The following is a 54,275-nucleotide window of genomic DNA, read 5'->3' as shown; positions in this document are numbered from 1 at the left end:
GAATCCCTGGACCTGCTCGCAGCCTTCGGCCAGCAGGATACTGGCCTGTTCCAGAGTTTCGACGCCTTCGGCGATGATGTTCATCTTCAGCGCGTGTCCCATGCTGATGATGGCCCTTACGATGGCGTCCGCATCGGCATTGTCGCCGATGTCGTTGATGAACGAGCGGTCGATCTTGATCTTGTCGAAGGGGAACTGGCGCAGATAGCCCAGGCTGGAAAAGCCCGTGCCGAAATCGTCCATGGCGATCTGGACGCCCATCTCCTTGAGTTCGCTCAAAATCGTCAGTGTGCGTTCGGTGTCGCCGATCAGATTGTCTTCCGTGATTTCCAGTTCCAGCCGCTGGGGCGGGAGCCCGGATTCCTCCAATGCAGAGGAGACGATCCGGGTCAGGCCGGTCTGCTGGAACAGGCTTGGAGCAAGATTGACCGCGATCTTCAGGTCGCCCCATTTGGCGGCGTCGTGACAGGCTTCGTGCAGAATCCATTCGGTCAGAGGCCGCATCATGCCGCTGGTTTCGGCGATCGGGATGAATTGGGACGGCGGGATTTCTCCCATGTCCGGGTGTTGCCAGCGGGCCAGAGCCTCGAAGCCGGTGATCTTCTGGGTCGAGAGCTCGACCTGCGGCTGGTATTCCAGTCTCAGGTCCTCATTGGTCAGGGCCTTGCGCAGGCCGGCCTCCAGCGACTTGCGGCGGCGCAGATCGGTGTTCATTTCCTCCTCGAAGAAATGAAACGTGTTCCGTCCGTTCTGCTTGGATTTGTAAAGGGCAAGATCGGCGCTGTTGAGCAGGAGAGAGGGGCGGACCTGACAGTTTTTCGTGCAAATGGCGATGCCGATGCTGACCCCGACGAAAGCTTCGGTTCCCGCCAGGTCGAAAGGCTTCTTGAAGGCCGCGATCAAGCGTTCGGCCGTCGCAGCCGCTTGTTGCGGATCGTTGACACCGACCTGGCAGGCGGCAAATTCGTCACCGCCCAGACGGGCCAGCACATCTTCCTCGCGCAGGCACTCCTTCATCCGGCAAGCGGCTTGATGGAGAAGGCGGTCGCCGGCCGCATGACCCAGCGTATCATTGATGTCCTTGAAGAAATCCAGGTCTAAGGCGTAAACGGTCACCGAGCTGGCCGGTCTGCGCCCTTTCTGAAGCACCTTGCCCAGCCGGTCGATAAACAAGGTCCGGTTGGGCAGGTCGGTCAGCGCATCGTGGGTCGCCAGGTAGGTGATGCGTTCCCAAGCACGCGTGAGCATGCGCATGGGCACCATGCGGAAGGCCCAGTAGACGAAAATGCTCGACAGCAGCGAAAAAGCGGCGACAATCGCACTTTGCTTGAACAGAGGTTCGAGTGTGTGAACGACCTCCAATCGTGCGACGGGTTTGCCGTAATCGGTCAGTTCCTGCTCGACATGTACCTTCGGCCACAAGTATTCAGGCTGGTTCGCGGGGCGCTGAACGACAACCGTGCCGTCGTTGAGAACCACACGGTGAAAGTCGTCGGTCGTATGATCGTCGCCGTCCTCGATCATTACTCCGATGCGGATCGACTCGAACTGCCAGTAATCCGGATTGGTGTTGATCAGACGAGTGATCTGCCGGGCCTTGAATTTGGCCTCGCCAGTCATTTCGCCTTGTATTCTCAGATAACCGAAATGCAAGTAAAGCGCTGGCGGCCCCACAGCGATCATTATGGCCGTGAAGATCGCGATCCACCGGATCAATCGGATGAAGGGGCCATCGCCCTGGGTCATTCTGTAGGCTCCCATCCGAAATTACTGGCCCGGGTCGGCAACACTATGGCCGGTCGCTGTCAGAATGTTCTGCCCGGTCGTTGAGAAGACAAAGGCTATAAAGGCTTTCGCGGGGGCGGACGGGGCGTTGCCTGCCACGATATGTAGGCTTTTGAAGTAGGGATACTCGCCGGCTTGCAATGCCTCAAGCGAGGCAGTCTTGCCGTTGAAGACGAGCGGCTTGAGACTGCGGCTTTCGCTCAGGATCTGGGCCAACGTCGTCAGCCCAAAAGATCCGGGTACCGTTTCCAAAGCCGTCGCGTTGTCCTGATCGTTCAGCGCGACAAGCAGGTCTTTCCGGCTGTGGGCAGCAGTCACAGCCGCATCCATTTCCGGCGAGAGACCGCGCAGGAGCTTCGTGTCGCTCTCCTCCTCGGGGCGGAGGATCAGGCGTAGGGAGGTGCCATCCGCCCAGACGCTGGTCGTGCCTGAATAGATGCTGACAAGTTCCGAGAGATCTATCCTGTCTGACGATATTTTTTTATGTGTCGCGAAGACGATCGGGGTGCGGGCATAAAGCCTTGCGGTTAAACCTTGTTCGCTTTCCTTGTCCTTCAGCGGCCTCGCGCTGAGTGCCAGGTCGATTTTCCCCGCACTGAGAGCCTTGATGCCGCCGCCGGAGCCGAGGCTCGGCAGAACGATCGCCTTGATATCCGGATGATCTTCGGAAAATGCCTTGGCGAGCAACTGCATGCCCCCGAGCGCGGATCCGGTACCGCCGATGACCAGTTGAGGCTTTGCGTCATCTGCATAAGCGTGAGAAGCGAAGGCAAAGATAGTTGTCGTGATCAGAGCAAACGAGAATGTTATCGCTGAACATCCTCTAATCAGATCACAGAAGTTTCTCATTTGCCCGGGCTCTAATGAACAATATCGAGCTTATGTATAAGTCATTGACGTATAGGAAGAGTAAATTTGACGGTTAATTGGTGTGGTCTATATTTTCAATGTCATTTATATAGTGAAGAAAAATTTACCATTCCGGGCGGCAGAAATCGGAAAAGCAACATTTTGGCGGTGCGGTTCCAGCTGGGCTTCAGGCCTGCAATTCTGGCTCGGGCGATCTGCTTCCCGAGCAGAGCCGCATAAAGTTTGTGTCAGTTGCTGAACAGCGGCTGGCGGCACTCCAGCCCGACAAGGCATTTCGGATTGTCCCGGGTTGGTCCGAGTTGGGGAAAGGCGGCCTGGCCCCTGTCGCAAAAGCGCCTGTCCGAGACATAGCGGGAGAAGGTGTAAGGCCCGGTCGTGAAGACGACCGAACCGTTTCGTTGCACCATATGCCGGGCCTCGAGGCAGGTCATGCGCCGCAGGTCGGGGCGGGCTGCTGCGAACTGACCCGATGCAAGGACAATGAGCCCCGCGATCGAAACGATTTTCGTCATGGACTTCATGAGGGCCTCCCAAAAAACACTAAGCCTGTCGGACGCCTGTAATCGATCAGGGGTGCCGACCAAATCGCGGCAGCACGACGGGAAGGCGAGGCGACCGGACCGAGCCTCCCGCGACCAGCGAGAACGTGTTTGAAACGTCCTTAGCGGTCCCAGGGCGAAAACAGGGGCTCGCGGCATTCATAGCCGACGAGGCATCGCGGATTGTCGCGGGTCGGGCCCAACTGCGGGTAGGCGAGCTGGCCTCTGTCGCAAAAGCGGACATCGGCGACATACCGGGAGAACGTATAGGCGCCGGTCGTGAAAACCACCGCGCCGTTGCGCTGGACCATATGCTGGGCCTGCGCACAGGTCATGCGTCTCAGATCCGGGCGAGCCTGGGCAAACTGGCTCAATGACAGAACAATGAAAACAGTGATCGAAATGATTTTTAAAAGGGACCGCATATGTGCCTCCACGGAAAGGGTCAATTACTCCAGAACATACCTGAAATAATGCATTAAAGCAGGAAGGCGAAAAGATGGCGATAACGGATATTTGAGCCTCAGCTCTGCGTCGGGCGGTCTCTCAGAAGTTCCACACTGACCTTGCCGGTCGGGACGGGCAGCGGCGCGCTGGGCTTGTGGATCCGGATACGAACCCGCTGGATCCGGTCATCGGAACCGAAAACGGCCTCGATCACCTGGGCGGCCAGCCGCTCAATCATCTTGAAGCGGGTTTCGGTAACGGCGGTTTCCACCGTCTTCAGCAGGGATGCGTAGCAGACCGTGTCGGCATATTCGTCGGTTTCGCAGACCTTCTGCAAGTCGACCCAGCAAGTCAGATCGACATGAAACCTCTGACCGAGCTTTGCCTCTTCGTCGTAGAGACCGTGGTAGGCGAAAAAGGCCAGATCTTCGAGGTGGATCGCATCCATAGCGCTTGAACTTCCGTCATTTGGCCTCGTTGCGAGGCGCAGTGACGGGCTTAGAGGCTCTGCCCGGGAAAAGCGAGTCCGCTGTTAAAAAAATTCTGTAAGTGCTGTGGAGGCCGTGTTTATCCACCGCTGGCGGGCGTGCAGGCCGCTCCCGGCAGTATGTCCACTGCTCCTTCAAGGGAGAAGCCGGCGGTGCGGTCGTCGTCAAAGAGAACCGACAGGTGGCTTGAGGACCGGATGCGGTTCCACAGGTAAACGAAACTGTCCGCGCATGCGGCGCAACTCGTCGGCAGGTAGCCATTGCTGTCCGCGGTCAGCTTGACGAGGGTGCGACCGACGACGATTTTGACCCTTTTGCTGGGCGGAGCGGGGTGGCCCTGGATGTCGATACTGATCAGGCTGACAGGATGATTTCTCTGTGCCTTGCACCAGATTGTGAAATGAGAGCCGTCGTCGTTGACCGTCCAGTATTTCGTAAAGCCCTGAACAGTTCCGCTGTGCCACTTGCCGACCTGATCTGCGAGAGCTGAACAAGGCAACATGAAGACTATTATGAGGATGGCTGCTTTTTTCGGATCGATCATAGATTTCCCTCCCAGGGCCAAACTAATACGCACGAAATCTGTTAAAATTAGCTATATGGAATTTCTTCAAGGTATTTCGCAGGTTGCACAAACGCCGGCTGACCGAGGGGGTGAGAGAAGTCACAGCCCATCTTTTGGATATGTTGCGCGCGGCGCGGCCTGCACATACAAACGTTCGACGATAAAAAACGGGCTGAGTGTGCATGTTTTCCAAGATCCTGATTGCCAACCGTGGTGAAATCGCATGCCGGGTCATCAAGACCGCGCGGCGCATGGGCATAAAGACCGTGGCGGTCTATTCGGATGCCGACCGGGATGCGCTGCATGTGGAGATGGCGGACGAGGCTGTCCACATCGGTCCGGCGGCGGCGGCCGAATCCTATCTCATCCCGGAAAAGATCATCGCGGCCTGCAAGGAAACCGGTGCGGAAGCGGTGCATCCGGGCTACGGCTTCCTGTCGGAACGGGCCAGTTTCCCGGAGATGCTCGCCAAGGAAGGGATCGTCTTCATCGGTCCGAACCCGCGCGCCATCACCGCGATGGGCGACAAGATCGAATCCAAGAAATTCGCCAATGAGGCCAAGGTCAGCACTGTGCCGGGGTACCTCGGCGTGATCGAATCGCCGGATCAGGCGGTCCAGATCGCCGAAGACATCGGATATCCGGTGATGATCAAGGCGTCGGCCGGCGGTGGCGGCAAAGGCATGCGTATCGCCTGGAACGCGGAGGAAGCCCGCGACGGCTACACCCGCTCCAAGTCCGAAGCCGCATCCTCCTTCGGCGATGACCGCGTCTTTATCGAGAAGTTCATCGAAAACCCGCGCCACATCGAAATCCAGGTGCTCGGCGACAAGCACGGCAACGCGATCTATCTGGGCGAGCGCGAATGTTCCATCCAGCGCCGGAACCAGAAGGTGATCGAGGAAGCGCCGTCGCCGCTGCTCGATGAGGAAACCCGCCGCAAGATGGGTGAACAGGCGGTCGCCCTGGCCAAGGCTGTGGACTATGACAGCGCGGGGACCGTGGAATTCGTCGCCGGCCAGGACAAGAGCTTCTACTTCCTGGAAATGAACACCCGCCTGCAGGTGGAGCATCCCGTTACCGAACTGATCACCGGCATCGATCTTGTCGAGCAGATGATCCGGGTCGCCGCCGGCGAAAAGCTGGAGATCGGGCAGGAGGACGTCAAGCTGAACGGCTGGGCTGTTGAAAGCCGCATCTACGCCGAAGATCCTTACCGCAACTTCCTGCCGTCCATCGGCCGGCTGGTGCGCTATGCGCCGCCGGAGGAGAGCACCAGCGATGGCGTGACTGTCCGAAACGACACCGGCGTGGTCGAGGGTTCGGAAATCTCCATGTTCTACGACCCGATGATCGCCAAGCTGATCACCCACGCGTCGACGCGCGACGAGGCCATCGATGCCATGAGCGAGGCGCTGGACGCCTTCTATGTGGATGGCATCCAGCACAATGTGCCGTTCCTGACCGCGCTGATGAACCATCCGCGCTGGCGCTCCGGCGAGCTGGCGACCGGCTTTATCGCCGAGGAATATCCGGATGGGTTCTTCCCTTCCGAGCCGGACGATGTGGCCCGCGGTGTTCTGGCAGCCGTCGCCCTGTCCATGGGCGCGCTCAACCGGGAGCGGCTCGATCATCTGCCGGGCCGGCTGCGGCCTCATTCGGGCGCGATCCGTGAGGATTGGGTGGTCCGGATCGACAAGACCTACGTGCCGATCCGCCTGGCGGCCGGCTATCCGGGCACGCCGATCGAGATCGATGTGGCGATCGGGGATGGGCCCGTCACCGCCGTTGAATCGGACTGGTCGCCGGGACAATCGCTCTGGAGTGGGACTGTCGGTGGCCGTTCCGTCGTCGTCCAGGTCCGCCCTGTTCTGGGCGGTTATCGCCTCGACTGGCAGGGCTTTTCGGTGATCGCCAAGGTGATGACGCCGCGCATGGCCGAACTCGACGCGCTGATGCCGGAAAAGCTTCCGCCGGACACCTCCAAGATGCTGCTTTGCCCGATGCCGGGCCTGGTGGTTTCCATCGCCGTGGCAGAAGGCCAGGAGGTCAAGGCCGGGGAGCAGCTTGCCATCGTTGAAGCCATGAAGATGGAAAACGTGCTCAGGGCCGAACGGGACTGCACGGTTTCAGCGATCATGGCCAAGGCAGGCGACAGTCTCGCCGTCGACGCGGTGATCATGGAATTCAGCTGAATTCAGTCATACCGAGATTACAAGGCGATCTGCGCGGCAAGGCGCGGGTCGCCTTTTTTCGTTTGAGCTTTTCTTGAGGGGCGCGGCGGTTTACAGAGCGGATTGAACGGTTTCTTCAATTCTGTCGTCTATCGGGCCTTCATGACCTATTCCACACTCCTTTTTGATCTCGACGGCACGCTGACAGATCCGTTCGTCGGTATCACCCGCTCCATCCAGCATGCTCTGGAAAGGATGGGGGCCGCTCATATTCCCGAAGCGGAAGACTTGCGATGGTGCATCGGCCCGCCGTTGTGGGAGAGCTTCGGCGTTCTGCTGGATAGCGACGATCGGGCGGTCCAGGACCGGGCGGTCGCCTTTTACCGGGAGCGCTATACCACCGAGGGGCTCTTCGAGAACACCATTATCGAAGGTGTCGAGCGCCTTGTCGCCGATCTGGAGGCCAGTGGCCGCAGGATGTTCGTGGCAACCTCGAAACCCCATACCTATGCGGCCAGGATCATCGAGCACTTCGGCCTGTTGCCGCATTTCGGCAAAGTCTACGGCTCGGAACTGGACGGTACGCGTTCGGCGAAGGCGGACCTGATCGCCTTTATCCTGGAGCAGGAAAGCATCGCCTCAACCGACTGCATCATGGTGGGGGACCGAAAGCACGACCTGATCGGCGCGAAGGCCAATAAAGTTGCCGCGCTGGGCGTCACCTGGGGTTATGGCAGCCGCGAAGAACTGGAGGCGGAGCATCCGGCCGCGATCTTCGACCGGCCGCAGGATCTGGGGAGCTGGGTTCTCACCGGTTGAGATGGCTCCGCTTGGGTTTTGCAAGTTGTTTTTGGTTGGGAGCCGCTTACTTAAAATACCGTTTCCCGCTGATTTCAGCCCGGAATCGACCCTTCCCGTAAGGAAATATTATGGAGTTTTTCTTACGTAAAAGCGCGAGGGGCAAGGGAAGTGGTTTTTGATGACGAGCGTGGCTACGGAACGACTATGTGAGGGCTCTGCCTCCGTAACGGTCGGCTACTTCGGGAAACCGGAAGAGCCGCGCCCCAGTGTTCCTGCGGGTTATCATCTTCAGCTTCTCGACGTTGCCTCGACGTCTCCAGCCGACGATCTTGAGATCTGCCTTGTTTCCGTGATGCCGGACGATGCCGGGGCCGGGCTGCGTAGGGTTCGGGCCGCTGTCGGGGAGATGTGTTTCGTAGTAGCCTATGTCCGTGACGGTCTGGGCGCGGACTGGATGCCGCGTTTGCTGGATCTTGGCGCGGATGATGTCTTGAGCGAAACGACTGCGGATCAGCTTGGTCTTGTGCTCAAGAAAGCAGAAAAAGCGGCCGATTTTCGTTGCCGGATGCGGCGGAACTTGAGCCGCGCGGAAAGCGAACGAGATGTTCTGCAGGCTGCGATCGATAACCTGCCGTCGCCGATTTTCTTCAAGAACAGGCAGGGGATCTACAGTGGCTGCAACACGGCCTTCACCCGTTACATCGGCCTTCCGGCGGACCGGGTGAAGGGGGCGAGCGTCTATGACGTCGCGCCCGAGCACCTTGCGAAGGTATACGAGGAAGCCGACGAAAAGCTGATGCAAGAAGGCGGTTCCCAGTTTTACGAAGCCAAGGTTCTCTATGCGAGCGGCGAGGAACGTCACGTGATGTTCAGCAAGGCCGTAACGCGCGACCAGTCCACCGGAGAGGTGAACGGTCTGGCAGGCGCCATGCTGGATATCACCGAACGCAAGGAACTTGAGGAACAGCTCCGGCGCGCGGCCGAGTTCGATCACCTGACCGGGGCGTTCAACCGGCGCAAGTTCTTCAAGTCGGCGGGCGAGGCCGAGGCGGAAGCCCTGGAAAAGGGGGCCGGTCTGGCAGTTCTCGTCATCGACGTGGATAACTTCAAGAGCATCAATGATCGGCACGGTCATGCAATCGGCGACGGTGCGTTGTGCCATTTGGTCGAACAGCTGGGCGATCACTTGAGCGAAGGGCACTTTTTCGCCCGGGCCGGGGGAGAGGAATTCTTTGTCCTGCTCAAGGATTGCGATCTCGACGCCGCTGCCGCCATGGCGGAATCCATTCGGCGCAGAATCGAGACCAGCATCTTCAGCGAAAGCGGCGTGGTCCTCAATTATCAAATCAGCATCGGCGTCGCGGCTCTGGAGCGGGGCGAGACGGTCTCTTCGGCATTGATGAGGGCCGACAAGGCGCTCTACCGGGCCAAGGAAGTCGGCCGGAACCGGGTCTTTGTTGCCTGAAGCCTGCGCACGCGGGTGTTTTTTGATAATCTGAATTTCCTCGGTACAAATCTGAATGCTTCCGCCGATCAACGGCGGGTAGGGAAACTCATGACAGCTGCAGGGAAATGTGTTCGGGCGGTCATTCGCGGCCGGGTGCAGGGTGTCGGCTATCGGGCCTGGTGCGCACAGGCGGCGACTGCGTACGGCTTGTCCGGCTGGGTCCGCAACCGCCGCTCCGGAGAGGTGGAGGCCCTGTTTATCGGCGAGGAAGCGATCGTCGACACCATGCTCGCCGCCGTGTGGGAAGGGCCGCGGTTCGCAAGGGTGCTTGAGGTGGAAGTCAACAGCGAGACAGCCGTTTTGGGCGAGGGGTTCGAGATCCGGGATACGGTTTGAGGCTCGCCTAGCTCTGACCTTGCGCTATCACACGGTCCGTATGACGGCATGGTTTATCGCGACGTTTTCCAGAGGCCGAACGTTCGCCTCTGGCGGCGTCCCGTTATTTTTCCTAAGCTTTTCTTCCAGCGAGATTCCCTTGTCATGTTATTCACATGCTAATGGCGTTTACCGTGGGACTCGGATTGTAAGCCGGCTTGCCGGTGCGCAGGTGTTTGATCAAAGGAGATGATCGTGAAGATTGCTGTTCTTGGCGGAGATGGGTTTATCGGCTGGCCAACGTCGCTGCATCTGTCCGATCAGGGCCATGAAGTTCATATCATCGATAATCTGAGCCGGCGCTGGATCGATACCGAGCTTGGCGTTCAGTCGCTGACGCCGATGGACTCCATCCAGGAACGGACCCGAATCTGGAAGCAGGAGACGGGCAACAAGATCCATTTCCATCTGATCGATATCGCCTCCGACTATCAGGTCTTCAAGACATGGCTGGCGGAAGCCCGACCGGATGCGATCATCCATTTCGCCGAGCAGCGGGCCGCGCCCTATTCGATGAAATCGGACCGGCACAAGAACTACACGGTCAACAACAACGTCAATGCGACCCACCACCTGCTGAATGCCATGGTGGAGCTCGATCTCGACGCGCATCTCATTCACCTCGGGACCATGGGCGTCTACGGCTATTCGACCGTGGGCGCGGCGATCCCGGAAGGCTATCTGCCGGTCGGCATCGAGACCATGGAAGGGGCGACGGTTTTCCAGGAAATCCTCTATCCGTCCAATCCGGGCTCGATCTACCACATGACCAAGTGCCTGGATCAGCTCCTGTTCCAGTTCTACGCCAAGAATGATGGCCTTCGGATCACCGACCTGCACCAGGGTATCGTCTGGGGCACGCACACCGAGCAGACCCGGCGTCACGAACAACTGATCAACCGGTTCGACTATGACGGCGACTACGGCACGGTTTTGAACCGGTTCCTGATCCAGGCGGCAATCGACTATCCGCTGACGGTACATGGCACCGGCGGCCAGACGCGCGCCTTCATCCATATCCAGGATTCGGTGCGCTGCATCGAACTGGCGTTGAAGAACCCGCCCGCGCACGGCGACCGGGTCAAGGTGTTCAATCAGATGACGGAAACCCACCGGGTGCGGGATCTGGCCGAGCTGATCTCGAAGATGACCGGTGCCAAGATCGCCTGGCTTCCCAATCCGCGCAAGGAAGCGCCGGAAAACGATCTGGTGGTGAAGAACGACCAGTTCCTGGACCTCGGCCTGGAGCCGATCACGCTGGCCGAAGGGCTGCTTTCCGAGGTAGTCGACGTGGCGAAGAAATACGCCTACCGCGTCGACCGCAGCCGGGTTCCGGCCGTGTCCGCCTGGACCAAGGACATCGCCAAAGAGGTGGAGACTGACCCGGAGCATCCGCGTCTGCGTTCGGTTTCCTGAGCCCGTCCGATGGCGATCCACGATGATGGGCCGGTGTTCTCCGAACCCGCCCGAAGTGCCCATGCTTATGTCACCCTGGTGACCAATCCGGACTATGTGACCGGTGCGGTCGCGTTGTTGCGCTCATTGCGCCGGACCGGGACGGAAGCCGATCTGGTGGTGCTGCACACTCCGAGCCTGGATGCCGAGGATCTGGACCCGTTGCGGGTATTCTTGCCGCGGCTCGGGGCCTGTGAACGCCTGCCTACATCCGAAGCCTTCAACGAGCGCCACGAGCGTGGTCGGCTGCACACGGCTGCTCCCTTCACCAAGGGCGGCAAGCCGGTGTTCCACACGCCGCTCGACAATTTCGTCAAGCTGAGACTGTGGCAGCTTGAGGACTACGAAAGCGTGGTCTTCATCGACGCCGATGCCATCGTGCTGAAGAGTTGCGACAAGCTGTTTGGCTATCCGGAATTCTGCGCCGCGCCCAATGTCTATGAGGCGCTTGCCGACTTTCACCGCATGAACAGCGGTGTCTTCACCGCCAGGCCGTCGAAGGCAACCTTCGATCGGATGATGGCGGAACTGGACCAGCCGGAGGTATTCTGGCGCCGGACCGATCAGACCTTCCTGCAGAGCTTTTTTTCCGACTGGCACGGTCTGCCTGTCTTCTGCAACATGCTGCAATATGTCTGGTTCAATCTGCCGGACCTTTGGGACTGGTCGGAAATCCGGGTTCTCCATTTCCAGTATGAAAAGCCCTGGCAGGTGGATCATCCGAAGGCGGAGCTCCTTAAGCCCTTGATCGACCTGTGGCAGGCGTTTTACTCCGGCGAAGGCATTCCCGACGACATCGGGATGCTGCCCGCGCCTTTGCCCCAGACGAAAGAAACTCCGTAATGCATGTGCTTTTGACCGGAGGGACCGGTGCCCTCGGGCGGTTCATCGCCGCCGGCCTGCTTGCGGCCGGTCACGAGGTGACCTTTCTTGGCCGGACCCAGCCTGAGGATACCCGCATCCGCTTCATACCCTGGGATCTGTCGGCCGCTGATATCGACCTGCCGGATGCCGAGGCCCTGGTGCATTGCGCGCTGGAACATGTGCCGGGCCGCTACCGGGGCGGGGAGGGGGACGATCCCGCGGGCTTCCTGCTTGCCAATGTGGACGGCACGCGCAAGCTGTTCCAGGCGGCGAAGACGGTGGGAGTGCGCCATTGCGTCTTCTTGTCGAGCCGCGCGGTCTATGCGGATAACGGCCAGTGGGAAGTGCTGACGGAAATGGCAGCCGTGCGCCCGGATACACTCTACGGCAAAGTGAAACTGGCGGGCGAAGAGGCGCTTCAGGCGCTGTGCACGGAGCATTTTTCCGGAACCACCTTGCGCGCGACCGGCATCTATGGCCTGCCGCCGAGGGCGAGCACCCACAAGTGGTCGGAGCTCTTTTTCAATTTCAGGAGCGGTGCAACCGTCATGCCGCGCGTGGGCACGGAGGTGCACGGTGAGGATCTGGCTGCTGCCGTCCAACTCGTTCTGGAAAAAGGGAATGAGCGGACATCGCCTTACGAGGTCTACAACGTTTCCGATCTGCTGCTCGACCGGCAGGATTTGCTGAAACTCTATGCTGAGGCCACCGGCTGCAAAACCCCGCTGCCGCCCCGGGCGGCCGGACCTGTCGGGGTCATGGAAAGCGGCAAGCTGAAGGTGCTCGGCTGGGCGCCCGGCGGCATGGGCAAGCTGCGGGAATTCGTGGAAGCGGTGGCGGCTGAGAATTAGATTTTTGGCCGAAGTGTCGGAACTGTCGTTGGTCTTTCCCAAAACACAGATTGTCATCCCGGGCGAACGAAGTGAGACCCGGGAACCAGTACGCCGTGACCTCTCTGTTCAAGCAATCGGCCTCACGGAATACTGGGTCCCCGCTTTCTGTACAGACCGGGGACATGGCTGACAGGTGTTCGGGGACATGGTTGACACATTTATATCGCGTTGAGGTCGATTTGTGCGACCTTGTTGGCGCCGAAATAGATGCCGTATTTTCCCGGGTGAGAAGTTGGGCGAATAGCCAGGCTGTGTCCCCTGAATGCTTTCGGCACAGACCAGAGGCGTCCTTTATAGCTGATTTGGGCCTTGGTTCTGGGAACCTTGCGGGTGATGGTGCTGTTTTCATAGATCATCTCCGGCAAGGTCTTTGACCAACTGCGCAGCGACGGACGGTAGCGGCTCGCGGGAACCTTGTCAGACAGGGCTTCATGCGGGCGATGATGGTTGTAAACCAGCCGCCAGCGGTCGAAGGCCTGCTGGAGCTGCTCCTGGCTACGGTAGCAGCGCAAGGCCAGCACCTCTTCGTTCAAGGTTCGGTTGAAGCGTTCATTCTTGCCCTTGGTTTGCGGATGGAATGGCCGGGCGTAGATCACATTCACGCCCAACCTGGCCAGCCAGACCCGTAACGGTGTCCAATGACTGTCCCGATAACTGGAACCCCAGGGGGCGCCATTGTCGACCAGAAATGCATCCGGCAGGCCATAGAGGCTAAAGCTGCGCTCCAGATGGGTCTGGACGGTATGTGTGCGCTGATCCGGACAAGCCGCCAGGCACACCGCGAAGCGGGAATGGTCGTCGACAACCGTTAGCGGATGGCACTCCTGTGCATTGCCCAGACGGACCCGACCCTTGAAGTCCATCTGCCACATACGGTTGGCCTCCTCTTCTTCAAAACGCTGCCAGTCTGTCCCGCTCCTGTCCCGGGGCCGGATACAATCATGGCGACGCAAGACCGCATGGATGGTCGATACCGCTGGAGTGTTGTCGTCGGTGCGTGAAAGCACCGCCGCGATCTTGCGCGCACCCCAAGCCGGATGGGCCGTGCGCACCGAAAGGATTGCTTCTTCCAACGCGGGGCAAAGCTGCTGCGGACTCGATCGCGGCCGGCGGCTGCGGTCCTCAAGCACATCTCCCGCTTCAAACCGGCGCAGCCACTTGTAGCCGGTCTGAGGGCTGATCCCGAACCGGCGGCAAAGCTCACGCCGGTTCACGCCTTCAAGCCTCGCGAGCCGGACGAACTCTTCTCGCTGTTCCATGATCGACATCTCCTGCCACGGCATGCCCGCCTCCTTCGACGTAAGTCATGCCAAATGTGTCAACCATGTCCCCGAACACCTGTCAGCCATGTCCCCGGTTTAAACAGAAAGCGGGGATGACAACTAAGGGTGGGGCAGATGCCTTGTTCCATACACGATGGTCACCCCGGACTTGATCCGGGGCCTACTCGCAAAGCCACTTGCCGCGGTTTTGGTAAAGTGAAAAACAGCTCTGGAAATGAGTGGGTCCCGGATCTCCGCTGCGCTCTGTCCGGGATGAGGCAGGTTCGAAACGGTTCCTTTCAACCATTTCAGCGTTCACTTCGGCGTTTCGGTCGGCCCAAAAATCTTCTCGAACTCCGCGCGCAGGACTGTGTCGTTTTCGGCCATGGAAACGGGGATGCCCAGGTCGACGAGGCTGGTGACGCCGTGCTCCTGGACGCCGCAGGGGACGATGCCGGAGAAATGCTCCAGTTCCGGGTCGACGTTGAAGCTGATGCCGTGGAAGGTGACCCATTTGCGCACCCGGATGCCGATGGCGGCGATCTTGTCTTCCACGTTGGCGCCCCGATCCGGCCGGCGCACCCAGACGCCGACCCGGTCTTCCCGGCGTTCACCGCGAATGTGGTACTGCCAGAGCGTGTTGATAAGCCAGGCTTCGAGGGCCGCCACGAAGGCGCGGATGTCCTGGCGGCGACGCTTCAGGTCCAGCATCACGTAGGCGACCCGCTGGCCGGGACCGTGATAGGTGTACTGGCCGCCGCGCCCGGTCTTGAAGACGGGAAAGCGGTCGGGCGCGACCAGGTCGTCCGCGTCCGCGCTGGTGCCGGCGGTATAAAGCGGCGGATGCTCCAGCAGCCAGACCCGTTCGTTGCCGGTGCCGGCGCTGATCCGGGCCACCTGGGCCTCCATTTCCGCAACGGCTTCTTCGTAGCCAATGAGATCATCTGAGACGATCCATTCGACCGGCGGGCTGGAAAACTGGGGAAGAAAGTCGTGGGCGAGGCTTTCGCGTTCCGGATGGGACATGGGGCGTTTAAGCTTTTGTTAACGATTTGAGCCGTGAATGGGATCTTAAGGTTTCGTTAAGATGCCTGTTCGCGCGCAGCATCACTCTCATATAGGCGGAAGGCTGTCATGGCCACCTTCGATGAAATCAATGTCGATATCTCGGTTGTTCTCGGCTCCTCGGAAATGCCGGTGCACCAGCTCCTGCGCATGGGCCGCGGAGCGGTGATCGATCTCGACGTGCGTGAGGACGAAGACGTATCGATCTACGCCAACAATACCCTGGTGGCGAAAGGGCAGGTGGTTCTGCTCGGCGAGCGGGTCGGTATCTCCATCACAGAGGTCTTGATGCGCAGTCCCGAGATCCGTCCGATGCGGACCGACGGGCCGCTTTAAGCGGCTCTCCAGCCTTTGCGAATTATTCTCAAAAGCGCACTTGCTAAGCAGAATCCGATTTGCTACATGAGGCGCCTCGACGCCGACCGGCGCCGGGAAAAATTTGCGGTCGTGGCGGAATTGGTAGACGCGCAGCGTTGAGGTCGCTGTGGGGTAAAACCCGTGGAAGTTCGAGTCTTCTCGACCGCACCATTTTTATTTGAGCTATCGCCCTTCGGGCTACTTGAGCTCGTATCCTCACTCTTTCTCTTCACGCTGTCGCGATCTTTGATCGCTTCGCTCCAGAGTGGGCGGCCAAAAATGGCCGGCGCGCGGTCGCGCTTGCGAACCCTTCGGGTTCGTCCACCTCGCAAAGAAAGCCCTTGCAGGATCTTCCAGTGAAGTTCGTGCAAGGGCTTTTTGATTCAAAGAGCTGAAACGTGACCGGCCGTTAGCGGGTATTGCGAGGACCTGAAACGCCTGCTTTGGAGGTTTCACGACAAGGGGCTCTTCCTTCCTCCGAGCATGTCCCGTGGTGTGCCCAGCCTCTACAAACAGGTCGCTGTTTCTATTCTTGATTACCCAATCGTTATCGCTCCGGAAAACGCCGCAGATTGCCTCGAAATAATGCGGACGTTTCCGGTTCGCTTTAAGCGAAACGCTGCCTTCCTGTCTCTTTCCTCCGAAGGCCATGGCGTGAAATGCAAAGCGGGAAGACCTCGCTGGTCTCATCGTCCGGCGGACTGTCGGGCGCCCGGAGTGCGCGCCCGGACATTTTTGATGCCGACTCCATGCCTATTAATGCCGGCATGGTTGGCGACCTTTGAACCAGGAGGCATGAATGAACCTGAGAGCCGCGATTGCGGGAGCCTTGTTGGCGACAACTGTGATGTGGGGAAATGGCGCGGCCCAAGCGCAGGAACTCACGCAAAAGGAGGCAGATGCGATCGCGGTGGAGGCCTACCTCTACTTCTATCCGCTTGTCACCATGGACCTGACACGGCGGCAGTTGCTCAGCCTGGATCCGACCAAGAATGCGTTCGGCGGCGTGCAGAACTGGTTCAGAAATGTCCGAGCCTATCCGACCGCGGACGAAAAGTCGGTGGTCCGTCCCAATTTCGATACGCTCTATACGTCCACGTTTCTCGATCTGACCGAGGAGCCGATGGTCATCTCCGTGCCCGATACGGGCGGGCGCTATTACCTGCTCCCCATGCTCGACATGTGGACGGATGTCTTCACTTCTCCGGGATGGCGGACCACCGGCACTGCGGAGGGGCACTTCCTGGTGACCCGGCCCGAATGGCGGCCGGAGTTGGGCAAGGACTTCGCCAAGGAACTCGGTCTTCCGGAAGGAACCCGGAGAATCGACGCTCCGACGTCGCATGTCTGGATCATCGGACGCACAAAGACCGACGGACCGTCCGACTATGATGCCGTTCACAAAATCCAGGACGGCTTCAAGATATCTCCTCTGTCCAAGTGGGGGCAGGAGGTGAAAGCTCCCGCATTCTCGCCGGATCCCACCGTCGACACCAAGACGCCCCCGAAGGTCCAGGTCGACACGATGGCCGGCAAGGACTACTTCACCTATGCCGCCGAGATCTTCAAAGTCGAGCCGCCCCACGACACCGATCAGCCGATTCTCTCGCGCATGGAGCGTCTGGGCTTCGAGCAAGGGAAGAGCTTCGATTTCGACAACGCTGATCCCGTCGTCAAGGCGGCGCTCGAGGCAGCTCCCAAGACCGCTCAGCACTTGCTGGCATGGAAGAGCCCCCGGATCGCCGATGAGGTGAACAAGTGGTCGATGGATATCGACAACATTGGGGTCTATGGAACCAATTACCTGAAGCGTGCGGTCATTGCTCAGCTCGGCCTCGGAGCCAACCTGCCTGAAGATGCGATCTATCCGATCGCACTCACCGACGCTGACGGGAACTCACTTGATGGTGCCAACGACTATGTCCTGCATTTCGAGCCGTCCGAAATTCCGCCCGTCGATGCCTTCTGGTCGGTGACGATCTATGACAATAATGGCTATCAGGTCGCAAACAGCCTGAACCGGTTTGCGCTCTCAAGCTGGATGCCGATGCAGCGCAATCCGGACGGGTCACTCGACCTATATTTCCAGAACAAAAGCCCTGGCGCGGACAAGGAAGCCAACTGGCTGCCGGCACCCGAGGGCGGGTTCAATGTGACGATGCGGCTCTACGCCCCTCGGCCCGCGGCACTCATCGGAAAATGGGCGCCTCCCGCCATCACCAAGGTTCAGAAACTATCCACCCATACGGTGCAGTAGCCGTTTGCGTCGACGCTGTCGAACGGGCTGTCTCGATCCTCGGCCTTCCTGTGTTGGGGGCGGGATCGGGACGTCATGACAACCCTGTGAGAAAAACATGAACAAGATCGTCTTCTGGGCGCTGACGGCCCAACTCGTCGCTTCCTTCGCCGGTCTCGCACTGGCTCAGACGGCGCCTCCGAAGGGTGCCACTTTTGCTCCCGATGACGTCAAGGCGCTTCACTCCTACGCACCGGCCACGAACCCAGGCAAAACGGATTTCAACGCCGCCGATCGGGCGGCGATTGCCAACCAGGTCTACGCCTATTCGTTTGCCTACGACAATTGCGAAGCGGATGCGTGGTTCAGTCTGTTCACGCCGGATGCCGTGTTCGTCGCAGGTGTGCCGGGCGAAAAGGCTGTTTCGTTCACAGGCGAGGGGTTCCATTCGTTCTGGAGGGAGCGGATGAAGGAATTCAGCACATCCGGGAATATGCGCCGTCATCTGATGGCGAACATCCTGTTCCTGGAACAGACCGCCGACACGGCGCATGTCAGCGTGGTCGGGCTGTTGACCAATGCGAAGGACGGCACGTCTTTCACCGCGGTGTCGAGCCTCAACTACGAAGGCTGGCTGGTGAAGGGTCCTGACGGCTGGAAAATCAAGCGTTGGCACGACTTTCCAGATGCGAAGCTGTAGCAGCAACAACGCGGGCCGCAAGAAGGCATTCCATTCTGCGCCCCGCCGGGCTTCGACGTTTTCATCGCCTGTTTTTCGGTAGGATCTTCTCCGGCATACTCCAATCCAACATTCGCCTTCGTCCCTGTTCACCACGCGTGGACAGGGCCTTCGCCAATGCAGCTTCTGCTTGCGCGACCCGGTGTTAACCGCCATGCTCGCCTTCGGATACTTTGCATTTTGCGTCAGTCGGAGGGCGGATGGTCATTGGCGGGTCGTATCACCTGGTAAGGGCCAGCGGCTTTGGACCACTTCCGAAGGTTTTCGAACACAGGGCGGGAGAATTCGCGCTCTGGCGGGCCTTCGAGCAGGAAGGGCTGCCCGTGGAAGTGATCGGCGCGCCGCAGACCCCCATCCCGCTCCGTTCCATGATCGGCCTGTTCGAACGTTGCGCACACGTATTGGGAGACCGGACATTCGGGCTCGACGTGGGCTTCGAGATGGCGAAGGCCTGGGGCTTCGGATTGTGGGGACGGTATGGGGTTGGTGCTCCGACCTTCGGTGAGGCGATCGCGAGGTACAATCAGACCTTCTGGGCCCATTCCCGTGGCGGGAGACTGGAGCTGGTCAAATCCGGCGATCGCTGGCTTTGGCGATGCCTGGCAAGGTCCAACAATGGTGCCGGCACACAGCATGCGGACCACATGATCGGGCCGATGCTCATCATCGCACGAGAGTTTCTCGGCCCGAAGTGGTCGCCGGATTGGATCGAAGTGAGCTATCTGCGCGATTCCCGGTCCGATTTGCTCGAAGACCGGCTGCAGATCCCGGTCCATTTCGGTTGTCGGGGCACGGGGATGGTCTTCACATCCGAAAACCTCAGTGCGCGGCGGAGCCGAAACGCATCTGAGTCGGGCGGCATCATCACATTGAGAGAAGTTGCCGCTGACATCGTCCTTGCCGACACGCCCGAACCGGCCCGTTCTCTGTCGGCCATCGTTGCCCTTCGGCTCCTGGAAGGTCGGACGGATATCGAAGGCACGGCCCGGATGGCGGGTATCAGCGTCAGGAGCCTTCAGCGCCGGCTCATGCAAAAGGGCCAGACCTATCGGGAAATCGTCTCCGGCACGCGCAAGGCGCGCGCGCTCAGCCTGTTGCGGGAAACGGACCTGCCGATTGTCGAAGTCGCCATGCTGCTCGGCTATGAGGACCACGCCAGCTTCACCAGGGCCTTCCATCGGTGGATGGGCTGCGCGCCGCTGGCGTTTCGGCTTCGCCGTTCTCCGTGCGCATTGGCGTGAAATGCAAAGCTGATACCTTAAAGGATTCCCCGACTTGGGCTGGCGCTATGGCCGGGCTGAAGGGACGTCTGGATCTCTCGGACCGGGTTTATCTGACCGGAACAGCGCTCGCGGGCGGCCGCGGATCGAACTTCGGTTGGGATCTGATGGGCGGTCTAGGTTCTCAGATCACCGATTGTTTTTCCGCCGTTGCCGGGTATCGGGCAATGGGGGGCGATTACCAGGACGGCCCGTTCGAATTCGACGTGACGATCAAGGGGCCGATCATCGGGGCTTCGTTCAAGTTCTAGAGTCAGGCGCCTCTCGCCGTATGAGCTCTGCCGCTTCGGCCGCGACTTCGGCGACGTCGAGGCTCAGGGCGAGGGACGGCTGGTTCAGGTCTTCGAGGGGAAACCAGCGCGCCTCGAGGGCATCGTCACCGGCTACGGGCTCGCCCGAGATCCAGCGGCACAGGACCGCGACCAGAATGAAGTGACGGCGTAACGTCCCGTCGTCCTCCCGGTCGAAGACATCAACGGCGGTGAACACCTTAAGCGGGGCCGCCCGTACTCCTGTTTCTTCCAGAAGTTCTCGGATTGCTGCATCCTCGATTGTTTCGCCCTGTTCGATCTTGCCGCCGGGAAATCCCCAGCGGCCGGCATCCGGTGGATTGGCCCGCCGGACTAGCAGCACATGGTTGTCCCTGACGACGGCGGCGATGGTGGCCGGGATCGGGCGCGGGGGAAGAGCGGAGGCGGATTCTGCGGTCGATGTCGTCACTGGGTCGGGGTCCTGTGAGGTTTGAGGGGGGGCTCAACGGGCAGTGCCGCCGATACGGGCAAGCGTCTCCTGTCGCAAGACCCGGCTCAGGTCCTGGGCGAGGGGCGACGCGTTCGGCGCCATGAGCAGACGGACCTCGATAGGCGGAAGGGCAGGCAGGTTCAGCGTTGGTCCAACGCACGCTATGTCGTCCGGTCTGCCGTGGTCGGTGCGCACACCGACGCCGAGCCCGGAGCGCAGGGCCGCCCAGATGCCCGGCAGACTGGGCGTGGTCAAGGCCGCGCGCCAGCGTTTTTCTTCCTGTTCGAGCGTCGCGAGAGCCGCCTGACGAAACAGGCAGGGATGGCTGAACAGCACCAGGGGGATGGGGCTCTCGGCCAGCGGTTGCAGGTAGGCCTCGCAGGCGAGCCATTGCATGGGCAGCTCGCAGAGGATCTCGCCCTCGTCATTGGCGCCGGACTTGAAAAAGGCGATGGCCACATCGAGACGGCCGGTGCGCACCTCTTCGGCGAGGTTGTGGTTCTCGCCGGCGCGGACTTCCACATGGACATGGTCATGCGCATCGGCAAAGGCCTTCAGGGTGGCCGGCATCACGTCGTCGAAGAAGTCCTGTGGAAGGCCGAGGCGCACGGCCGCGGTCGTCGTGGTGGAGCCGAGCGCCAGGGCCGCTTCATCGTTGAGGGCGACGATGCGGCGGGCATAGGCGACGAAGGCTTCGCCCGCTTCGGTCGGCACCAGCCCGCGGCCCTTGCGGACAAAGAGCTGGGTTCCCGCCTGCTGTTCCAGCTTCTTGAGCTGCATGCTGATCGCCGACTGGGAGCGACCGAGCTGGATCGCCGCGCGGGCGAAACTGCCGAGGTCGGTTCCGGCCACGACGGCACGCAAGGCGTCGATGTCGAAAGTTGGTTTCACTTCAAATAACCGGAATTCATACTTCAATTATATTCGATATTTTTAAGTATAATCGCCTGCTACCGTCCGGATCAAGCCTGGTGGCGACCCGTGTTCACGGGCGCCTCCGGGTATCGAATGAAAGTAACGGACGGATACAGAATGACAGCGGAAACAACGGCGGCTGAAAGCAGAAGCCGCGACATGGCCATCATCGTGACGGCCGGGGGCATCGTGCTGGCGCTGGCCTTCGGTGTCAGGGCGGTCTTCGGCGGTGTCGTGCAGCCTCTGTCGGACGACCTGTTCGGCGGTCGGATCGAGATCTTTTCCCTGTCGCTTGCGATCCAGAATCTGGTCTGGGGGCTCGCACAGCCGGGTTTCGGGATGATCGCGGACCGGTACGGCGACCGGCCGGCGTTGTGGCTGGGCTTCGTTTGCTATGCAGCCGGCATGGGGGTCTGTATCCTTGGAACCACGCCGCTCGCGCAGCATCTGGGCGCGGGGGTGCTGGTCGGTATGGGTATCTCCGGCACGGCTTTCGGAACGGTGCTGGCGGTGGTCGGGCGTGTGGCGCCGCCCGACAAGCGCGGATTTTATCTTGGCGTGGTATCCGCCATGGGCTCGGCGGGGCAGGCATTGCTGCCTTTGCTGGTATCCTGGCTGATTGCCTGGTTCGACTGGCGGATGACGCTCCTCATCGTAACCGCGCTGCTGGCGCCGATGGCCTTGTGCATTCCGTTCCTGCGCGCGGGCGGACAGGGCGTCGCCGAAGACGACCCGGTGGAGCTTGGACAGACCATACGCGCCGCCTTCGGGCATACCAGTTTCCTCATGCTCAGCGCCGGGTTCTTCGTTTGCGGCTTTCATCTGGCCTTCATCACGGCGCACCTGCCGAATTTCGTCCAGAACTTCTGTACGGGGACGACCCTGTCGCCGGAGGAACTGCGCGGGCTTGGGCTTCGGGCGCTGGCGCTGGCGGGCTTTGCCAATATCTTCGGGACACTCTATGCCTCCCGGCTCGGAGGGCAGTTTCCCAAGCCCTATGTTCTTGCCGCGATCTATGCGCTTCGGGCGGTGGTCATACTTGGCTTCATTTCCTTTCCCATCACCCCGTCGTCGGTGCTGATGTTCGGGTTCCTGATGGGCGGCCTGTGGTTGTCCACCGTCCCGCTGACCAGTGCGCTGGTGCTCGGGATGTTCGGACCGCGCGCCATGGGCACGCTCTTCGGCTTCGTCTTTCTCAGCCACCAGCTCGGCAGTTTTGCAGGGGCATGGCTGGGCGGGGTGTGGTTCGACCGCACCGGCAGCTACGACATGGTCTGGTATGTGGCAATTGTCCTTGGGCTTGCCTCCGCCGCTATCCATCTCATGGTGCAGGAACGCCCGGCACCCGTGCTAACCTGAGCCATGTTGAGCAATCTCCTCCTCCTGTGGCTCGCCGCGTTCCCGCTGATGGGCAGTCCAGGTCCGGCAACGCTAAGCCTTGCTAGCCTGGGCGCGACCTACGGCTTCAGAGCCAGTTTCCGATATCTTGGCGGGATCATCGCCGGGACGACGGCCGTTCTCCTGATCATCGCCACCGGCGTTACGGCGGTTCTTGCTGCCGACCCGGTCGTGCTGACCGTGCTCCAGATCGCGGCGGCTGCCTATATCGTCTATCTAGCCTGGAAAATCGGCACGGCCCGGTTCGGTGACCTTGCGGCGCAGGTCGAAGGCGGGCAGAAGATGGCGCTGGTCTCGTTTGTTGCCGGCTTCGGCTTGGCGATCGCCAATCCGAAGGCGTTCGCTGCCATCGGGGCGGTCTATTCCGGGCATGTGATCTTTGCCGGTAATCCCGCCCTGGATGCGGCGGCCAAGGTGGCCGCACTCACGCTGGTCATTGCCATTGTGAACACCGCATGGCTCGCCTTCGGGGCGAGTTTTGCCCGGTATCTGACCAATCCTGCGATCGGAAGACCGGTCAGTATCGCCTTTGCCCTTCTCCTGATCGCGTCGGTGGGATTGGCGATGGCCGGGGGATAGGCCTTGCGGTAAGGTTTAGCTGGGGCTGGTAATTGGGGCGTGTTTTGGTACGGATTATCGGCATGGGTGCCGCATTCAACAAACGCTTCGCCGTCGGCCTGTCCGCTTTCCTGCTGCTGACCGCCTTCATTTCCCCCGAGCAGGCGCGGAACATGCAGCGCAATCCGTCGACCTTCGGCACCATGCTGTGCCGCCAGTTCTGGTATCTGGAAAACAAGATCCTGGCCGAGGGCAGGGTGTGCCTGAAATCGGACCGGGCGCGGCGGGCGTTCAAGACCGCCAAGCCATGTATTTCCGATGACGAAAACGTCCTGCCGAGGCGGGTGCGCGACTATCTCGCGGAGCTGCGCAGGGCGGCGGCGAAGAAGGGGTGCTTCCGGTGAGGGAAACCGGAGCGCGCTGCATATGGGATGGCAAACCTCGATTTGATAAGTGTCGGACGACCGGCAAATGACCCGTCCTTCGTGGGAAATATCCGGCATCGGCGATCTGATTAGTGCGCTTTATGCTTTGGCCGACAGCGGGTACTGGAGCAAGTCCGAGACCGGGGCTTGGGCCGACAGGATTATCGCAGCGGTCGAAGCTCCTCAATACTGGCTGATCGATTTGAGCTGGCGTGCTTCCTCCGATGTGCCCACCTGCGACTTGGTGGTTTTCGATCACGTGGATTGGCTTGAGGCGAACTTTCCGGACGACCTCGCTGACATGACCGCGGGACTTGTCCTGCTTAAATTCGATGCCGGCCGACTGTCGGAAGAAGCGGCAAGGCATAAGGTTGGGGATCTGGCCGACGGGGGCTATGTGACCGGAATCGAAATCGAGGAAATGTGGGACATCCCACTGGATGATGTGCGGCTGAACTTGCTCCGGCGTCTAGGCCGAGAAGTCCTGGCATCCGTGGATGTGGATAGGATATGCTCCGTCCATGCGGAACTGGTCTCTTCCGCCCATCTTCAGCCTTTTTAAGAAGAATTTTCCGAAGCTTGTGGAGTTCCGCCGGTTTTCCGGTGGCAAAGCAACGCCGGCAAGGCTACTCCTGTGGCAGGGGCGTGTCTTTGACGGGACGGGTGCGCCTATGGCGCGGATGGAAACGAGGAGGGAGCGATGACACAGGCCGACATGCTTGAAGACCCGACTCCCCCCGAGGCGGAAGATCTGACCGTCCGCGACGACGAAGGTCGCCTTAATCCCGAGTTTATCGTTGCTGTCGAAGCGGCGATCGAGGCCGCGGACAGCCCTGCTCTCGTGGAGCTTGCCGGCGATCTGCACGAGGCCGATACCGGCGACCTGCTGGAAGCGCTCAACGAGGAAGAGCGCACGGCCTACGTGCGGCTTCTGGGCGACGCCTTCGATTATACCGCGCTGACGGAAACCGACGAGGCGATCCGTCGCCAGCTGCTTGAAGAGCTGCCCAACGAGGAAATCGCCGAGGGCCTGGGCGACCTCGATTCCGACGATGCGGTCTACATCCTCGAGGATCTGGACGAGGAAGACCAGGCGGCGATCCTGGGCGAGCTGCCCCTATGCGGACCGGGCGCAGCTGCAGAAGTCGCTGGACTATCCGGAGGAATCCGCCGGGCGGCGGATGCAGACCGAATTCATCGCGGTCGCCCCGTTCTGGACCGTCGGCCAGACCATCGACTACATGCGCGAGGCGCGCGACCTGCCGGACAGCTTCTACGAGATTTACGTGGTCGATCCGGCTTTCCGCCTGCTGGGGGCCGTGGCGCTCGACAAGGTGCTGCGCACCAAGCGGGATGAAAAAGTCACCTCGATCATGACCGAAACCCGTCATTGGGTTCTGGCCACGGACGACCAGGAAGAGGTCGCCCGCATGTTCGAGCGTTATAACCTGGTCTCCTGCGCCGTCGTCGACGACGCCGATCGGCTGGTCGGCGTGATGATGGTCGACGACATCGTTGACGTCATTCAGGAAGAGGCGGAAGAAGACCTGCGCGCGCTGGCCGGGGTCGGCGATGAAGAGATCTCCGACAGCGTGGTGACCATCGCCCGGTCACGGCTGACCTGGCTCGTGGTCAATCTGGCCACCGCGGTGCTCGCCTCCGTGGTGATCGCGCTGTTCGAGGATACCATCGAGGCCATGGTGGCGCTCGCGGTGCTGATGCCGATCGTCGCTTCCATGGGCGGCAATGCAGGCACCCAGACCATGACAGTTGCCGTGCGCGGTATCGCCACCCAGGAACTGAGTGCGCGCAATCTTTTACGCGTGCTCAACCGCGAGGTCCTGGTGAGTTTCGTGAACGGGATCGCCCTGGCGGTGCTGATCGGCTTTACGGCCTATCTCTGGTTTTCCAGCGCCGGTCTGGGTATTGTCATTGGCAGTGCCATCGTCATCAACATGCTGTTTGCCGGCCTGTCCGGGCTGCTCATTCCGATTGCGCTGGACCGCATGAACGTGGATCCGGCGATTGCCTCCAGCGTGTTCGTGACCACGGTGACCGACGTGGTCGGCTTCTTCGCCTTCCTCGGTATTGCTGCCCTGTGGTTCAATCTGCCCTTGTGATCTTGAATTGAATTCGCTCGACCCGGCGGCGGAACAAATTGCCTTGTATTGGTAATTCTTACCGGGGTCGGACGGGTTGTTAATGCTCTCTTAAGTTTTGGTCCATTGTTTCTGCGCCTTTCCTGCAATCGGTGATGGCATGGCTTTTGCTGCCTGATTTCCCGTTCGGATGTCTTTTCCATGTCTGATTCAATGCGGGGAAATTGAAATGCAAACCGATGTTGCCTACAGGAATTTGTTTGATGGCACTGGCTCTGGTCCCGGAACGGCTTACGAGCCGCCGTCCCCTCCCGATTTCACAAACAGTTTTTCCGACCGCGTCGGCCGGCATACCGAATTTGCCGATGAAACCTATGAGACAGCCGACGCCGATTCCGAAACGGGGGAGGAGCCCTCGAAAGCGGCGGTGAGCGACACCCTGTCGGAGACGGTCCTCGCGTTTTTGACGGCGATTCAGGAGATGGGGATCGAGACGATGCTGGGCACGGACAGCGACGACAAGCTGTCCGGCTGGACGAACAGCGCCATTGTTGCCGGCGACGGTGACGACGTTATCAAGGTCTGGTCTGACAGTGCGGTCGATGCGGGTGCCGGTAACGATACGATCGATGCGTGGTCCGGCAGTGCCATCGACGCTGGCGCCGGCGAAGACACCGTCCGCGCATGGAGCGATTCCTACGTTTCCGGCGGTGAGGGGAACGACCGCATCGATATCTGGTCCGGGTCACAGGCCGAAGGCGGCTCCGGGGACGATATCATTCACGCCTGGAGCGAAACCCGGGTTTCGGGCGGAGCCGGGAACGACCGGATCGACATCTGGTCCGATTCCTATGCCGATGCCGGCGCGGGGGATGACGTGATCAACGCGCATTCCAATACTGTTGTCAGCGGCGGCAGTGGCAACGATACCATCGATGCGCACTGCGACAGTCGAGTGGATGGCGGAAGTGGCGACGACACGATCCGGGTGGGTTCGGATTCCGTCGTGACCGGCGGGACCGGGTCCGACACCATCGTGGCGTGGGGCGGCTCCGACATCAGCGGCGGCGCCGGCGACGATTGGATCAAGGTGACCGGAGAGGGCAGCACGATCCGCTTCAACGCCGGAGACGGCTACGATCGGATGGTGCTGGGGAGTGGCGGGACGATCCAACTTGGCGCCGGCCTGAACGCCGAGAACGTTCAGGCGAAGGTCGAGGGCAACGTGGCGACCGTTACCTTCAACGGCAGCGACGACATGTTCGAAGTTCAGATGGTGCCTGACAAACCGGTGAATGTGGTCTTCGATAGCGGGGAGACGCTTGCCCTTGAACCCGACGATGCCTTCAAGGTGGCCTATGAGGATGCTCGGCAGAATGTCAGGCAAAAGCTGAATGCCGGTGAGGTGGTCGGCTATGAGGACATGAAGCTTCTGATGATCTAGGCCGCCGCTTCCAGCAGGTTGTCGCGCAGGGCCGTGATCCGGGCCTGAAGATCCCTCAGGTCGTCCACGGAGATACCGGACGCGGCGAGAATGCAGCTGGCGAAATCCGTCGTGTCCTCTTTCAAGGCCGTTCCCTTTTCCGTCAGCCGGATGCGCACCTGCCGCTCGTCCTTGTCGTCGCGCACGCGGGTGACGAAGCTGAGGCTTTCCAGACGTTTCAGCAGCGGCGTGACCGTATTGGATTCCAGATGCAGCCGGGCGCCGATCTCGCCGACGAGCTGGCCGTCCTGTTCCCACAGGGCGACCATGGCGAGATATTGCGGATAGGTCAGGCCGATCTTCTGTAGCAACGGCTTGTAGACCCGGTGCATGGCGTGGTTCGCCGAATACAGCGAAAAGCACAGGAACTGGCTGAGTGGAATGTCGCCGGTCTTGAGGTGCTGTGCCGGGCCTCCGGCTTGCGTGTCGGTCATTGAATAAGGTTCCTTGTGGGCTGCTGCATAAAATAATTCGCACGCGATATAATCGCAACCGCTTGATTTCTGATTTCGGTCAGCTATATAAATCGTACACGATTTAATCGTGTTAGAGTTAATAGATGGGCCTGCGGATGCAGTGCTGCAAAGAAGGAGACGGGAAAATGACAGTGGACGTTAAATACACCGCCAAGGCAAAGGCGACCGGTGGCCGTGACGGGGCTGCGGAAACGCTCGACGGCAGCTTGACCGTCAAGCTGGCGACGCCGAAGGAACTGGGCGGCGCAGGCGGTCCGGGCAACAATCCGGAACAGCTTTTTGCCGCCGGTTATTCGGCCTGTTTCATCGGTGCGCTCAAATTCGTCGCCGGTCAGGAAAAGGTCGCCATTCCGGCGGATACCTATATCGTGTCCGAGGTCGGTATCGGCCCGCGGTCGGAAGGCGGCTTCGGCCTGACCGTTTCGCTCGATATCGCGCTTCCCGGTCTGGAAAAGGCCCAGGCGGAAGCGCTCGTTGCCAAGGCGCATCAGGTCTGCCCCTATTCCAATGCGACCCGCAACAACATCGACGTCAAGCTGTCGGTGATCTGAAGACGGTTGTGATCGCGTGTTTTAGGGAAGGGGCGTGCTTGATTGCGCGCCCTTTTCGCTTTTAGGCTTCTGGTCCCATCACCAACACGAGGCCCGGACCCATGACCGGTATACCACCCCGACTGGACGGAATTCTGGAGACGGCCGTCTATGTGGACGACATGGAGGCCGCTCACGGGTTTTATTCAGGCGTCCTCGGTCTGACGCGGATGGTCTCCGGAGACCGCCTTTATGCCTATGACGCGGGCCCGGCCCAGACGTTGCTTGTCTTCCACCGGGGGCATACGGGCGGAGACGTTCCGACGCCGGGCGGGGTCGTTCCCGGGCATGATACCACCGGTCGGTCTCACTTCGCCTTCCGCACCGGACGGGACGCGCTGAACGACTGGCGGACGTATCTCAAAGCCTACGGCGTTGAGATCATCAGCGAGGTCGATTGGCCTGCCGGCGGACTAAGCCTTTACTTTCGCGATCCGGACGGCAATGTTCTGGAAATTGCGGCGCCGCCGCTTTGGCCCAATTTCGGGGCCTGATTTTCGGGGCGAAGTTTGAGGCAGGGCAGGGCCTTGCGGGGGCAGTATGAAATTCTTGCAGGCGGTATTGCGGGTGCTGTTCTACATCGCCGTGGGCGGTGTCATTTCAATCGCGGGAGCGGCGTTCTTCTTCATGCACTGGGAACCGGACCGGGAAAAACATCCGCTGCGCGGTATCGACGTGTCCCATCACCAGGGCGAGATCGACTGGCAGCAGGTTGCCGGTGACGATGTCGCCTTCGCCTATATCAAGGCGAGCGAAGGCGGGGACTTCAGGGACAAGGCCTTCGAGACCAACTACAGGGGCGCAACCGGTGCCGGACTGCCCTGGGGCGCGTATCACTTCTTCAGCCTGTGCAAGAGCGGCGCGGCCCAGGCCGCCAACTTCCTCAACGCTCTCCCGGGCGATTTGCCGATGCTGGCGCCGGTGCTCGATCTGGAGTTCAAGGGCAATTGCGCCGACCGTCCGCCGCAGAAGGATGTCGTCCGCGAGATCGCCCATTTTGTGACGCTGGTGGAACAGGCGACCGGGCAGGGGGTTATCCTCTATGTGCCCAAGCCATTCTATGAGAACTACATGAAAGGCGAGAGCGTGAACCGGCGAATCTGGGCGCGCTCGATCTGGCGTTCTCCCGGTTACGTCAAGAAATGGAGCCTGTGGCAATATCACATGCGCGGCAAGGTCGCGGGGATCGACGGTGACGTGGATCTGAATGTCCTAGCCAATGATCTGCCTTTGAGCGGATTGAAAAAATAGGCCGTAAGATCCTTATAAATTTATGAAAATTACTACCTGTTGACTTTAAGGTAAAAAGCGCTGAGTGTCCTTGATCAAGCTGAGAGGACTCATGCAACGGCTCTACACGATTACACAACTCACCCAGGAATTCGAGGTGACGACGCGCACCCTGCGGTTCTATGAGGCGCAGGGCCTGCTCTCGCCGCAGAGGCGTGGACGTCAGCGGCTTTATACACCTACCGACCGGACCCGGCTCAAGCTGATCCTGCGCGGCAAGCGCCTCGGCTTCTCCCTCGCTGAAATCAGCGAGATCATCCAGATGTACGGCAAGGCGCCGGGCGAGGCCGGCCAGCTTCGGGTGATGATGCAGAAGATCGATGCCCGCCGCACCGAACTTCTGGACAAGCGTCAGGATATCGAACTCTCCCTGAAGGAACTTGAGGAGGTAGAGGAGGGGTGTCGGCGGCGCATGACGGAGCTCGGCATGAGCGAGGAAGACGTGATGGCCGGGGAGAAGGCCAAGGTGAAAGCATGAGCAATTCATCGGTCACCTACAAGGGCGTCGTCTATCCCCAGCATTGCGATCACATGGGGCACATGAACGTGGCCTGGTATGTTTCAAAGTTCGACGAGGCCACCTGGAATTTCTTCGCTCTCATCGGACTGACGCCCACCTTCCTGAGGCAGTCCGGACGCGGAATGGCGGCGGTCGAGCAGCAGATTTCCTATAAAAACGAGATGATGCCCGGTGACCTGATCGAGGTGCGCAGCCGGCTTATCGAATTGAAGAGCAAAGCCGTGCGGTTCACTCATGACATGTTCAATGCCGAAACCGGGGCGTTGACCGCCTCGACGGAACTGACGGCGGTGCATCTGGATACGCAGTTGCGCAAGGCGGTTGCTTTCGCGCCTGAGATTACGGCCTGTGCGGAAGCGGCGTTTCCCGCAAGCGGGGAAGGGGCGATCCAATGATCCTGGAACCAAGAGACCCGGAGTGGGAAGCACGAGTCCGTTCAAGCTTTTCCAGGCAGCCGTTCATGTCCTTTCTCGGCGCCGAACTGACCCATGTGTCGCCGGGCGCCGTGGATATCGAGCTGGCCTTCAAGCCGGAACTGACCCAGCAGCATGGGTTTTTCCATGCCGGCAGCACGTCCACCATCGCCGACAGCGCCGCCGGTTACGCCGCGCTGTCGCTCTATCCGGCGGGTACCGGCGTGCTGACCACGGAGTTCAAGATCAACCTGCTCAATCCCGCGCGCCAGGAAAGGCTCGTAGCACGGGGGCGGGTGCTGAAGCCCGGAAAGACGCTGACCATCTGCCGGGCCGATGTCTACGGGCTCGGAGATACTGAGCAGGCGCATGTGGCGACCGGGCTCTTTTCCATGATCTGCCTGCAAGGCATGGAAGACTAGGGGAACCCATGGGCGAAATCCGGATCCGGCCGCTGGAGGCTCGGGACAGACCAGAATGGGGGCGGTTGTGGCAGGCCTATCTGGCCTTCTATGAGCAGGATCTTGCGCCGGAGGTCACCGATACGCTGTTCCAACGCCTTCTTGGGGAAGGCCGGCATTTCGGCCTGGTCGCGGAGCAGGACGGCCGGCTCGTCGGACTGGTCCACGCATTGCCGCATGACAGCACATGGGCAATCGAGCCCACCTGCTATCTGGAGGATCTGTTCGTTGATGGCGACTGCCGGGGGAGCGGGGCCGGCCGCAAGCTGATCGAGGCAGTCTATGCCGAGGCCGACAGGCTCGGCTGCTCGAAGGTCTACTGGCACACCCATGACCACAATACCCGCGCCCGGCAGCTTTACGACCGCATCGGGCATCTCACCAATTTCGTCAAATACGTCCGCTGAGCGGACCCGACCAAACGTTCTCGGGAGGAACGACACATGATCCGCAACGACTTTCCGTCCTTCAACTTCAACCTCGGCGAAACCGCCGACATGCTGCGCGACAGCGTGCGCTCCTATTCTCAGGACAGGATCGCGCCGCTTGCCGACCGCATCGATCGGGAGGACTGGTTCCCGAAGGAACTGTGGCCGGAAATGGGAGAACTCGGCCTGCACGGCATCACCGTGGAGGAAGAATGGGGCGGTTCCGGCCTTGGCTATCTGGAACACTGCATCGCCATGGAGGAGGTCAGCCGGGCGTCCGCGTCCATCGGCCTTTCCTACGGAGCGCACTCCAACCTGTGCGTCAACCAGATGCGCCGCTGGGGCAATGACGACCAGAAGAAGCGCTATCTGGGCAAGCTGATTACCGGCGAACATCTGGGCGCGCTCGCCATGTCCGAACCGGGCGCGGGCTCCGACGTGGTCTCCATGAAGCTCAAGGCGGAGAAAAAGGGCGACCGGTATGTCCTCAACGGCTCGAAGATGTGGATCACCAACGGCCCGCAGGCCGATACGCTGATCATCTACGCCAAGACCGATCCGGATGCGGGGCCGAAGGGCATCACCGCCTTCCTGGTAGAGAAGGGTTTCAAGGGCTTCTCCGTTGCCCAGAAGCTCGACAAGCTCGGCATGCGCGGCTCGGAAACCGGTGAACTGGTGTTCCAGGACTGCGAGGTGCCGGAGGAAAACGTGCTCGGTCAAGTGGGCAAGGGTGTCAACGTGCTCATGTCCGGTCTGGACTACGAGCGCACCGTGCTGGCGGCCGGTTCCATCGGCATCATGCAGGCGGCCATGGACGTGGTGATCCCCTACGTCCACGAGCGCCAGCAGTTCGGCCAGCCGATCGGCACCTTCCAGCTCGTCCAGGGCAAGGTGGCCGACATGTATGTCACCATGAACGCCACCAAGGCCTATGTCTATGCGGTGGCCCAGGCCTGCGACCGGGGCGAGACGACCCGCGAGGACGCCGCCGGCGCGATCCTGTATGCGGCTGAAAACGCAACGAAGATCGCCCTTGATGCCATCCAGCTTCTCGGCGGCAACGGCTACATCAACGAATACCCGACCGGCCGCCTGCTGCGTGACGCCAAGCTCTATGAGATCGGCGCCGGCACCAGCGAAATCCGCCGTATGCTGATCGGCCGGGAGATCTTCAACAAGACGGCGTGAGGGTAGGCGATGGCCGCCGAATACCTGTGGCCGTGTACCCGCCCCCTATTTGTCACCCCTGGTCGCGCTTCGCTGACCGGGGATGACGATCGGGGGAAAGACCAGCTATCGACCATCTCGTCCGCATAACTCCGCATTCATCGAAACCGGCGGCCAACGGGTAATATTCCGTCCCAGCGCTTGACTCGCGTGCCTGTTAGGCAATTTCCTGTGGGAGGCGACAGGAGGATTGCCCATGACCGGCGAAACCGATCTCGACCACCTCATTTCCCAAATGCGGCCGATGCTCGATCCGGAGCCTTATGTGTTCTGCACCTTTGCGGAGAAGACGGTGGCGGACCTGGCGGCCTATGAACCCGTTGGGCTTTTTGCCGAAACCGAGGGCATGAGCGCAATCCTGCCCGTGGAAAAAGCGCGGAAACTCGGGCTGGCGGAGGCGGAATGGTTTCGCCGGATCACGCTGACAGTGCATTCCAGCCTGGAAGCGGTCGGCTTGACCGCTGCGGTTTCGGCAGCGCTTGCCCGCGCAGGTATCCCGGCCAATGTGGTTGCCGCCTTTTTCCATGACCATGTGTTCGTGCCGGCTGCTCAGGCGGAAGAGGCCTTGAGACTTTTGACATGTCTTTCCGAAGAAGGATCCGCCGAAGTCGCGTAAAATTGACATTTGGCGTCTATCATTTAACGAAGTCCGCATAACTTCGTGCCATAGTTAAAAGTTGCAGGCAGGTTTTGGTAACCGGTCCATGGATCGGAAGTGGGCTCCATTTCATGCACTTGGACATTTTTACGCTTTTTTTCTTGCTGGGAACGTTGATGTTCCTGGTCGGCATGGCGCTGCTGGTCGTGTGGTGGCCGAGCCGTTCCGAACCGGGGCTGCTCTATTGGGCGGTCAGCTTCTTCGTTCGCGTCTCGGCTCTTCCGCTCATGATGGCGCGCGGGCAGATCGCCGACAGGCTGTCGATCGACTTAGGCGGAGGGCTGCTGCTTGCCGGTCTCGGGCTGGGCTGGGTCGGAACCCGGCTGATCGCCCGGCGCAAGGTGAGCATCCTGATTGCGGCCGCGCCGATGGCGATCTGGTTTCTCGCCTGTCAGGTGCCGGTCATATACACCGATACCGGCAACCGGGTTTTCGTCTTCTCCACGCTGACCGCTCTCTACAGCTTCGCGATCGCCTTCGAGTTCTGGCGTGACGCGGTTCTTTCGGGACACCGGCTGAAGAAGGGGCTGGCCGCCTTGTTTATCGTCAGCGGGTCCGCCCACGCGGTCCGGGCCGTCTACGGACTTGTCACCAATTTTCAGGAAGGCCTTTTTGAACGGCATGACATCATGGCCGTGTCCGTGTTCGTGCCGCTGGTGCTGGTGGTGATCGGCACCCTGATCGCCATGGCCATGTATCGGGAAGAGCACCTGGACACGCTGCAGTACGATGCCTCCCACGATCCGCTGACCAATGTTCTCAACCGCCGCGCCTTTTTCTCCCGCGCCGAAGGCATGTTACGCGAGGGCCGGCAGGACGGGGTGACCGTGGCGCTTCTGATGCTCGATCTCGATCACTTCAAGACGGTGAACGATTCCCATGGCCATCTGGCCGGCGACCAGGTGCTGAAGCAGGTCTGCGCCCGGGTGACGGGCATGATCCGCCGGACCGACCTGTTCGGGCGTCTGGGAGGGGAGGAATTCGCCGCGCTCCTCAGGGTCGTCGCGCCGGACGACGCGATGTTGGTAGCGGAAAAAATCCGAAAGGCCGTCCGTTCGATGGCCATTGGAACCGAGGAAGGCGATCTGTCCGTCACCGTGAGCATCGGCGTGGCGGAAGATGCCGGCGAGGGGCATGGTTTCAGAGACATGATGCGGAGGGCGGATTCAGCGCTCTACGCGGCAAAGCTCGGCGGTCGCGACAGTGTCTGCGGCTACTTCGAAGGTCAGGCGCATCCTGCGAGCGCAGGAATCGGACTGGTGCCGGCCGTCGAAAGGGTGTCGGTGCCGGAAAAATAGGCGCTCGTATTTGTGCGGCTTTTCGGCGACACCGTGACCGGTCAATTCGGGCGTGACGGTTGCAATTTCACTCCGGCAGTCCCATTCCTAAGAGAAGTTGAGCAGGGGAACCGCCATGCGTACCAAACGCCGACTGGCTGCCGTGATGTGTGCCGACGTGGCGCATTACGCGCGGTTGATGGAAGTGGATGAGGACGGGACGCTGGACCGTCTGAAGTCCTACCGCGAAATCATGTCGCAGCTGGCGGAGCGGCACAACGGGCGGATCGTCAACACCTGGGGCGATGCGGTCATCATCGAGTTCTCCAGCGTGGTGGAGGCCGTGCAATGCGCGGTCGAGATCCAGACGGAATTGTCGCTGCGCAACGCGGACCTGCCGGACGCGCGCAAGATGGAGTTCCGGATCGGGTTGAACCTGGGCGATCTGATGGTGGAAGGCGACGATATCTACGGCGATGGCGTCAATGTCGCAGCCCGGCTGCAGGAACTGGCGCCGCGGGGCGGTATCCTGCTGTCCCAGTCTGTCTATGATCAGGTGCACAGCAAACTGGCCCTTGGCTTTGATCCGCTGGGTCCGCAGCATGTGAAGAACGTCAGCGATCCGGTGGCCACCTATGCGGTCCGTCTTGGCGGGCGCAACGCCCCGGCTGAGCAGGAGGCGCGGGAGCGCGTCAGGGACCACGCTGCCGATGCCGGACCGGTCCATGCTGGCGGTCCGGCCGGCGATCGGGATGCCGCCGTCCTCGCCAACGGTTTCGAGCAGGCACGTGCCTGGCTGAGGCGCCAGCCGCGGATGGTCCGCAGGTGCGTCTTCATGATCGGCTTTTTCTTTGTGCTCAATCTCCTGACGACAGGGCTGTCGCCGCTCTGGTTCGTCTGGCCGTCCCTGCCGTTTTTCGCGGCCATGATGTGGCATCTGTTCCTGGGGAAGGGCGACCGAAAATTCCGTGACGGATCGCATCAAGCCGATTGATCCTTGCCAAAAACCCCTTATGTTTCGGTTCTGATAACTCTTTCAGGATATGCCTCGGCTGAGGATTTGCGAGCTGCTCCCGGTTCGCATACACATTGAGACACCGAACGACCGGCGCCTGAGCCGGCAAAACGCCAACGGAGCCCATCCCGCGCATGAAAAACTATTCGACAACGGTGCCAGCCCGTCTCGATGACGAGGAAGAGGAAAAGGCCAAGAGCCAACCGTCCATCCAGGTCGACAAGCATCTGTTCGAGGCCCGCACCGTTCTGATCACGGGGCCGGTCAACCAGGAGATGGCCCGGGATGTCTGCGCGCGCCTTCTGGCGCTTGCCCAGGTTTCCAACGATCCGATCACGGTGATCGTGTCGTCTCCCGGCGGCCATGTGGAATCCGGCGACATGATCCACGACACGATTAAGTTCATCTCGCCGGAAGTGCGTATTCTCGGCATGGGCTGGGTGGCGAGCGCCGGCGCGCTGATCTATGTGTCGGTACCGAAGGACAAGCGCTTCTGCACGCCGAACACCCGGTTTCTGTTGCACCAACCGTCCGGTGGTGCCGGCGGCATGGCGACCGACATCGAGATCCAGGCGCGCGAAATCATCAAGATGCGCGACCGCCTCAACAAGATCTTTGCCGATGCCACGGGACAGCCGTTGGAACGCATCGAAAAGGACACGGACCGTGACTACTGGATGGGCCCGGAAGAGGGCATCGAATACGGCCTGGTCGGCAAGGTCGTGACCACGGTCAGCGAACTCAGCTGATCTCTACACGGTCAATCCGGAAAAAAGAAAAGCGCTGGCAGGGAAACCTGCCGGCGCTTTTTCGTTGTTGGATACTCCGGATCAGGCCGGGACGCCGATCGGGTCCCGCGACGCGGGGTCCGCTCGCAATTCCGGGACGTTCACGACGTGGGGGCGAATATGCTCCATCACGACCCGCATCTGGGCTTCGTTGCGGACGGAGGAACGATTGCCCCCCAATGCGTTGACGACATGGTCGACAAACCGGTCGTATCGGTTGTCGTCGAGACGGAGCGGTTGCAGCACGGCACCGATCGGCATGCCGTCGTAGAAGGGGGCGCCTCCGAACAAAAACACCAGGAACTCGCAAAGCTCGTCGGAGTGCCTCAGGATGCGGCCCTCCTGAGACGGTCTGAACGCGCTGTCCTGATACAGTTTGTTTTCGAGCGTTTTGACGGCTTCCTGGAAAGCCGGACGTCCGCCAAGTTTCAGATACAAGGTCATTCTTTTGCCCTCGGTTACATCGTTGATCCGATGGGAGCAAAATGCACCAGGCGTGTTCCGATGCCTGTGACATCTGTCACGGATTGCGCCTTTGGGCCTCGTCACTTGTCGCGAGGGCAAAACCTGCAGGGAATTCAAAGGGGTTTTGCGGGTGGATCGACGGTGATGCCGTTCGCGCTGTGCCGGAACTAGAGCCTTTCCTGGTTAGATTGGAGCATTCTGTTTGTCGTCCGGCGAAGCGATCTGTGCGGAGGGACGAGAAGCCCATAGCGGGGCTATGGGCAAGCGGCCCGACAATACAGGCGTCCGCCGGACGGAAACCCGCCGCGTTGTTTGCCTTCGGCAAACACGCAGCAGCTCAAATTACGGATCATTCGAACCGCGGATGCGGTGCGAATGAGAGGGGGCCCGGGCCGGTTTGGCCCAACGCCTTCGGGCTTCGCCTCGACCGTGCAGTCAGCACGGCCTTCGCCAAATCCCTCGACCTTGAACCAAACCGGCTTCGGCAGAATGCTTCAGTCTAACCGGGAAAGGCTCTAGGCTGTGGTGACAATTTAATTATTTAAGCCAGAGCATAATGCTTGCGAGCTTGATGAAGCCGATGAAGTTTGCAGCGAGCTTATCGTATCGCGTAGCGATACGGCGCCATTGCTTGAGTTTGGCGAAGTAGCCTTCTATTCCCCACCGGTTCTTGTATGCGATTTGGTCGTAGTGATGCTGATGCTTGCGATGGCGGCGTGGCGGAATGATGGGCTCGCCGCCTTGTTCAAGAATAAGATCATGTAGACTGTCAGCGTCATAGGCGCGATCCGCAAGAACCTGCTGTGCATGCAGACCGCTCATGAGACGGCACGCGGGAGCCATGTCATTTTGTTGTCCCGGCCCGATATCGAAGCGAACCGGTAAGCCCAGTGCGTCCACTACTGCGTGGATCTTCGTTCCAAAGCCGCCCCGGGAGCGTCCAAGGGCCTGGGCTTCAGATCCCCCCTTTTGCGCGCTCCGCCCGCGGCTTGGGCATGTGCTCTTATGACGGTCGCGTCGATTGCCAGCCACTCCATGTCCGGCTCACGGGCGATCGCCTCGAATATGCGCTCAAAGACACCAGCTTCAATCCAGCGATAGTAACGCCGTTTGGCTGTCTGATAGGGACCGAACCTGTCCTCTGGCAAATCTTTCCAGCGGGCGCCTGAGCGAGCGAGCCATAAGATCGCATTAAAGAAACGACGTCCGTCACTGCGCGGACCGCGCCGCCCCTGCCGGCCACCCGGAACAAATTCCCGAAGCCGCTCCCATTGATCGTCCCGAAGTATCTCGCCTTCCACACCAGCCTCCAAAAGCCAGTGTTGAATCTGATTTGTCGACCTTTGGGAATCCCCAATTCCTTAAATTGTCACTACAGCCTAGCGCTTTTTTCCGGCCTCAATCAGCCAGTCCCGGCACCTTTGTTCCGGATCCGTCGCCTGCAGCACATCGGTAATCACGCAGATGCTGTCGGCGCCGGCGGCATAGACGTCCGCGGCCTGTTCCAGGCGTATTCCGCCAATGGCGACCAGCGGGCAGGGGATACGGGCTTTCCACTGCCTGATCCGGTCCAGGCCCTGAGGCGCGTGATCTACGATCTTGCCCCGTGGCTCGTAGATTGGTCCGAGTGCGATGTAGTCGGGATCGAGCGCGAGCGCGCGGTCCAGTTCGGCCGGTGTATGCGTCGAGATGCCGATCCGGATCCCGGCGGCCTTCAGGGCGGCGACGTCGGCGGTGTCGAGGTCTTCCTGTCCGAGGTGGACCCAGTCCGCTCCCGCATCGATGGCCTGGTGCCAATAATCGTTGACCACCAGAATGCAGTCGTGCCCGCGCGCGATCTTAACTGCGTCCCGAATCGCCTTTTCAGTTTCAGGCAGGCTTTTGTCCTTGATCCTGAGTTGGGCGAACCTCAGGCCAACAGGGCACAGCCGGGTGAGCCAGGAGGGGTCGTCCACGATCAGGTAAAAGGGAGGCAGCATCTTGTATGTCATTCGGATTCGCTCAGATGAGCCTCGAACCTATCCCAAATACCTGATCAGAGAAACGTGCATGGCCGTTGAGGTCCTGATTCTGCTATTGTGAGTCCAGAACCTAACCCAAGGGCACATTTGCGGGTTGAAACAATCCGTTCAGCCGGTCTGCCCTTTGCGAAAAACGGACGGAGCCCCATATAGGAGCTGTTCGCGACCCTGAACGGGCGGGACCGTCGTCAATCTTGAAGGAACAGGGCTCATGGTCCTTGAAGCGCCGCTGCTCGCCGCGAACGTCGTTCAATGGCTCTATTCGGAAGCCGTCGGACGGCAGGACAGCCTGGAACTGGTCGAAGATCTGGCTTCGCATTTGCGTGAAGGCGGGCTCCCGGTTGACCGGATTACAACCGCGATCATGCTGCTGCATCCGAATGTGCGGGCCGAGGCGGCCGTTTGGGAAAGCAGCGGAACACGCGAGTTGCGTCGTTATATTGGTTCCGAGGAGCTGGATGAGCGGTATCACAACAGCCCGCTGAAGGCCGTCTTTACCGGAGGCCAGCCGGTCCGCTGCCGGATCGCGCCGGAGCCGGAGCCGGATGAATTCACCGTCATTCCTGACCTCAGGCCGACGGATACACCGACTATATTGCTCTGCCGTTACCATTTTCCGATGGGTCGACCAAGGCGATGACCTTCGCGACCAAGACACCGGCTGGATTTACAGGTGCGCAGATCGGCGTGCTGGAATCGATCATGCGGCCGCTGGGAATCGTTTGCGAACTCGCGACGCTGAAGCGGACCGCGGAAACGCTGCTCGACACCTATGTGGGCGTGCGCGCGGGCAGCAAGGTGCTCAACGGCACGGTCAAGCGCGGCGACGGCGAGTGGATTTCCGCGGTGGTCAGCTTCGCGGATCTGCGAGGCTTCACCCGGATTTCGAATACGCTGCCGGCGGACAAGCTGATCAAGTTCCTGAACCAGTATTTCGGTGCCATGACGGCGGCGGTGGAAGCCCACGGCGGCGAGGTGCTCAAATACATCGGCGACGAGATCATGGCGATCTTCCCCTATTCCAACGCGGATGAGGCGGAAGACGCGGCCAGGCGCGCGCTGCTCGCAGCCCGGCAGACGATCCAGAGCATCGAGGAAATCAACCAGGCCAACATCTGCCTGGAGACGCCGGACCTGAGCGTTGGTATCGCACTTCATGCCGGCGACGTCTTCTTCGGCAACGTGGGCAGTGAAACCCGGCTCGACTTCACAGTCATTGGTCCGGTGGTCAACATGGCCGCCCGGATTGCGGAGCTTGCCAAGGACCTGGACCTGGAAATCCTGGTTTCCGAGGTGATTGCCGACATCATGGATTGCCGGTGCGGCCTGTTTGGGGAATATCAGGTAAAGGGGTTCGACGAGCCGGTGCGTGTGTATTCGTCAGCGTCCGCGCTGAGCGACAATGCCAGCTTGTACCCGGACAGCACTGCCTTCCGCGCTTTGGAGGCGAACTGACGGCGGAGCAGGACGATCAGGACCGCCAGCGTCGTCACGGCGAAGGCGATGGGGCCGCCGAACCAGCCCATGAAGCCGATCGAGAAGAAAAAGGCTCGCTGGCCGCTGTTAAAATGGCGGCCGGCAAGCACATTCAGTTCCGCCGCCGTTCCGGCCAGTTTCCGGATGGCTTCGGTTTCCGGTGAGCCGGCTTCCGGGACAGATCCCAGGACAATGCTGGAATAGTTGAACAGCCGGTAGGCCCAGCCGAACTTGAAGAACCCGTAAGCGAAGATCAGCATCAGGCCGAGAACCTTGATCTCCCAAAGAGCCCGGCCGCTCTTGACGGGGAGGGACAGGTCCGTTGCCACCTGAAGAATGACGTCGGTGGAGTTCAGAAGCGCGAAACCGCCGCCGATGGCAATCAGCGAGGTTGAGGCGAAAAAGGCGGTGCCCTGCTGCAGGCCGGAGGTGATTGCCGTGTCCATGATACGCACCGGCCGTCGGGTCATGGAGATCATCCAGGCGCGCCGGTAGTTGTCCATCGCATGAGACAGGGTTTTGTGGCGCAAGGGGCTGATGTCGATCAGCAGGTTGAAGCCGAACCAGGCGAACAGGAACCAGGCGACGGCAATCAGATCGGTAAGCGAAAGCACATTCATCATGGCCGGCCTCTGTGATTCATTCCGTTCCTGTTTCGGACTGGGTCCGGGCACACAAAGCGCGCCTCCCTCTGTGTTTACCGCAGCTTTTTTTATCTGGCTACAATCACTTAAGATTTTGAATTAAATGATAAAAAGGGAGACCAGCGCGGATTGCATTCCTGATGCCTGTTTTTTGCACTTGCGAAGTCGTTAGGGATCCCTTAACTCCTCGCCCCAATAAGGCCACATTTCGCCACGGGGCACCTCCCGCTACCGGGCAGTGGGCAGAATAGGTCTAAAGGGTTTTCATGGACGAAAACGTGCAAAAGTCCTGCTGGGGCGTTACTGTCTGGACAGTACTCGCTCTGGGAGGCGCGCTGGCATTGTTCATGCTTTTTCACGACCCGGACACCGCCCAGCAGGCGGTCGCCGTCGTGAACTGACAAGCAACCAGCATACGAAATGGGCGCGGATCTCCGCGCCCTTTTTGTTTGTGGAGATCTCATGAGCGGATGACGTCCGCTTCATCCCGCGACCTGTGCAAAAGATCCGTCTATCCGTCCGGGTGCTTGACCTTGGGCGGTTTGCTGGTACCTCATCGGGACATGACCCTGCATCTGGTGAAATTGTGTGTTGGCGCGGACAGCGTGGAAAGCCTGCAGGCGTGGCTCGATTTCCGCATGGATCAGAAGCGCCAGGCCGGCGAACCGCTGGAGCAGACACACACCACACGCATGGTGCCGACCCGTCGGGACGAACTTCTGGATGGCGGCTCGCTCTACTGGGTGATCAAGGGGCGGATCCAGGTGCGTCAGCATCTGGTCGACATCCGTCCCTTCACCGACAAGTCGGGGGTCAAGCGCTGCGACCTTGTCCTCGAACCGCGGTTGATCCTGACCCAGTATCAGCCGAAACGGCCGTTCCAGGGGTGGCGCTACCTGAAGCCGGAAGACGCGCCTGCCGATATCCGCTCCGCGGCCGAGGCAGCAGCCATGCCGGAGGACATGCGCAGGGATCTTTCGGAGCTTTGTCTGATCTGATCAGGTGTCGGAAGGTTTGAGTTCCAGGTGCCGAAGAATCTTGGCAAGCGTCGGTAAATCGTTGCCCTTGCTGCGCGGGCGCTTCTTGTTGATCATCGCCAGATGCGAATAACCGTGGGCGAGAGACCAGATCAGAAGCTCGATCTCCTCCGGGTCGTCACCCGGTCCGACGAAAGGTTCGGAGACCTCGCTCAGGATGGTGTAGGCGCGCGTCGAGGCTGTCTCGAATTCCGGATCGTCGCCGTCTAAATCCAGTCCGGAAAACATGAACAGAAACAGTTCCCGGTGGGCCTTGGCGAAGGCGAGATAACCCTCGCAGATGGCCGTCAGCCTGGCGCGGGGTGTGTCGGGCGCGTCGGCAATGCTCGTTTCCATGGACTGGGCGAACAGGCTGAAGGCTCGTGCCGCGATTGCTGTCGACAGGCCTTTCAGATTCTTGAAGTGGTAGGTCGGGGCGGCATGGGAAACACCGGCACGTGCCGCACATTCTCTGAGTGAAAGCCCGTCAGGACCCTTTTCCCGCAACAAGGTGATTCCGACCTTGATGAGGCTGTCGCGAAGTGTGCCGTCGCGCTTGCGCGGCCGTGCTGGTTTGTCCGTCATGAGGCGACCATGCTCCTCTAACTTGACAGCGTCAAGTTTCTTGCTAACTTTACAGTGTCAAGTTAACGAGGAGGAAGACGGCAATGGCTCGAAATATCCATTTGAAACGCGTCGGCACCTGGGTCGCAGCGACCTGCTGTGTGGTGATTGCCCTGATCTCCTATCGTTTCGCGATTTTCGGTGTGCAGGAGTCGATGCCCTTTATGGCGCATCATCTGGAAGCCGGCCGAATTCTGTTTTACGCCCACATCGCGCTTGCTCCGGTGGCTCTGGCATGCGTGCCGTTTCAGCTCTTTCCCAGGCTTCGGCGAAACATGCCGGCGGTACACCGCTGGGTGGGGCGCATCTATGTGCTTGCGATCTTCCTGTCGGGGATCGCCGGTTTCAGGATTGCGTTCAATTCGGCTGCCGGGCCCATAGCGGCGGCCGGTTTTGCGACGCTTGCGGTGATCTGGATTGGGGTTACGGCAACGGGTCTTGCCTATGGAATTCGGCGCAACCTCCCGCAGCACCGGGCTTGGATGTTGCGGTCCGTCGCCTTGACCTTCGCGGCCGTTACGCTGCGCCTCTATTTGGGCGCAAGCATGTCCATGGGCTTTCCATTCGAGATCGCCTATCCGGCAATCGCGTGGTTCTGCTGGGTTCCTAACGCCATTGTCATGGAACTCTACCTGCGCCGGCGCGGCCCCTTGAGCCGGGCGCAAATGGCACCTGCCTGAGCGGAGGGCGATCGGCTGAAACCTCAAAGGACTTGCCAATAGAGGCGGAGGCCCCCAAGTTTCGAAGGACAGATTCCAATGTCCGCTGGAGAAATGCATGGCCGAACGGCCTCCCGTCAAAAGCGAATTTAAAACGCCTCAGGCCGAGAGCCGGTCTTCGTCGGCCGATATTCAGGCCTTTCTGGACAAGGCGGCGGAGATGTCCGTGCCGCCGGGCGCCCGCGGGAAGCTGGTTTTCGGCCTCGACGCGACCATGAGCCGCCAGCCGACCTGGGACCAGGCCTGTCAGATCCAGGCGGACATGTTCAAGGAAGCGGGGAAGATCTCCGGCCTGGAGATCAAGCTGGTCTATTTCCGCGGCTTCGGCGAATGTCAGGCATCGCGCTGGTTTACCGGGAGTGACGATCTGGCGAAGGCCATGTCGCGGATCGATTGCAGGGGCGGGCACACGCAGATCCGCAAAGTGTTGTCCGCAGCCCTGGCGGCGGCGAAAGACGACAAGATCGCCGGCCTCGTCTATGTGGGCGACTGCATGGAGGAGAACGTCGACGATCTGTGCGCCCGTGCCGGGGAACTCGGTCTTCTGGGCGTGCCGGTCTTTCTGTTCCAGGAAGGCCGGGATCCGGTGGCCGAGCGGGCGTTCCGGGAGATTGCCCGGCTGACCCGCGGCGCCTATTGTTACTTCGATGCAGGCTCCGCGCGCCAGCTTGCGGACCTGCTCAAGGCCGTTGCCGCCTATGCCGCCGGCGGCCATGGTGCGCTGAAAAAGCTCGAGGCGTCCGGAGGACAAGGCGCCCGGCTTCTGCTTGATCAACTGAAATAGGCCGTATGTTCTATCTTCTTCTGGGAATCCTGCTGCTGATCATGCTGCTTTACGCGGCCCAGCATTTCGTCCAGGCCAATCCGGCCGATCTGGCGCGCACGCTCAGGCAGGGGGCGGGTATCGCTCTTCTGGCGGTCGCCGCGATTTTTGCCGTGGGGGGAAGGTTCGCCTTTGCCGTTCCTCTTGCCGGTGTCGGCCTGTCGCTGTTGGGCTGGAGGCGCCTGGGCGGGGTGTTCGGCGGAGGAAGCGGGCAGGCGACCCCGGGGCAGACGTCCCGGGTGCGGACGGCCATGGTCGAGATGGAACTGGACCATGACAGCGGTGATATGAGCGGAACCGTGCTTGCCGGGCGGTTCACTGGCGCATCGCTGGGAGACCTCGGCGACGCAGATCTGAAGGTCCTTTGGGAAGAGACCGTTACGGACGCGCAGAGTCGGGCTTTAGTCGAAGCTTATCTCGACCGCAGGCTTGCCGGCTGGCGTGAACACTTCGAGGCGGATGGAGCAGAGCGGCAGGGCGGCCCTGCGAGCACGGGCGCCATGACAGATGAGGAGGCCTACCAGATCCTGGGGCTTTCGCCCGGCGCCGGGGACGCGGAAATCCGAGCGGCGCACCGACGGCTGATGCAGAGACTGCATCCCGACCATGGCGGAAGCACCTTCCTGGCGGCGAAACTCAACGAGGCTAAAGACACTCTTCTCAGAAGACATTGACGACATCCGTTACGCGATTACTGATAGATGGCATAGCAGGCGAATTTCGCCCGTTTCAGGGTCTTGCAGGCGCTCATGGCGGCGGTTTTCGTTTCGAAACCGACGAAGCGCGCGCGGTAGAGGGTCTGGCCGTTGGCTTCGACCGGTTCGGTATAGGGCACACGCCGGTGCAGGCCCGCTGCAGTCGTTGCACGCTTCAACATTTCGACCGCGTCGCTCTCGGTTTCCGTTGCGGCAATCTGTACCTGCCAGCCCGGTTCCTGGTCCTTGGTGTCGCTGGTGGCCACCGTAACCGTGGTCTTTTCCGGGCGCGCGGGTGCTTCGGGCGGTACCGGCGGCAGACCGGCGGCTTCGAAGGCATTTGTCATGCGGGACTTGACCACCTTCGGCGGGACGGGGATTGCTCCGGTCACGATCGTCGGGGCTTCGCGTTCCGCCTTGCTCGGCGGTGAGGCCAGGGCCAGCACGTTTGACGGCGCTTCGTCTTCTTGTCCCGGTTTCCTGGAAGGCTTGGGAACTTCGTCCAGTTTGGCGGCCACGAAGGTCGGGGTACGGGAGCGGGAGACCAGGACCTGGTCGGTAGCCGGACCCTTACTGGCGCGCGGCAGATAGGTGTTGATCAGCTTCACCATCTGGGCATCACGCGAGCGGCCGGTCCGGCCGCCCATCACGACGGCGACGATGAAACGGCCGTCGCGCTTGACCGAAGTGACCAGGTTGAAGCCGGAGGCGCGGATATACCCGGTCTTGATGCCGTCGACACCCTTCACCTTGCCGAGCAGCCGATTGTGATTGCCATACCGGCGGCCTCGATAGCTGTAAACGCGGGTCTTGAAATAGCCGTAGTAGTCGGGGAACCGCTCCTGAATGGCGCGGCCGAGCAGAGCCATGTCCCGGGCGGTCGTGTATTGCCTGGAATCCGGCAGGCCATGCGGATTGCGGAAGACGGTCCGCCTCATGCCCAGCTGACGGGCAGTGCGGGTCATGCGCTCGGCGAACTTGGCTTCGGACCCTCCGATGTTTTCGGCCACAACCGTGGCGACATCATTGGCAGACTTGGTGACCAACGCCAGGATTGCATCCTTGACCCGGATCGTGGAGCCGGGCTTCAGACCCAGTTTCGAGGGCGGGCGGCCGGAAGCGTATTTCGAGACCTTGAGCTGCGAATTCAGCGACAGGCGGCCGGCTTCCAGTTCCTCGAACACCAGATAGAGGGTCATGATCTTGGTGATAGAGGCCGGATAGCGACGGGCATCGGCGGAAGACTCGTAGAGCGTCTTTCCAGTCTTAGCGTCGACGACGATCCCCGCATATTTGGAGTTTGCCGACGCCTGCAAGGGGGCGGACAGGACGACTGCCGCCGCGAGGCCGAACTTTACCAACAAACCCAGATTTCGTGCACTGCGATACAAACGCATACCAAACACCGACATTTCCCATTCTGGGTCACGCACTTCCATCACAACTCCAAACCTAACCAGTCCGGTAGCCGGCTGCAATCAAGCGGTTTCCCATATTCTTTGCGATTCATTTGATGGAATCGCAGTTACGAATGAGTAAATATAAAAGCGAGAATGCCGAAAAAATTTTAGATTAAAATTAGTATTAACAGCTTATTAATTTCTTCTAAATTGCCATTAAGGAGTAAGGCAGTGTATTTTTAAATATAATTATCTGTAAACGCTATTCAAAATAAGTATTTATTTCGGAATAATAATATTCTCTCGAGCGTTCCCTGTTTTTGCATAGTTTAGGTTTTTTGGATTCATATTTTCTAATCAACTTGCTTGTGCGGGGCTTGCCGCGATCTTCCTTGCTCGCTGGCTTGATATCGGCGATGCGACAAGGGTGCTCCGGAATTGTGCGTATTTCAGGTTGATGTTGCAGCGCAAAAAATTCTTGACAAAATTTGTGCGGCGCATAATATGGTGTCGTAGGGTAAACAGACGCCTGTCGAGGTGGTGCGGAGGCGTGGCGCACCCGTATTCGCAATATCTCCAGGTAACCAAGGGTTGGAAGAATGATGAACAATTTCGAGGAAGTGCAGAAGCTGGGCAAGGACAACATGGATATGGCCATGGAGTCGCTTAACACCATGTCCAAGGCCATGCAGGCCATTGCCGCCGAAATGGCTGACTACCAGAAGAAGTCCTTTGAAGAAGGCTCTGCAGCGGTCGAGAAGGTCGTCTCCTGCAAGTCCCTCGACAAGGCTTTCGAAGCGCAGACCGATTACTTCAAGACGGCCTATGAGGGCTTCGTCGGCGAAATGACCAAGCTCGGTGAAATGTACACCGACCTGTCCAAGGAAGCCTACAAGCCTTACGAAGGCATGCTCGGCAAGATGGGCAAGTAATCCAGGCTCTGGCAGTCTGCGGTTATCCGGGTCCTCTCCTGGACCCGTGTCGCTTCAAGAGAATTTGAACCCGGTTCGAAAGAGCCGGGTTTTTTCTATGCCGGCCCTCCCGTAGGAATGCTTGGGTCGCGCAATCGCCCGGTTTTCGGGCGGTCGGGATGGTCATGCGGCCTATGACAGCCAGGATTTGACGGCTATCCCCAACCTTCGGCTTTCCATCCTTTTTCGACGGTCCTTGCCGTGGGACTCCGTCTTTGCTTCTGATCTTTTAAATATTTTTTCCTATCCTACATACACTTTGAAGGGCGGTGCCGGTTCAGGCTGGCAAAAAACCGCAGCCTCCCGATTAAATCGGCCATTGCGCAGGCGCGACTTGCGCGGCAGGATTGATCCGGGAAAATGGGCGAACCGGGAACGGACAAGAGGCGGCACGGGCAACCAGGCGGCTTCAGGGTCACACAAGATTGAGGGCCTTTACTCCGGGTTTGCTGCTGATAGACTCGGTAGGTCATCGTTTGAAGGGCAGTAGACTGAAGTATGGCAGGCGGGGCTGACTTTGAAGATGGTGACGGCGACGCCGGAACTGTTGTTGTCACCAGGACCAGAACGAATACCAAGCGCCCGAACCTTTATCGGGTGCTGCTGCTGAACGACGATTACACCCCTATGGAGTTCGTGATTCACGTGGTGGAGAATTTCTTCCAGAAGAACCGGGAAGAGGCCACGCGCATCATGCTCCATGTTCATCATCACGGCGTCGGGGAATGCGGGATCTTTTCCTACGAAGTCGCGGAGACAAAAGTGACGCAGGTCATGGATTTTGCCCGGAAACACCAGCATCCATTGCAGTGCGTCATGGAGAAAAAGTGAAGGATATCACACGTGCCGTCATTCTCTCGTAGTCTCGAAAAAGCGCTCCATCAGGCTTTGGCTTTCGCCAACGAGCGCCAGCAGGAATACGCGACGCTCGAGCATCTGTTGCTTGCGCTCCTGGACGACCAGGATGCGGCCGCGGTCATGCGGGCCTGCAACGTGGATCTGGATGTGATCCGGCGGAACCTGCTCGACTACATCGAGACCGAGCTGGACAACCTGGTGACCGACAGCGACGAGGATTCAAAGCCGACCGCTGGGTTCCAGCGGGTGATCCAGCGCGCGGTGATCCATGTCCAGTCTTCCGGACGGGAAGAGGTGACCGGGGCCAATGTGCTGGTGGCCATCTTTGCCGAGCGGGAAAGCCATGCGGCCTATTTCCTGCAGGATCAGGACATGACCCGCTACGATGCGGTTAATTACATTTCCCACGGCATCGCCAAGCGGCCGGGCATGGCCGAGGCCCGCCCCGTCGAGGGCGCGGACGAAGAAGAGGAAGCCCTGTCGGGCAATCCCAGCGAGAAGGCGCCGAAGGCCAAGACCGATGCGCTCGAAGCCTACTGCGTCAACCTCAACGACAAGGCGGAGAAGGGCAAGATCGATCCGCTGATCGGCCGTGACGACGAGATTTCCCGCACCATCCAGATCCTGTGCCGGCGGTCAAAGAACAATCCGCTGTTCGTAGGCGACCCGGGCGTGGGCAAGACCGCGATCGCTGAAGGGCTGGCGCGCCGGATCGTCAACGGCGATGTGCCGGATGTGCTGAAAGAGGCGACCATTTTCGCGCTCGACATGGGCGCGCTGCTGGCCGGCACCCGTTACCGTGGCGATTTCGAGGAGCGCCTCAAGCAGGTGGTCAAGGAGATCGAGGACTATCCGGGTGCGGTGATGTTCATCGACGAAATCCACACCGTGATCGGTGCGGGCGCGACCTCGGGCGGAGCCATGGATGCCTCCAACCTGTTGAAGCCGGCGCTCGCCTCCGGCGCGATCCGCTGCATCGGTTCCACCACCTACAAGGAATATCGTCAGTTCTTCGAAAAGGACCGGGCGCTGGTGCGCCGGTTCCAGAAGATCGACGTGAACGAGCCGACGATCCCGGACGCCATCGATATCCTGAAGGGCCTGAAGCCTTACTTCGAGGATTTCCACAAGGTCCGTTACACAAATGACGCCATCAAGGCGGCGGTCGAACTATCGGCGAAATACATCTCCGACAGGAAGCTGCCGGACAAGGCGATCGACGTGCTCGACGAGACGGGGGCGTCGCAGATGCTGGTGCCGGAATCCCGCCGGCGCAAGACGATCAACGTCAAGGATATCGAGAACACCATCGCCACCATGGCGCGGATCCCGCCGAAGTCGGTGTCCAAGGACGACGCGGAAGTGCTGTCCAACCTGGGCCCGGACCTGAAGCGGGTTGTCTACGGACAGGACGCGGCAATCGAGACGCTTGCCTCGGCCATCAAGCTGGCCCGGGCCGGCCTGCGCGAGCCGGACAAGCCGATCGGCAGCTACCTGTTCTCCGGCCCGACCGGCGTCGGCAAGACGGAAGTGGCGCGCCAGCTGGCATCCTCGCTCGGCGTGGAACTGATCCGCTTCGACATGTCGGAATACATGGAGCGGCACACGGTGTCGCGCCTGATCGGTGCGCCTCCGGGCTATGTCGGCTTCGATCAGGGCGGTCTTCTGACCGACGGCGTCGACCAGCATCCGCATTGCGTGTTGCTGCTTGACGAGATCGAGAAGGCACACCCGGACCTGTTCAACATCCTGTTGCAGGTGATGGACCACGGCAAGCTGACCGATCACAACGGCAAGCAGGTCGATTTCCGAAATGTCATCCTGATCATGACCACCAATGCCGGGGCCTCTGACATGGCCAAGGCGCCGGTGGGCTTCAACCGGGTGAAGCGCGAAGGCGATGACGCGGAAGCGATCAACAAGCTGTTCACGCCGGAATTCCGCAACCGCTTGGACGCAGTCATTCCCTTCGGCAATCTGCCGATGGAAGTGGTCTACAAGGTGGTCGAGAAATTCGTCATGCAGCTCGAGGTCCAGCTTGCCGACCGCGGCGTGACCTTCGAGCTCACAGATGGTGCGATCAAGTGGCTCGCCGACAAGGGTTACGACAGCCAGATGGGCGCACGGCCGCTCGGCCGGATCATCCAGGAGCACATCAAACGGCCGTTGGCCGACGAGGTGCTGTTCGGCAAGCTCAAGAAGGGCGGCATGGTCAAGGTCTCCGTCTCGGAGGATGATGCCGGGCTGCTGTTGGAATCGATTGAGGAACGGGCAACGCCACCGTCCAAGCCAAAGGCTGCTGCCGCATCCAAGCCGAAGCCGAAGCGTCGTAAAAAGCCGGTGGCCAAGGCGGCCGCCAAACCGTCGAAGCCGGAAAGCGGCAAGGGCGGGGCCAAGAAAAGCCTGGTGCCCAAGGTGCCGCTGGCCGACTGAGGTTTTATATCGGCAGGAAAATGCAGAGGCCGGGACGCAGATGTGTCCCGGCCTTTTTCTTGAACGGCGCGAGCGGGATAACGGGAGGAAAGCGCATGATTGATCAAACGACCCTGGTGACCTATCTGGCCATTCTGCTCGGCTTTGTCTTCATTCCAGGTCCGGCGGTCTTGCTGACGCTGGCCCGCGCTTCGGGCTCGGGAACCCGGGCGGGACTGGCAACCGCACTCGGTATTGCGGCGGGGGATCTTGTCCATACCGCTTTCACGGTGCTGGGCCTGTCGGCGATGATCCTGGCCTCGGCCACGCTGTTCAGCGTGATCAAGTATCTCGGCGCGGCCTATCTGGTCTATCTCGGCATCAAGGCGTTCCGAGACCGGACGCCGGTTCGAGTCCATAGCGGTGACGGCGGGGTTTCTCCCTGGCAGGCGTTCCGGCAGGCGGTTCTGGCGGAGGTTTTGAACCCGAAATCGGCCATGTTCTTCCTGGCCTTCCTGCCGCAGTTCGTGCGGCCGGAAAACGGGTCGGTGGCGCTGCAACTGTCCGTGCTCGGTGTGCTGTTCGTTGCCATGGGGCTCTTGAGCACCCTGACCGTTGCCGTCTTCGCCGGCGGTATCGGCAGCTTGCTCCGCCGCAGCGAAACGGTCATGCGCTGGCAGGGCAAGGTGATCGGCACCATCTACTGCGCCCTCGGCCTGCGACTGGCGCTTCAGGAGCGATGAGGTTGAAGAAGGCTTTCATTTGGGCGTTAGCGGAACTGGCGGGGCCGGTTCATCCTTGGTCCCCGAATTGACAATTTGTCGCAATCCGTTTTTATAAGGGAACCTTCCTATTCCCCGTTTCCAGATCCTGTTTACCAGATCCGGTAGTGATGGCTTCCAGTAACGAAATCGATCCGGCCGGCGGACCCGGTCACATTCTTCCTCCCCGTACTTGGGCCCTTCGGGGCGCGCGGGCGGCGATGTCCATTCCGGCGCTGATTCTTTCCGCGGCCTTTGTCGGCTATGCGGGCCTGGCGCGCGAGACCGGGTTGTCGTTGACCGAGACGCTGGCGATGACAGGGATGATCTGGGCGCTGCCTTCGATCGTGGTCTTGACCGGGGCGCTCAATTCCGGGATGGGGCTTATTCCCGCAGCGATCGCGGTCGCGCTTGCTTCCGTGCGTCTGATGCCCATGACCATGGCGCTGATGCCGATGGTCAAGGTGGAGGGGAAGACGAAGCGCTGGCAGCTTCTGATCGCCTCCCATTTCGTGGCCGTGACCGCCTGGGTCTATGCCATGCGCAACCTGCCTGACATGCCCCGCGAGGCCCGGTTGCCGTTTTTCCTCGGCTTTGGCTTTGCGATCACCAGTTTCGTCTTCAGCGTGACCGGCATCGCCTATCTTCTGGTGGAGCGCCTGCCGCCGATGCTGGCCGGCAGTCTGGTCCTGCTGACGCCGGTTTATTTCCTGTGTTCGCTTTGGGGCGCCTCGCGGCTCCTGGCCGACAAACTGGCCCTGGCAATCGGTCTGGCGCTCGGGCCGGTATTTTTCGTCTACGTGCCCGGGCTCGACCTGCTTTGGACCGGCCTCCTAGGCGGTACGGCGGCCTATCTGATCCACCGTGTTGCACGCAGGGGGCTGTCATGAACGACGTTGCCTGGTGGTGGCCCTATGTGATGATCGTGGTGGCCGGCTGGATCGCCACGGACATGTGGCGCTGGCTCGGCGTGTTCGCGGGCGGACGCCTGCGGGAAGACAGCGAGCTTTTCGTCTGGGTGCGCTGTGTGGCAACCGCCCTGGTCGCCGGTGTCATCTCCAAGCTGATCCTGTTTCCCAATGGCATCCTGTCCGAAACCCCCATGTGGCTGCGCCTCGTTGCGGCCGGCGCAGGCTTTACCGCCTTTCTGGCGGTGCGCCAGATGGTGATCGTCGGCGTGCTGGTCGGGGTGGCGGTGCTGATCTGCGGCTGGCTGCTGCTGGGTGGGGTGTCCGGGTAGGGGGATTGTTGAATAATTCAGGTCTGTTCGCTACCTTAGAGACATGGAGAACGATATGACTGCTCCCGAGGTCAATAAGGATCTGAAGAAGGCCGATGGCGGAGGCGCCGATACCTCCAAGTTCAGCGTGCGCCGTGCCGCTGAGTTGCATCGGCGTGGTCGGGACGTACCGTCTGTGCGCGACATCGCGGATGCCGATCTGAAAGAATACGCAGAAACAATCCGAATTCTTGGTGAATGATCCGGCCGAGCCACTTTGGCTCACGCTCCACGATATTGAAGATCTGATTTCGGTGCTGAAGGAGAAACATCTTCAGCAGCCGGTTCATTTTGGCCTGGGCGGAAGGGACAAGATGCTTTCCGCGCTCGACCGTCCGCTCAATACGTGGATGCATGAGGGCGAAATGAACCTGATCAATCTCGCCGCGCTTTATATCCATGCAATCGGCAAAACCCACGCACTGATTGACGGGAACAAGAGACTGGCTTTCCTCAGTGCATCTGTTTTCCTCAACCGGAACTTCGTGCGTCTTGTCGAGCCGCGAGATGGTTTCCTCGCTGAGCTGGTCATCGCTTTGATGGCCAATGGGATGAGCTTGCAGGAATTTCAGGTTGTTCTGGCACAGCATGCGGATGAAATTTGATCTGTCATCGGGCAGGTTGATTATGTGACCGGTCTACTCATCCTTCATTCCTACCATAAATCTCACCCAATCCCCCGGCAATTTCCGCCATGGCGGTACGCAGGTCCGGCGGGTCGAGGACTTCCGCCTCCGCGCCGAAGCGCAACAGATCGGTGCAGGTCTGGCGGATGGAGCCAGCGGGCAGGGTGACGGTGGTCCAGCCGGCCTCGTCCAGTGCGTCAGCGAAGTCCGCATGGGCGCAGACGTAAGGCGGCAGGAAGGCCTCGAACATCTTTCGTCCCCATGGGGACAGGCGCAAGGTGGCGCGGTTGGGGTGGAGTTCTTCTTCAAGGCGACGGGTGCTTTCACGCCAGTAGGCGGCTAGGTCGAAATCCGCAGGGCGTTCGAAATGCGTGTCGCTCGGCGAAAACTCCAGGATCCGGGAAATGCGGTAGGTGCGCGGGCTGCCATCGACGGCGCCTGCCAGGTACCACGAACCGCTTTTCAGCACGATGCCGAGTGGGGCCACACGCCGCTGTTTCTCCGCCTTCCAGGTTCGGTAGCGGATGTCGATGAAACGCTGATCCCAGACGGCTTTGGCGACCTCCTGCAGATGGTCCGGATGTTCGGCTTCGGTAAACCAGGCGGGGGCATCGAGAAGAAACCGGTTCTGCATCTGCTCCGCGCCTCGGCGCAAGTCTTCGGGCAGGGCGGTCAGCAGTTTGTTTTTAGCACCCGCCATGACGGCGCCCAACCCTAAGTCGGCAGCGGGTCCCGGCAGGCCGGTCAGGAACAGGGCGTCCGCTTCTTGCGCCGACAGGCCGTTGAGCCGGGTGCGGTAGCCGTCGAGCAACCGGTAGCCGCCCTCCGATCCCCGCTCGCTGTAAACCGGGATGCCAGCCTCGCTCAGGGAATCGATATCCCGGTAGATGGTGCGTTCGGAGACCTCGAACTCGTCGGCAAGCATCCGGGCGGTAACCCGGCCTTTGGCCTGCAGGGTGAGGAGGATCGAAAGAAGGCGGCTGGCTCGCATAAAATTATTCTAATCCAACCTGACAAAAGT

General features: G+C 60.4%; 61 protein-coding genes, 1 tRNA gene and 2 pseudogenes (1 of these 64 cut by a window edge). 46 read left to right on the top strand and 18 right to left on the bottom strand.

Features of this window, described 5'->3' with window-relative positions:
• From ABIN98_RS10100 to ABIN98_RS10075, 6 genes are all read right to left on the bottom strand, one after another.
• Window positions 1–1,746: the 5' portion of an EAL domain-containing protein gene (locus ABIN98_RS10100; RefSeq protein ID WP_346909663.1), read on the bottom strand. It extends 108 nt beyond the left edge of the window; the window shows 1,746 of its 1,854 coding nt (coding positions 1–1,746); the start codon lies at window positions 1,744–1,746; its stop codon lies off the left edge, out of view.
• A gap of 21 nt (window positions 1,747–1,767) precedes the next feature.
• On the bottom strand, window positions 1,768–2,634 hold the full coding sequence (locus tag ABIN98_RS10095; RefSeq protein ID WP_346909661.1) for a substrate-binding domain-containing protein: 867 nt from the start codon (window positions 2,632–2,634) through the stop codon (window positions 1,768–1,770).
• 248 nt (window positions 2,635–2,882) lie between these two features.
• Complete coding sequence (locus tag ABIN98_RS10090) at window positions 2,883–3,176, bottom strand: hypothetical protein (protein WP_346909659.1); 294 nt, start codon at window positions 3,174–3,176, stop codon at window positions 2,883–2,885.
• A gap of 140 nt (window positions 3,177–3,316) precedes the next feature.
• On the bottom strand, window positions 3,317–3,619 hold the full coding sequence (locus tag ABIN98_RS10085) for a hypothetical protein (RefSeq protein WP_346909658.1): 303 nt from the start codon (window positions 3,617–3,619) through the stop codon (window positions 3,317–3,319).
• 98 nt (window positions 3,620–3,717) lie between these two features.
• Window positions 3,718–4,089: a dihydroneopterin aldolase gene (gene folB / locus ABIN98_RS10080; RefSeq protein WP_346909657.1), complete on the bottom strand. Its 372-nt coding sequence runs from the start codon at window positions 4,087–4,089 to the stop codon at window positions 3,718–3,720.
• Window positions 4,090–4,208: 119 nt separating this feature from the next.
• A complete protein-coding gene (locus ABIN98_RS10075) occupies window positions 4,209–4,673 on the bottom strand; it encodes a hypothetical protein (protein ID WP_346909656.1) in 465 nt (154 codons plus the stop codon).
• A gap of 203 nt (window positions 4,674–4,876) precedes the next feature.
• Here ABIN98_RS10075 and ABIN98_RS10070 point away from each other — a divergent pair, with 203 nt between their 5' ends.
• The 7 genes from ABIN98_RS10070 (at window position 4,877) to ABIN98_RS10040 (ending at window position 12,721) form a co-directional block, all read left to right on the top strand.
• On the top strand, window positions 4,877–6,889 hold the full coding sequence (locus ABIN98_RS10070) for an acetyl/propionyl/methylcrotonyl-CoA carboxylase subunit alpha (RefSeq protein WP_346909654.1): 2,013 nt from the start codon (window positions 4,877–4,879) through the stop codon (window positions 6,887–6,889).
• 102 nt (window positions 6,890–6,991) lie between these two features.
• Window positions 6,992–7,687: an HAD hydrolase-like protein gene (locus ABIN98_RS10065; RefSeq protein ID WP_346909653.1), complete on the top strand. Its 696-nt coding sequence runs from the start codon at window positions 6,992–6,994 to the stop codon at window positions 7,685–7,687.
• A gap of 160 nt (window positions 7,688–7,847) precedes the next feature.
• Window positions 7,848–9,134, top strand: a complete 1,287-nt coding sequence (locus ABIN98_RS10060) for a diguanylate cyclase domain-containing protein (protein ID WP_346909651.1) — start codon at window positions 7,848–7,850, stop codon at window positions 9,132–9,134.
• 90 nt (window positions 9,135–9,224) lie between these two features.
• Entirely contained in the window at window positions 9,225–9,512 is a 288-nt protein-coding gene (locus ABIN98_RS10055; RefSeq protein WP_346909649.1) for an acylphosphatase, read from the top strand.
• A 234-nt stretch (window positions 9,513–9,746) separates the two neighbouring features.
• Window positions 9,747–10,967 (top strand): NAD-dependent epimerase/dehydratase family protein, encoded by a 1,221-nt coding sequence (locus ABIN98_RS10050; protein ID WP_346909647.1) that lies wholly within the window; start codon window positions 9,747–9,749, stop codon window positions 10,965–10,967.
• A 9-nt stretch (window positions 10,968–10,976) separates the two neighbouring features.
• Window positions 10,977–11,849, top strand: coding sequence for a glycosyltransferase (locus ABIN98_RS10045; protein ID WP_346909646.1), 873 nt, complete (start codon window positions 10,977–10,979; stop codon window positions 11,847–11,849).
• Window positions 11,849–12,721, top strand: a complete 873-nt coding sequence (locus tag ABIN98_RS10040; RefSeq protein WP_346909644.1) for an NAD(P)-dependent oxidoreductase — start codon at window positions 11,849–11,851, stop codon at window positions 12,719–12,721. The genes ABIN98_RS10045 and ABIN98_RS10040 overlap by 1 nt, the downstream gene beginning before the upstream one ends.
• A 157-nt stretch (window positions 12,722–12,878) precedes the next feature.
• On the opposite strand, the pseudogene ABIN98_RS10035 reads toward ABIN98_RS10040, so the two are convergent.
• Window positions 12,879–14,046: pseudogene (locus ABIN98_RS10035) on the bottom strand (IS481 family transposase); the annotation flags it as partial.
• A gap of 294 nt (window positions 14,047–14,340) precedes the next feature.
• A complete protein-coding gene (gene lipB, locus ABIN98_RS10030) occupies window positions 14,341–15,051 on the bottom strand; it encodes a lipoyl(octanoyl) transferase LipB (protein ID WP_346909642.1) in 711 nt (236 codons plus the stop codon).
• A gap of 108 nt (window positions 15,052–15,159) precedes the next feature.
• Between lipB and ABIN98_RS10025 the strand changes: the two genes are divergently transcribed.
• From ABIN98_RS10025 to ABIN98_RS10000, 6 genes are all read left to right on the top strand, one after another.
• Window positions 15,160–15,426, top strand: a complete 267-nt coding sequence (locus ABIN98_RS10025) for a FliM/FliN family flagellar motor switch protein (protein ID WP_190290547.1) — start codon at window positions 15,160–15,162, stop codon at window positions 15,424–15,426.
• Between the two features lie 105 nt (window positions 15,427–15,531).
• Window positions 15,532–15,618: transfer RNA gene (locus ABIN98_RS10020), tRNA-Leu, on the top strand.
• A gap of 628 nt (window positions 15,619–16,246) precedes the next feature.
• Entirely contained in the window at window positions 16,247–17,704 is a 1,458-nt protein-coding gene (locus tag ABIN98_RS10015; protein WP_346909640.1) for a DUF1254 domain-containing protein, read from the top strand.
• Window positions 17,705–17,801: 97 nt separating this feature from the next.
• Window positions 17,802–18,383, top strand: coding sequence for a nuclear transport factor 2 family protein (locus tag ABIN98_RS10010; protein WP_346909639.1), 582 nt, complete (start codon window positions 17,802–17,804; stop codon window positions 18,381–18,383).
• Window positions 18,384–18,622: 239 nt separating this feature from the next.
• On the top strand, window positions 18,623–19,663 hold the full coding sequence (locus ABIN98_RS10005) for an AraC family transcriptional regulator ligand-binding domain-containing protein (RefSeq protein WP_346909637.1): 1,041 nt from the start codon (window positions 18,623–18,625) through the stop codon (window positions 19,661–19,663).
• A 47-nt stretch (window positions 19,664–19,710) separates the two neighbouring features.
• On the top strand, window positions 19,711–19,953 hold the full coding sequence (locus ABIN98_RS10000) for a hypothetical protein (RefSeq protein WP_346909635.1): 243 nt from the start codon (window positions 19,711–19,713) through the stop codon (window positions 19,951–19,953).
• On the opposite strand, the gene ABIN98_RS09995 is transcribed toward ABIN98_RS10000, so the two are convergent.
• Window positions 19,943–20,422 carry an NUDIX hydrolase gene (locus ABIN98_RS09995; RefSeq protein ID WP_346909634.1) on the bottom strand — a complete coding sequence of 160 codons (480 nt, stop codon included), beginning with the start codon at window positions 20,420–20,422 and terminating at the stop codon, window positions 19,943–19,945. The genes ABIN98_RS10000 and ABIN98_RS09995 overlap by 11 nt on opposite strands.
• A 33-nt stretch (window positions 20,423–20,455) precedes the next feature.
• A complete protein-coding gene (locus ABIN98_RS09990) occupies window positions 20,456–21,334 on the bottom strand; it encodes a LysR substrate-binding domain-containing protein (protein ID WP_346909632.1) in 879 nt (292 codons plus the stop codon).
• 141 nt (window positions 21,335–21,475) lie between these two features.
• On the opposite strand from ABIN98_RS09990, the gene ABIN98_RS09985 reads away from it, so the two are divergent.
• The 6 genes and pseudogenes from ABIN98_RS09985 (at window position 21,476) to ABIN98_RS09960 (ending at window position 27,282) form a co-directional block, all read left to right on the top strand.
• On the top strand, window positions 21,476–22,717 hold the full coding sequence (locus ABIN98_RS09985; RefSeq protein ID WP_346909630.1) for an MFS transporter: 1,242 nt from the start codon (window positions 21,476–21,478) through the stop codon (window positions 22,715–22,717).
• Window positions 22,718–22,720: 3 nt separating this feature from the next.
• The gene (locus ABIN98_RS09980; RefSeq protein WP_346909628.1) at window positions 22,721–23,335 is read left to right on the top strand and encodes a LysE family transporter; all 615 of its coding nucleotides are present in this window, start codon (window positions 22,721–22,723) and stop codon (window positions 23,333–23,335) included.
• A gap of 62 nt (window positions 23,336–23,397) precedes the next feature.
• Window positions 23,398–23,718 (top strand): hypothetical protein, encoded by a 321-nt coding sequence (locus tag ABIN98_RS09975; protein ID WP_346909626.1) that lies wholly within the window; start codon window positions 23,398–23,400, stop codon window positions 23,716–23,718.
• Window positions 23,719–23,785: 67 nt separating this feature from the next.
• Complete coding sequence (locus tag ABIN98_RS09970) at window positions 23,786–24,301, top strand: hypothetical protein (RefSeq protein WP_346909624.1); 516 nt, start codon at window positions 23,786–23,788, stop codon at window positions 24,299–24,301.
• Between the two features lie 153 nt (window positions 24,302–24,454).
• A pseudogene (gene mgtE, locus ABIN98_RS09965) lies at window positions 24,455–25,859 on the top strand (magnesium transporter).
• Between the two features lie 208 nt (window positions 25,860–26,067).
• Window positions 26,068–27,282, top strand: a complete 1,215-nt coding sequence (locus tag ABIN98_RS09960; RefSeq protein WP_346909622.1) for a hypothetical protein — start codon at window positions 26,068–26,070, stop codon at window positions 27,280–27,282.
• Here ABIN98_RS09960 and ABIN98_RS09955 read toward each other — a convergent pair.
• Window positions 27,279–27,755 carry a MarR family transcriptional regulator gene (locus tag ABIN98_RS09955; RefSeq protein WP_346909620.1) on the bottom strand — a complete coding sequence of 159 codons (477 nt, stop codon included), beginning with the start codon at window positions 27,753–27,755 and terminating at the stop codon, window positions 27,279–27,281. The two genes, ABIN98_RS09960 and ABIN98_RS09955, sit on opposite strands and share 4 nt — an antisense overlap.
• 167 nt (window positions 27,756–27,922) lie before the next feature.
• Here ABIN98_RS09955 and ABIN98_RS09950 point away from each other — a divergent pair, with 167 nt between their 5' ends.
• The 12 genes from ABIN98_RS09950 to ABIN98_RS09895 all read left to right on the top strand — a co-directional run bounded on the left by ABIN98_RS09950 (window position 27,923) and on the right by ABIN98_RS09895 (window position 36,425).
• Entirely contained in the window at window positions 27,923–28,348 is a 426-nt protein-coding gene (locus ABIN98_RS09950; protein ID WP_346909618.1) for an organic hydroperoxide resistance protein, read from the top strand.
• Between the two features lie 101 nt (window positions 28,349–28,449).
• Window positions 28,450–28,881: a VOC family protein gene (locus ABIN98_RS09945; protein WP_346909616.1), complete on the top strand. Its 432-nt coding sequence runs from the start codon at window positions 28,450–28,452 to the stop codon at window positions 28,879–28,881.
• Between the two features lie 46 nt (window positions 28,882–28,927).
• Window positions 28,928–29,638, top strand: a complete 711-nt coding sequence (locus ABIN98_RS09940) for a GH25 family lysozyme (RefSeq protein ID WP_346909614.1) — start codon at window positions 28,928–28,930, stop codon at window positions 29,636–29,638.
• A gap of 91 nt (window positions 29,639–29,729) precedes the next feature.
• Window positions 29,730–30,155: a MerR family DNA-binding transcriptional regulator gene (locus tag ABIN98_RS09935; RefSeq protein ID WP_346909612.1), complete on the top strand. Its 426-nt coding sequence runs from the start codon at window positions 29,730–29,732 to the stop codon at window positions 30,153–30,155.
• A complete protein-coding gene (locus ABIN98_RS09930; RefSeq protein WP_346909610.1) occupies window positions 30,152–30,592 on the top strand; it encodes a thioesterase family protein in 441 nt (146 codons plus the stop codon). Before ABIN98_RS09935 ends, ABIN98_RS09930 begins: the two co-directional genes overlap by 4 nt.
• On the top strand, window positions 30,589–31,032 hold the full coding sequence (locus tag ABIN98_RS09925) for a PaaI family thioesterase (RefSeq protein WP_346909608.1): 444 nt from the start codon (window positions 30,589–30,591) through the stop codon (window positions 31,030–31,032). Before ABIN98_RS09930 ends, ABIN98_RS09925 begins: the two co-directional genes overlap by 4 nt.
• An 8-nt stretch (window positions 31,033–31,040) precedes the next feature.
• Window positions 31,041–31,478 carry a GNAT family N-acetyltransferase gene (locus ABIN98_RS09920; RefSeq protein WP_346909606.1) on the top strand — a complete coding sequence of 146 codons (438 nt, stop codon included), beginning with the start codon at window positions 31,041–31,043 and terminating at the stop codon, window positions 31,476–31,478.
• A gap of 36 nt (window positions 31,479–31,514) precedes the next feature.
• Complete coding sequence (locus tag ABIN98_RS09915) at window positions 31,515–32,687, top strand: isovaleryl-CoA dehydrogenase (RefSeq protein WP_346909604.1); 1,173 nt, start codon at window positions 31,515–31,517, stop codon at window positions 32,685–32,687.
• Between the two features lie 235 nt (window positions 32,688–32,922).
• Window positions 32,923–33,342 carry an ACT domain-containing protein gene (locus tag ABIN98_RS09910; RefSeq protein WP_346909602.1) on the top strand — a complete coding sequence of 140 codons (420 nt, stop codon included), beginning with the start codon at window positions 32,923–32,925 and terminating at the stop codon, window positions 33,340–33,342.
• A gap of 158 nt (window positions 33,343–33,500) precedes the next feature.
• Entirely contained in the window at window positions 33,501–34,682 is a 1,182-nt protein-coding gene (locus ABIN98_RS09905) for a GGDEF domain-containing protein (protein WP_346909600.1), read from the top strand.
• Window positions 34,683–34,797: 115 nt separating this feature from the next.
• Window positions 34,798–35,655 (top strand): adenylate/guanylate cyclase domain-containing protein, encoded by an 858-nt coding sequence (locus tag ABIN98_RS09900; protein ID WP_346909599.1) that lies wholly within the window; start codon window positions 34,798–34,800, stop codon window positions 35,653–35,655.
• Between the two features lie 155 nt (window positions 35,656–35,810).
• The gene (locus ABIN98_RS09895) at window positions 35,811–36,425 is read left to right on the top strand and encodes an ATP-dependent Clp protease proteolytic subunit (protein ID WP_346909597.1); all 615 of its coding nucleotides are present in this window, start codon (window positions 35,811–35,813) and stop codon (window positions 36,423–36,425) included.
• An 81-nt stretch (window positions 36,426–36,506) separates the two neighbouring features.
• Here ABIN98_RS09895 and ABIN98_RS09890 read toward each other — a convergent pair whose 3' ends face one another.
• The 3 genes from ABIN98_RS09890 to thiE all read right to left on the bottom strand — a co-directional run bounded on the left by ABIN98_RS09890 (window position 36,507) and on the right by thiE (window position 38,920).
• Window positions 36,507–36,908 (bottom strand): Clp protease ClpP, encoded by a 402-nt coding sequence (locus tag ABIN98_RS09890; protein WP_346909595.1) that lies wholly within the window; start codon window positions 36,906–36,908, stop codon window positions 36,507–36,509.
• Window positions 36,909–37,466: 558 nt separating this feature from the next.
• Window positions 37,467–38,230, bottom strand: a protein-coding gene (locus tag ABIN98_RS09885; RefSeq protein ID WP_346907107.1) for an IS5 family transposase whose coding sequence is annotated in 2 segments (ribosomal slippage) — window positions 37,467–37,900 and window positions 37,900–38,230 — 765 coding nt in all. Because the reading frame shifts where the segments join, the coding sequence is not laid out codon by codon here.
• 78 nt (window positions 38,231–38,308) lie between these two features.
• Complete coding sequence (thiE, locus tag ABIN98_RS09880; protein WP_346909593.1) at window positions 38,309–38,920, bottom strand: thiamine phosphate synthase; 612 nt, start codon at window positions 38,918–38,920, stop codon at window positions 38,309–38,311.
• A gap of 241 nt (window positions 38,921–39,161) precedes the next feature.
• Between thiE and ABIN98_RS09875 the strand changes: the two genes are divergently transcribed.
• Both ABIN98_RS09875 and ABIN98_RS09870 read left to right on the top strand, forming a co-directional pair.
• Window positions 39,162–39,590, top strand: coding sequence for a hypothetical protein (locus ABIN98_RS09875; RefSeq protein ID WP_346909591.1), 429 nt, complete (start codon window positions 39,162–39,164; stop codon window positions 39,588–39,590).
• Window positions 39,587–40,405, top strand: coding sequence for an adenylate/guanylate cyclase domain-containing protein (locus ABIN98_RS09870; RefSeq protein ID WP_346909589.1), 819 nt, complete (start codon window positions 39,587–39,589; stop codon window positions 40,403–40,405). Before ABIN98_RS09875 ends, ABIN98_RS09870 begins: the two co-directional genes overlap by 4 nt.
• Here ABIN98_RS09870 and ABIN98_RS09865 read toward each other — a convergent pair.
• The gene (locus ABIN98_RS09865) at window positions 40,291–41,049 is read right to left on the bottom strand and encodes a DUF599 family protein (RefSeq protein WP_346909587.1); all 759 of its coding nucleotides are present in this window, start codon (window positions 41,047–41,049) and stop codon (window positions 40,291–40,293) included. The two genes, ABIN98_RS09870 and ABIN98_RS09865, sit on opposite strands and share 115 nt — an antisense overlap.
• A gap of 299 nt (window positions 41,050–41,348) precedes the next feature.
• Between ABIN98_RS09865 and ABIN98_RS09860 the strand changes: the two genes are divergently transcribed.
• Both ABIN98_RS09860 and ABIN98_RS09855 read left to right on the top strand, forming a co-directional pair.
• Window positions 41,349–41,471, top strand: a complete 123-nt coding sequence (locus tag ABIN98_RS09860; protein WP_346909971.1) for a hypothetical protein — start codon at window positions 41,349–41,351, stop codon at window positions 41,469–41,471.
• A gap of 162 nt (window positions 41,472–41,633) precedes the next feature.
• Window positions 41,634–42,068: a DUF1489 family protein gene (locus ABIN98_RS09855; protein WP_346895215.1), complete on the top strand. Its 435-nt coding sequence runs from the start codon at window positions 41,634–41,636 to the stop codon at window positions 42,066–42,068.
• On the opposite strand, the gene ABIN98_RS09850 is transcribed toward ABIN98_RS09855, so the two are convergent.
• On the bottom strand, window positions 42,069–42,671 hold the full coding sequence (locus ABIN98_RS09850) for a TetR/AcrR family transcriptional regulator (RefSeq protein WP_346909585.1): 603 nt from the start codon (window positions 42,669–42,671) through the stop codon (window positions 42,069–42,071).
• Between the two features lie 83 nt (window positions 42,672–42,754).
• On the opposite strand from ABIN98_RS09850, the gene ABIN98_RS09845 reads away from it, so the two are divergent.
• The 3 genes from ABIN98_RS09845 to ABIN98_RS09835 all read left to right on the top strand — a co-directional run bounded on the left by ABIN98_RS09845 (window position 42,755) and on the right by ABIN98_RS09835 (window position 44,926).
• Window positions 42,755–43,390, top strand: coding sequence for a DUF2306 domain-containing protein (locus ABIN98_RS09845; RefSeq protein WP_346909583.1), 636 nt, complete (start codon window positions 42,755–42,757; stop codon window positions 43,388–43,390).
• 97 nt (window positions 43,391–43,487) lie between these two features.
• The gene (locus ABIN98_RS09840) at window positions 43,488–44,213 is read left to right on the top strand and encodes a VWA domain-containing protein (protein ID WP_346909581.1); all 726 of its coding nucleotides are present in this window, start codon (window positions 43,488–43,490) and stop codon (window positions 44,211–44,213) included.
• A gap of 5 nt (window positions 44,214–44,218) precedes the next feature.
• Window positions 44,219–44,926, top strand: a complete 708-nt coding sequence (locus ABIN98_RS09835; protein WP_346909579.1) for a DnaJ domain-containing protein — start codon at window positions 44,219–44,221, stop codon at window positions 44,924–44,926.
• Between the two features lie 17 nt (window positions 44,927–44,943).
• On the opposite strand, the gene ABIN98_RS09830 is transcribed toward ABIN98_RS09835, so the two are convergent.
• Entirely contained in the window at window positions 44,944–46,311 is a 1,368-nt protein-coding gene (locus ABIN98_RS09830; protein ID WP_346909577.1) for a D-alanyl-D-alanine carboxypeptidase, read from the bottom strand.
• A 635-nt stretch (window positions 46,312–46,946) separates the two neighbouring features.
• On the opposite strand from ABIN98_RS09830, the gene ABIN98_RS09825 reads away from it, so the two are divergent.
• The 8 genes from ABIN98_RS09825 to ABIN98_RS09790 all read left to right on the top strand — a co-directional run bounded on the left by ABIN98_RS09825 (window position 46,947) and on the right by ABIN98_RS09790 (window position 53,233).
• Complete coding sequence (locus ABIN98_RS09825) at window positions 46,947–47,279, top strand: phasin family protein (RefSeq protein ID WP_394701477.1); 333 nt, start codon at window positions 46,947–46,949, stop codon at window positions 47,277–47,279.
• A 537-nt stretch (window positions 47,280–47,816) separates the two neighbouring features.
• Complete coding sequence (gene clpS, locus ABIN98_RS09820) at window positions 47,817–48,149, top strand: ATP-dependent Clp protease adapter ClpS (protein WP_346895229.1); 333 nt, start codon at window positions 47,817–47,819, stop codon at window positions 48,147–48,149.
• A gap of 12 nt (window positions 48,150–48,161) precedes the next feature.
• The gene (gene clpA, locus ABIN98_RS09815; protein ID WP_346909576.1) at window positions 48,162–50,609 is read left to right on the top strand and encodes an ATP-dependent Clp protease ATP-binding subunit ClpA; all 2,448 of its coding nucleotides are present in this window, start codon (window positions 48,162–48,164) and stop codon (window positions 50,607–50,609) included.
• Between the two features lie 95 nt (window positions 50,610–50,704).
• Window positions 50,705–51,331: a LysE family translocator gene (locus tag ABIN98_RS09810; RefSeq protein ID WP_346909574.1), complete on the top strand. Its 627-nt coding sequence runs from the start codon at window positions 50,705–50,707 to the stop codon at window positions 51,329–51,331.
• A 149-nt stretch (window positions 51,332–51,480) separates the two neighbouring features.
• Entirely contained in the window at window positions 51,481–52,239 is a 759-nt protein-coding gene (locus ABIN98_RS09805; protein WP_346909572.1) for an AzlC family ABC transporter permease, read from the top strand.
• Entirely contained in the window at window positions 52,236–52,589 is a 354-nt protein-coding gene (locus ABIN98_RS09800) for an AzlD domain-containing protein (RefSeq protein WP_346909570.1), read from the top strand. Before ABIN98_RS09805 ends, ABIN98_RS09800 begins: the two co-directional genes overlap by 4 nt.
• Window positions 52,590–52,644: 55 nt before the next feature.
• Entirely contained in the window at window positions 52,645–52,830 is a 186-nt protein-coding gene (locus ABIN98_RS09795) for a hypothetical protein (RefSeq protein ID WP_346909568.1), read from the top strand.
• Window positions 52,823–53,233 (top strand): Fic family protein, encoded by a 411-nt coding sequence (locus ABIN98_RS09790; protein ID WP_346909566.1) that lies wholly within the window; start codon window positions 52,823–52,825, stop codon window positions 53,231–53,233. Before ABIN98_RS09795 ends, ABIN98_RS09790 begins: the two co-directional genes overlap by 8 nt.
• Before the next feature lie 37 nt (window positions 53,234–53,270).
• On the opposite strand, the gene ABIN98_RS09785 is transcribed toward ABIN98_RS09790, so the two are convergent.
• The gene (locus ABIN98_RS09785; protein ID WP_346909565.1) at window positions 53,271–54,245 is read right to left on the bottom strand and encodes a YafY family protein; all 975 of its coding nucleotides are present in this window, start codon (window positions 54,243–54,245) and stop codon (window positions 53,271–53,273) included.
• Between the last annotated feature and the right edge of the window lie 30 nt (window positions 54,246–54,275).

This window comes from uncultured Roseibium sp., from assembly GCF_963675095.2.
GTDB lineage: Bacteria > Pseudomonadota > Alphaproteobacteria > Rhizobiales > Stappiaceae > Roseibium.
The sequence above is the reverse complement of the archived record's forward strand: the minus strand, read 5'-3'. Positions and strand labels throughout refer to the sequence as shown.

What these genes read in the sequence shown, in the direction of transcription:
- ABIN98_RS09940 (WP_346909614.1), top strand. Translation starts at nt 28,928, where the DNA reads ATGAAATTCTTGCAGGCGGTATTGCGGGTGCTGTTCTACATCGCCGTG.
- ABIN98_RS09910 (WP_346909602.1), top strand. Translation starts at nt 32,923, where the DNA reads ATGACCGGCGAAACCGATCTCGACCACCTCATTTCCCAAATGCGGCCG.
- ABIN98_RS09800 (WP_346909570.1), top strand. Translation starts at nt 52,236, where the DNA reads ATGAACGACGTTGCCTGGTGGTGGCCCTATGTGATGATCGTGGTGGCC.
- ABIN98_RS10060 (WP_346909651.1), top strand. Translation starts at nt 7,848, where the DNA reads ATGACGAGCGTGGCTACGGAACGACTATGTGAGGGCTCTGCCTCCGTA.
- ABIN98_RS10005 (WP_346909637.1), top strand. Translation starts at nt 18,623, where the DNA reads ATGGTCATTGGCGGGTCGTATCACCTGGTAAGGGCCAGCGGCTTTGGA.
- ABIN98_RS09985 (WP_346909630.1), top strand. Translation starts at nt 21,476, where the DNA reads ATGACAGCGGAAACAACGGCGGCTGAAAGCAGAAGCCGCGACATGGCC.
- lipB (WP_346909642.1), bottom strand. Translation starts at nt 15,051, where the DNA reads ATGTCCCATCCGGAACGCGAAAGCCTCGCCCACGACTTTCTTCCCCAG.
- ABIN98_RS09810 (WP_346909574.1), top strand. Translation starts at nt 50,705, where the DNA reads ATGATTGATCAAACGACCCTGGTGACCTATCTGGCCATTCTGCTCGGC.
- ABIN98_RS09980 (WP_346909628.1), top strand. Translation starts at nt 22,721, where the DNA reads ATGTTGAGCAATCTCCTCCTCCTGTGGCTCGCCGCGTTCCCGCTGATG.
- ABIN98_RS10085 (WP_346909658.1), bottom strand. Translation starts at nt 3,619, where the DNA reads ATGCGGTCCCTTTTAAAAATCATTTCGATCACTGTTTTCATTGTTCTG.
- ABIN98_RS09960 (WP_346909622.1), top strand. Translation starts at nt 26,068, where the DNA reads ATGCAAACCGATGTTGCCTACAGGAATTTGTTTGATGGCACTGGCTCT.
- ABIN98_RS09855 (WP_346895215.1), top strand. Translation starts at nt 41,634, where the DNA reads ATGACCCTGCATCTGGTGAAATTGTGTGTTGGCGCGGACAGCGTGGAA.
- clpS (WP_346895229.1), top strand. Translation starts at nt 47,817, where the DNA reads ATGGCAGGCGGGGCTGACTTTGAAGATGGTGACGGCGACGCCGGAACT.
- ABIN98_RS09895 (WP_346909597.1), top strand. Translation starts at nt 35,811, where the DNA reads ATGAAAAACTATTCGACAACGGTGCCAGCCCGTCTCGATGACGAGGAA.
- ABIN98_RS09905 (WP_346909600.1), top strand. Translation starts at nt 33,501, where the DNA reads ATGTTCCTGGTCGGCATGGCGCTGCTGGTCGTGTGGTGGCCGAGCCGT.
- ABIN98_RS09935 (WP_346909612.1), top strand. Translation starts at nt 29,730, where the DNA reads ATGCAACGGCTCTACACGATTACACAACTCACCCAGGAATTCGAGGTG.
- ABIN98_RS10000 (WP_346909635.1), top strand. Translation starts at nt 19,711, where the DNA reads ATGGCCGGGCTGAAGGGACGTCTGGATCTCTCGGACCGGGTTTATCTG.
- ABIN98_RS09785 (WP_346909565.1), bottom strand. Translation starts at nt 54,245, where the DNA reads ATGCGAGCCAGCCGCCTTCTTTCGATCCTCCTCACCCTGCAGGCCAAA.
- ABIN98_RS09890 (WP_346909595.1), bottom strand. Translation starts at nt 36,908, where the DNA reads ATGACCTTGTATCTGAAACTTGGCGGACGTCCGGCTTTCCAGGAAGCC.
- ABIN98_RS09875 (WP_346909591.1), top strand. Translation starts at nt 39,162, where the DNA reads ATGGTCCTTGAAGCGCCGCTGCTCGCCGCGAACGTCGTTCAATGGCTC.
- ABIN98_RS09970 (WP_346909624.1), top strand. Translation starts at nt 23,786, where the DNA reads ATGACCCGTCCTTCGTGGGAAATATCCGGCATCGGCGATCTGATTAGT.
- ABIN98_RS10015 (WP_346909640.1), top strand. Translation starts at nt 16,247, where the DNA reads ATGAACCTGAGAGCCGCGATTGCGGGAGCCTTGTTGGCGACAACTGTG.
- ABIN98_RS09865 (WP_346909587.1), bottom strand. Translation starts at nt 41,049, where the DNA reads ATGATGAATGTGCTTTCGCTTACCGATCTGATTGCCGTCGCCTGGTTC.
- ABIN98_RS09930 (WP_346909610.1), top strand. Translation starts at nt 30,152, where the DNA reads ATGAGCAATTCATCGGTCACCTACAAGGGCGTCGTCTATCCCCAGCAT.
- ABIN98_RS09825 (WP_394701477.1), top strand. Translation starts at nt 46,947, where the DNA reads ATGATGAACAATTTCGAGGAAGTGCAGAAGCTGGGCAAGGACAACATG.
- ABIN98_RS10090 (WP_346909659.1), bottom strand. Translation starts at nt 3,176, where the DNA reads ATGAAGTCCATGACGAAAATCGTTTCGATCGCGGGGCTCATTGTCCTT.
- ABIN98_RS09835 (WP_346909579.1), top strand. Translation starts at nt 44,219, where the DNA reads ATGTTCTATCTTCTTCTGGGAATCCTGCTGCTGATCATGCTGCTTTAC.
- ABIN98_RS10095 (WP_346909661.1), bottom strand. Translation starts at nt 2,634, where the DNA reads ATGAGAAACTTCTGTGATCTGATTAGAGGATGTTCAGCGATAACATTC.
- ABIN98_RS10010 (WP_346909639.1), top strand. Translation starts at nt 17,802, where the DNA reads ATGAACAAGATCGTCTTCTGGGCGCTGACGGCCCAACTCGTCGCTTCC.
- ABIN98_RS10075 (WP_346909656.1), bottom strand. Translation starts at nt 4,673, where the DNA reads ATGATCGATCCGAAAAAAGCAGCCATCCTCATAATAGTCTTCATGTTG.
- ABIN98_RS09870 (WP_346909589.1), top strand. Translation starts at nt 39,587, where the DNA reads ATGACCTTCGCGACCAAGACACCGGCTGGATTTACAGGTGCGCAGATC.
- ABIN98_RS09975 (WP_346909626.1), top strand. Translation starts at nt 23,398, where the DNA reads ATGGGTGCCGCATTCAACAAACGCTTCGCCGTCGGCCTGTCCGCTTTC.
- ABIN98_RS10070 (WP_346909654.1), top strand. Translation starts at nt 4,877, where the DNA reads ATGTTTTCCAAGATCCTGATTGCCAACCGTGGTGAAATCGCATGCCGG.
- ABIN98_RS10025 (WP_190290547.1), top strand. Translation starts at nt 15,160, where the DNA reads ATGGCCACCTTCGATGAAATCAATGTCGATATCTCGGTTGTTCTCGGC.
- ABIN98_RS10045 (WP_346909646.1), top strand. Translation starts at nt 10,977, where the DNA reads ATGGCGATCCACGATGATGGGCCGGTGTTCTCCGAACCCGCCCGAAGT.
- thiE (WP_346909593.1), bottom strand. Translation starts at nt 38,920, where the DNA reads ATGACATACAAGATGCTGCCTCCCTTTTACCTGATCGTGGACGACCCC.
- ABIN98_RS09900 (WP_346909599.1), top strand. Translation starts at nt 34,798, where the DNA reads ATGCGTACCAAACGCCGACTGGCTGCCGTGATGTGTGCCGACGTGGCG.
- ABIN98_RS10040 (WP_346909644.1), top strand. Translation starts at nt 11,849, where the DNA reads ATGCATGTGCTTTTGACCGGAGGGACCGGTGCCCTCGGGCGGTTCATC.
- ABIN98_RS09850 (WP_346909585.1), bottom strand. Translation starts at nt 42,671, where the DNA reads ATGACGGACAAACCAGCACGGCCGCGCAAGCGCGACGGCACACTTCGC.
- ABIN98_RS09920 (WP_346909606.1), top strand. Translation starts at nt 31,041, where the DNA reads ATGGGCGAAATCCGGATCCGGCCGCTGGAGGCTCGGGACAGACCAGAA.
- ABIN98_RS09955 (WP_346909620.1), bottom strand. Translation starts at nt 27,755, where the DNA reads ATGACCGACACGCAAGCCGGAGGCCCGGCACAGCACCTCAAGACCGGC.
- ABIN98_RS09950 (WP_346909618.1), top strand. Translation starts at nt 27,923, where the DNA reads ATGACAGTGGACGTTAAATACACCGCCAAGGCAAAGGCGACCGGTGGC.
- ABIN98_RS09840 (WP_346909581.1), top strand. Translation starts at nt 43,488, where the DNA reads ATGGCCGAACGGCCTCCCGTCAAAAGCGAATTTAAAACGCCTCAGGCC.
- ABIN98_RS09915 (WP_346909604.1), top strand. Translation starts at nt 31,515, where the DNA reads ATGATCCGCAACGACTTTCCGTCCTTCAACTTCAACCTCGGCGAAACC.
- ABIN98_RS09945 (WP_346909616.1), top strand. Translation starts at nt 28,450, where the DNA reads ATGACCGGTATACCACCCCGACTGGACGGAATTCTGGAGACGGCCGTC.
- folB (WP_346909657.1), bottom strand. Translation starts at nt 4,089, where the DNA reads ATGGATGCGATCCACCTCGAAGATCTGGCCTTTTTCGCCTACCACGGT.
- ABIN98_RS09845 (WP_346909583.1), top strand. Translation starts at nt 42,755, where the DNA reads ATGGCTCGAAATATCCATTTGAAACGCGTCGGCACCTGGGTCGCAGCG.
- ABIN98_RS09805 (WP_346909572.1), top strand. Translation starts at nt 51,481, where the DNA reads ATGGCTTCCAGTAACGAAATCGATCCGGCCGGCGGACCCGGTCACATT.
- ABIN98_RS09795 (WP_346909568.1), top strand. Translation starts at nt 52,645, where the DNA reads ATGACTGCTCCCGAGGTCAATAAGGATCTGAAGAAGGCCGATGGCGGA.
- ABIN98_RS09925 (WP_346909608.1), top strand. Translation starts at nt 30,589, where the DNA reads ATGATCCTGGAACCAAGAGACCCGGAGTGGGAAGCACGAGTCCGTTCA.
- ABIN98_RS10055 (WP_346909649.1), top strand. Translation starts at nt 9,225, where the DNA reads ATGACAGCTGCAGGGAAATGTGTTCGGGCGGTCATTCGCGGCCGGGTG.